The 57,671-nt window shown below is 60.4% G+C and carries 45 protein-coding genes (2 of these 45 cut by a window edge); 25 read left to right on the top strand and 20 right to left on the bottom strand.

All coding sequences use genetic code 11. The features are described 5' to 3' along the window. The 5 genes from M5B44_RS23810 to M5B44_RS23790 form a co-directional block, all read right to left on the bottom strand. A protein-coding gene (locus M5B44_RS23810) for a vWA domain-containing protein (protein ID WP_248740691.1) crosses the window boundary here: on the bottom strand, window positions 1–480 show its 5' portion. 600 nt of this gene lie to the left of the window's left edge; the window shows 480 of its 1,080 coding nt (coding positions 1–480); it begins with the start codon at window positions 478–480; its stop codon lies beyond the left edge, outside the window. Further along, window positions 473–970 carry a DUF4381 domain-containing protein gene (locus tag M5B44_RS23805; protein WP_085734027.1) on the bottom strand — a complete coding sequence of 166 codons (498 nt, stop codon included), beginning with the start codon at window positions 968–970 and terminating at the stop codon, window positions 473–475. Before M5B44_RS23805 ends, M5B44_RS23810 begins: the two co-directional genes overlap by 8 nt. After that, window positions 967–1,911: a DUF58 domain-containing protein gene (locus M5B44_RS23800; RefSeq protein WP_248740690.1), complete on the bottom strand. Its 945-nt coding sequence runs from the start codon at window positions 1,909–1,911 to the stop codon at window positions 967–969. The genes M5B44_RS23805 and M5B44_RS23800 overlap by 4 nt, the downstream gene beginning before the upstream one ends. A 5-nt stretch (window positions 1,912–1,916) precedes the next feature. Beyond that, window positions 1,917–2,876, bottom strand: coding sequence for an AAA family ATPase (locus M5B44_RS23795; RefSeq protein ID WP_007913915.1), 960 nt, complete (start codon window positions 2,874–2,876; stop codon window positions 1,917–1,919). A 280-nt stretch (window positions 2,877–3,156) separates the two neighbouring features. Next, window positions 3,157–3,510 carry a hypothetical protein gene (locus M5B44_RS23790; protein WP_248740689.1) on the bottom strand — a complete coding sequence of 118 codons (354 nt, stop codon included), beginning with the start codon at window positions 3,508–3,510 and terminating at the stop codon, window positions 3,157–3,159. Window positions 3,511–4,014: 504 nt separating this feature from the next. Here M5B44_RS23790 and M5B44_RS23785 point away from each other — a divergent pair. After that, window positions 4,015–8,901, top strand: a complete 4,887-nt coding sequence (locus tag M5B44_RS23785; RefSeq protein WP_248740688.1) for an NAD-glutamate dehydrogenase — start codon at window positions 4,015–4,017, stop codon at window positions 8,899–8,901. Between the two features lie 70 nt (window positions 8,902–8,971). Here the strand turns inward: M5B44_RS23785 and M5B44_RS23780 are convergent, their stop codons facing one another. The 4 genes from M5B44_RS23780 to M5B44_RS23765 form a co-directional block, all read right to left on the bottom strand. Continuing rightward, the gene (locus tag M5B44_RS23780; protein WP_248740687.1) at window positions 8,972–9,685 is read right to left on the bottom strand and encodes an ATPase; all 714 of its coding nucleotides are present in this window, start codon (window positions 9,683–9,685) and stop codon (window positions 8,972–8,974) included. 241 nt (window positions 9,686–9,926) lie between these two features. Continuing rightward, on the bottom strand, window positions 9,927–10,328 hold the full coding sequence (locus tag M5B44_RS23775; RefSeq protein ID WP_119428052.1) for a cupin domain-containing protein: 402 nt from the start codon (window positions 10,326–10,328) through the stop codon (window positions 9,927–9,929). 185 nt (window positions 10,329–10,513) lie between these two features. After that, window positions 10,514–10,807: a putative quinol monooxygenase gene (locus tag M5B44_RS23770; protein WP_085711307.1), complete on the bottom strand. Its 294-nt coding sequence runs from the start codon at window positions 10,805–10,807 to the stop codon at window positions 10,514–10,516. Between the two features lie 120 nt (window positions 10,808–10,927). After that, window positions 10,928–12,364 carry a PLP-dependent aminotransferase family protein gene (locus tag M5B44_RS23765; protein WP_248740686.1) on the bottom strand — a complete coding sequence of 479 codons (1,437 nt, stop codon included), beginning with the start codon at window positions 12,362–12,364 and terminating at the stop codon, window positions 10,928–10,930. Between the two features lie 205 nt (window positions 12,365–12,569). Here M5B44_RS23765 and M5B44_RS23760 point away from each other — a divergent pair, with 205 nt between their 5' ends. Further along, complete coding sequence (locus M5B44_RS23760) at window positions 12,570–13,010, top strand: carboxymuconolactone decarboxylase family protein (RefSeq protein ID WP_065260552.1); 441 nt, start codon at window positions 12,570–12,572, stop codon at window positions 13,008–13,010. A gap of 9 nt (window positions 13,011–13,019) precedes the next feature. Here the strand turns inward: M5B44_RS23760 and M5B44_RS23755 are convergent, their stop codons facing one another. Next, window positions 13,020–13,334, bottom strand: a complete 315-nt coding sequence (locus M5B44_RS23755) for a hypothetical protein (protein ID WP_025109823.1) — start codon at window positions 13,332–13,334, stop codon at window positions 13,020–13,022. 195 nt (window positions 13,335–13,529) lie between these two features. On the opposite strand from M5B44_RS23755, the gene M5B44_RS23750 reads away from it, so the two are divergent. Genes M5B44_RS23750 through M5B44_RS23740 form a run of 3 tightly spaced genes read left to right on the top strand, consistent with a single transcriptional unit; the run spans window position 13,530 to window position 15,736 of the window. Continuing rightward, the gene (locus tag M5B44_RS23750; RefSeq protein ID WP_248740737.1) at window positions 13,530–14,204 is read left to right on the top strand and encodes an STN domain-containing protein; all 675 of its coding nucleotides are present in this window, start codon (window positions 13,530–13,532) and stop codon (window positions 14,202–14,204) included. Beyond that, window positions 14,201–14,752 (top strand): RNA polymerase sigma factor, encoded by a 552-nt coding sequence (locus M5B44_RS23745; protein WP_011334580.1) that lies wholly within the window; start codon window positions 14,201–14,203, stop codon window positions 14,750–14,752. Before M5B44_RS23750 ends, M5B44_RS23745 begins: the two co-directional genes overlap by 4 nt. A gap of 45 nt (window positions 14,753–14,797) precedes the next feature. Further along, entirely contained in the window at window positions 14,798–15,736 is a 939-nt protein-coding gene (locus tag M5B44_RS23740) for a FecR family protein (protein WP_248740736.1), read from the top strand. Here M5B44_RS23740 and M5B44_RS23735 read toward each other — a convergent pair whose 3' ends face one another. Then, window positions 15,737–16,345 carry a prepilin-type N-terminal cleavage/methylation domain-containing protein gene (locus tag M5B44_RS23735; RefSeq protein WP_248740685.1) on the bottom strand — a complete coding sequence of 203 codons (609 nt, stop codon included), beginning with the start codon at window positions 16,343–16,345 and terminating at the stop codon, window positions 15,737–15,739. Then, on the bottom strand, window positions 16,342–16,794 hold the full coding sequence (gene gspH, locus M5B44_RS23730; protein WP_011334577.1) for a type II secretion system minor pseudopilin GspH: 453 nt from the start codon (window positions 16,792–16,794) through the stop codon (window positions 16,342–16,344). The genes M5B44_RS23735 and gspH overlap by 4 nt, the downstream gene beginning before the upstream one ends. Before the next feature lie 133 nt (window positions 16,795–16,927). Here gspH and M5B44_RS23725 point away from each other — a divergent pair, with 133 nt between their 5' ends. The 3 genes from M5B44_RS23725 (at window position 16,928) to M5B44_RS23715 (ending at window position 21,523) form a co-directional block, all read left to right on the top strand. Next, window positions 16,928–17,359, top strand: a complete 432-nt coding sequence (locus M5B44_RS23725) for a type II secretion system protein N (protein ID WP_248740684.1) — start codon at window positions 16,928–16,930, stop codon at window positions 17,357–17,359. A gap of 620 nt (window positions 17,360–17,979) precedes the next feature. Continuing rightward, window positions 17,980–18,945: a hypothetical protein gene (locus M5B44_RS23720; protein ID WP_248740683.1), complete on the top strand. Its 966-nt coding sequence runs from the start codon at window positions 17,980–17,982 to the stop codon at window positions 18,943–18,945. Beyond that, a complete protein-coding gene (locus tag M5B44_RS23715; protein ID WP_248740682.1) occupies window positions 18,935–21,523 on the top strand; it encodes a hypothetical protein in 2,589 nt (862 codons plus the stop codon). The genes M5B44_RS23720 and M5B44_RS23715 overlap by 11 nt, the downstream gene beginning before the upstream one ends. A gap of 268 nt (window positions 21,524–21,791) precedes the next feature. On the opposite strand, the gene M5B44_RS23710 is transcribed toward M5B44_RS23715, so the two are convergent. After that, a complete protein-coding gene (locus tag M5B44_RS23710) occupies window positions 21,792–22,703 on the bottom strand; it encodes a hypothetical protein (RefSeq protein ID WP_248740681.1) in 912 nt (303 codons plus the stop codon). A gap of 85 nt (window positions 22,704–22,788) precedes the next feature. Next, window positions 22,789–23,529 carry a hypothetical protein gene (locus M5B44_RS23705; protein WP_248740680.1) on the bottom strand — a complete coding sequence of 247 codons (741 nt, stop codon included), beginning with the start codon at window positions 23,527–23,529 and terminating at the stop codon, window positions 22,789–22,791. Window positions 23,530–24,045: 516 nt separating this feature from the next. Between M5B44_RS23705 and M5B44_RS23700 the strand changes: the two genes are divergently transcribed. Then, window positions 24,046–24,432 (top strand): DUF6124 family protein, encoded by a 387-nt coding sequence (locus M5B44_RS23700; protein ID WP_248740679.1) that lies wholly within the window; start codon window positions 24,046–24,048, stop codon window positions 24,430–24,432. Window positions 24,433–25,106: 674 nt separating this feature from the next. Here M5B44_RS23700 and M5B44_RS23695 read toward each other — a convergent pair. The 3 genes from M5B44_RS23695 to gspI all read right to left on the bottom strand — a co-directional run bounded on the left by M5B44_RS23695 (window position 25,107) and on the right by gspI (window position 27,252). Beyond that, a complete protein-coding gene (locus tag M5B44_RS23695) occupies window positions 25,107–25,469 on the bottom strand; it encodes a DUF6124 family protein (RefSeq protein ID WP_085701843.1) in 363 nt (120 codons plus the stop codon). 413 nt (window positions 25,470–25,882) lie between these two features. Further along, window positions 25,883–26,356, bottom strand: a complete 474-nt coding sequence (locus M5B44_RS23690) for a hypothetical protein (protein WP_248740678.1) — start codon at window positions 26,354–26,356, stop codon at window positions 25,883–25,885. A 515-nt stretch (window positions 26,357–26,871) separates the two neighbouring features. Beyond that, a complete protein-coding gene (gene gspI / locus M5B44_RS23685) occupies window positions 26,872–27,252 on the bottom strand; it encodes a type II secretion system minor pseudopilin GspI (RefSeq protein ID WP_248740677.1) in 381 nt (126 codons plus the stop codon). A gap of 146 nt (window positions 27,253–27,398) precedes the next feature. Here gspI and gspG point away from each other — a divergent pair, with 146 nt between their 5' ends. From gspG to M5B44_RS23640, 9 genes are all read left to right on the top strand, one after another. Next, window positions 27,399–27,857, top strand: coding sequence for a type II secretion system major pseudopilin GspG (gene gspG / locus M5B44_RS23680; protein ID WP_011334561.1), 459 nt, complete (start codon window positions 27,399–27,401; stop codon window positions 27,855–27,857). An 8-nt stretch (window positions 27,858–27,865) separates the two neighbouring features. Next, window positions 27,866–28,819: a type II secretion system minor pseudopilin GspK gene (gspK, locus tag M5B44_RS23675; RefSeq protein ID WP_197868009.1), complete on the top strand. Its 954-nt coding sequence runs from the start codon at window positions 27,866–27,868 to the stop codon at window positions 28,817–28,819. Further along, entirely contained in the window at window positions 28,816–29,961 is a 1,146-nt protein-coding gene (gene gspL, locus M5B44_RS23670; protein ID WP_248740676.1) for a type II secretion system protein GspL, read from the top strand. Before gspK ends, gspL begins: the two co-directional genes overlap by 4 nt. After that, entirely contained in the window at window positions 29,954–30,499 is a 546-nt protein-coding gene (gspM, locus tag M5B44_RS23665; RefSeq protein ID WP_207273870.1) for a type II secretion system protein GspM, read from the top strand. Before gspL ends, gspM begins: the two co-directional genes overlap by 8 nt. After that, window positions 30,496–32,868, top strand: a complete 2,373-nt coding sequence (gene gspD, locus M5B44_RS23660; protein WP_248740675.1) for a type II secretion system secretin GspD — start codon at window positions 30,496–30,498, stop codon at window positions 32,866–32,868. Before gspM ends, gspD begins: the two co-directional genes overlap by 4 nt. Beyond that, complete coding sequence (gene gspE, locus M5B44_RS23655) at window positions 32,865–34,271, top strand: type II secretion system ATPase GspE (RefSeq protein ID WP_248740674.1); 1,407 nt, start codon at window positions 32,865–32,867, stop codon at window positions 34,269–34,271. Before gspD ends, gspE begins: the two co-directional genes overlap by 4 nt. Continuing rightward, window positions 34,271–35,482, top strand: a complete 1,212-nt coding sequence (gspF, locus tag M5B44_RS23650) for a type II secretion system inner membrane protein GspF (RefSeq protein WP_248740673.1) — start codon at window positions 34,271–34,273, stop codon at window positions 35,480–35,482. The genes gspE and gspF overlap by 1 nt, the downstream gene beginning before the upstream one ends. Window positions 35,483–35,831: 349 nt before the next feature. Next, window positions 35,832–36,941, top strand: coding sequence for a substrate-binding domain-containing protein (locus tag M5B44_RS23645; protein WP_248740672.1), 1,110 nt, complete (start codon window positions 35,832–35,834; stop codon window positions 36,939–36,941). 198 nt (window positions 36,942–37,139) lie between these two features. Beyond that, window positions 37,140–49,640, top strand: coding sequence for a filamentous hemagglutinin family protein (locus tag M5B44_RS23640; RefSeq protein ID WP_248740671.1), 12,501 nt, complete (start codon window positions 37,140–37,142; stop codon window positions 49,638–49,640). Window positions 49,641–49,689: 49 nt separating this feature from the next. On the opposite strand, the gene M5B44_RS23635 is transcribed toward M5B44_RS23640, so the two are convergent. From M5B44_RS23635 to M5B44_RS23625, 3 genes are all read right to left on the bottom strand, one after another. Next, window positions 49,690–49,926, bottom strand: coding sequence for a type II toxin-antitoxin system RelE/ParE family toxin (locus tag M5B44_RS23635; RefSeq protein ID WP_240789134.1), 237 nt, complete (start codon window positions 49,924–49,926; stop codon window positions 49,690–49,692). Window positions 49,927–49,963: 37 nt separating this feature from the next. Continuing rightward, window positions 49,964–50,158, bottom strand: coding sequence for a stability determinant (locus M5B44_RS23630; protein ID WP_248740670.1), 195 nt, complete (start codon window positions 50,156–50,158; stop codon window positions 49,964–49,966). Window positions 50,159–50,413: 255 nt separating this feature from the next. Beyond that, window positions 50,414–51,361 (bottom strand): transporter, encoded by a 948-nt coding sequence (locus tag M5B44_RS23625; protein WP_248740669.1) that lies wholly within the window; start codon window positions 51,359–51,361, stop codon window positions 50,414–50,416. Between the two features lie 211 nt (window positions 51,362–51,572). Here M5B44_RS23625 and M5B44_RS23620 point away from each other — a divergent pair, with 211 nt between their 5' ends. The 7 genes from M5B44_RS23620 to M5B44_RS23590 all read left to right on the top strand — a co-directional run. Then, on the top strand, window positions 51,573–52,607 hold the full coding sequence (locus tag M5B44_RS23620) for an AraC family transcriptional regulator (protein ID WP_085710145.1): 1,035 nt from the start codon (window positions 51,573–51,575) through the stop codon (window positions 52,605–52,607). Window positions 52,608–52,663: 56 nt separating this feature from the next. Next, a complete protein-coding gene (locus M5B44_RS23615) occupies window positions 52,664–53,551 on the top strand; it encodes a Dyp-type peroxidase (protein WP_115078166.1) in 888 nt (295 codons plus the stop codon). A gap of 9 nt (window positions 53,552–53,560) precedes the next feature. Continuing rightward, entirely contained in the window at window positions 53,561–54,529 is a 969-nt protein-coding gene (locus tag M5B44_RS23610; RefSeq protein ID WP_248740668.1) for a Gfo/Idh/MocA family protein, read from the top strand. A 95-nt stretch (window positions 54,530–54,624) separates the two neighbouring features. Continuing rightward, on the top strand, window positions 54,625–55,377 hold the full coding sequence (locus tag M5B44_RS23605; RefSeq protein WP_248740667.1) for a GntR family transcriptional regulator: 753 nt from the start codon (window positions 54,625–54,627) through the stop codon (window positions 55,375–55,377). Continuing rightward, entirely contained in the window at window positions 55,374–57,104 is a 1,731-nt protein-coding gene (locus tag M5B44_RS23600; protein WP_248740666.1) for a fumarate reductase/succinate dehydrogenase flavoprotein subunit, read from the top strand. The genes M5B44_RS23605 and M5B44_RS23600 overlap by 4 nt, the downstream gene beginning before the upstream one ends. A gap of 25 nt (window positions 57,105–57,129) precedes the next feature. Then, the gene (locus tag M5B44_RS23595) at window positions 57,130–57,375 is read left to right on the top strand and encodes a ferredoxin family protein (protein WP_007959413.1); all 246 of its coding nucleotides are present in this window, start codon (window positions 57,130–57,132) and stop codon (window positions 57,373–57,375) included. Between the two features lie 110 nt (window positions 57,376–57,485). After that, window positions 57,486–57,671: the 5' end (the start) of an ABC transporter substrate-binding protein gene (locus M5B44_RS23590; protein WP_248740665.1), read on the top strand. The gene runs 1,218 nt beyond the window's last position; the window shows 186 of its 1,404 coding nt (coding positions 1–186); it begins with the start codon at window positions 57,486–57,488; its stop codon lies beyond the right edge, outside the window.

Genomic DNA, 57,671 nt, shown 5'->3' with positions numbered 1-57,671 from the left:
TACGCGCACGGTGCGCCGGTCAAACGTCAGCGGCGCTTGCAGATAAGCCTGGCTGCCGAACAGGATCAAACCGACCCGGTCGCCGTCGCGGCTTTCCAGGAAGTCACCGAGCAAATGCTGGACCAGCGACAGGCGACTGACGTCTTCGTCGTTCCATTGCATGTCGGGGAAGTCCATCGAACCGGACACGTCCACCGCCACCAGCAGATCGCGACCGCTGGCGGCAATCGGCAGCGGCTCACCCAGCCATTGGGGACGGGCGGCAGCGATCAACAGCAAGAGCCACAGCAGCATGAACGGCGCCTGTTGCCGCCATGCCGGCAGGTTGGCTCGGGCGCGGCGGCGGGCGAGGCCTTCCAGATCACCGAGAAAGCTCACTTTCAACGCCGGCTCGCCACTGTCGGCCACTGGCAGCGCAAGGCGCATCAGCCACGGCAGTGGCAACAGCACAAAGATCCACGGCCAGGCGAACTCAAACATGCTTGCGGATCCACGTATCGACGGCTTGCGTCAGGCCGGCGATGGCCTTGTCGTCGAGTTTGCATTCGGGTTTGTAAGCGCCCTCGACGAGCACCATCCAGCGGGTCAGGCCGGCGGCAGGGCAACGGTTGTCGAGGAACGCCAGCCACTTGCGCCCGTTGAGCGTATGGCTCTGGCTGTAGGGGTAATGGTTGCGGCACAGGCGTTTGAGCAGGCCGTTGAGCTGCTGCAGCCAGGCGCCAGCCGGCGCGCCGTCGTAGGGTTTGACCATTTGCGCCAGCTCGGCGAGTGCGGCAATGCGCACTGGATCAAGCGGGATTTCGGCGCGCACGACGGGTTTCTTCTTGATCGGAATGAAACGGCGCAGACGCCACAACGCGTAGCCGATCAGCGGCAGCAGCAAAAGCAGCAACCACCAGCCCGGCGCCGGAGGCCAGAAGGCAATCGGTGGCGGGGAAATCAGCGGTTGCAGTTGTTCGAGGCCGTTCATCGACCGTTCCCCGGGCGCTGCGGGTTGAGGAACTCGCGCATCTGCTCGACCATTTCGCTCTGGGTGCTGAGAGGCATCAGCAACACCCGCAGTTTCTGCGCGAGCAATTCCCAGCGGGCGATGCGCGCTTCGGCCTGGGCGCGATAGGTCTGGCGCAGATCGAAATTCAGTGTGTCGAGTTCCAGTTGTGCGCCACGCTCGGCGAATCGCAGCAGCCCGGCGGCGGGCAGGGCGTGGTCCAGCGGATCGGACAGTGGCAGCATCAGCAGATCGCAATGGCGCGACAGCAGGCTCAGTTGCTGCTCGGCGCTGTCGCTCAAGGCGCGCTCGTCGCAGATCACGATCACCAGACTGCCCGGGCGCAACACTTCACGGGCCCGGCGCAACGCGACACCAAACGCATCGCGATCCGGCTCCCGCTCGCTGTGCAGTGATTGATTGACCTTCACCAAGCGGTTGAGCAGTTGCAGCAGGCTTTGCTTGCTGCGGCGCGGTTTGATTTCGTAATGCTCGTTGTCACCGAACACCAGTCCGCCGACCCGGTCGTTGTGGCCAAGCGCAGCCCAGCCGATCAGCGCCGCCGCTTGCGCCGCGAGCACCGATTTGAACATCAGCCCGGAACCGAAGAACAGCCGCGTGCTTTGCTCGACCATGATGAAAATCGGTCGCTCGCGTTCTTCATGGAAGAGCTTGGTGTGCGGCTCCTGAGTTCGTGCGGTGACGCGCCAGTCGATGGTGCGCACGTCGTCGCCGGCCTGATAGACCCGCACCTGATCGAAGTCGACGCCACGGCCCCGGAATTTCGAGTGATGCAGGCCGATCAGCGGGCTGCGCTGGCTCGGCGTGGAAAACAGCTGCACTTCGCGCACGCGGTGGCGCATCTCGATCAATTCGGCGAGGGAGATGCGGATACCGGGTTCGGACGGCAGTGAGGCGTTCATGGGGGTCAAGCGACGGCTACGACGTCGAGAATCCGTTGCACCACCCGATCCTGATCGATGCCGGCGGCCTCGGCCTCGAACGACAGAATGATGCGGTGACGCAACACATCGAACAGCACAGCCTGGATGTCTTCCGGGCTGACGAAGTCGCGACCGGCCAGCCAGGCGTGGGCGCGGGCACAGCGGTCGAGGGCGATGGAACCGCGCGGGCTGGCGCCGTAGGCAATCCATTCGGCCATTTCCGGATCGAACTTCGCCGGGTTGCGCGTGGCCATCACCAGCTGCACGAGGTATTCCTCCACGGCGTCCGCCATGTACAGACCGAGGATTTCCTTGCGGGCGGCGAAGATCGCCTGCTGGCTGACCCGGCGCTCGGGTTTGGTTTCGCCGTTCAGGGCTTCGCCCCGTGCCTGTTGCAGGATCCGCCGTTCGACGGCGGCGTCCGGGAAACCGATCTTCACGTGCATCAGGAAGCGGTCGAGCTGCGCTTCAGGCAGCGGATAGGTGCCTTCCTGCTCGATCGGGTTCTGCGTGGCCATCACCAGAAACAACGGCGACAGCTCGTAAGTGCTGCGTCCGACACTGACCTGACGCTCGGCCATGGCTTCGAGCAGCGCCGATTGCACTTTGGCGGGGGCGCGGTTGATTTCGTCCGCCAGCACCAGGTTGTGGAAGATCGGGCCTTGCTGGAACACGAAACTGCCGGTTTCCGGGCGATAGATCTCGGTGCCGGTGATGTCGGCGGGCAGCAGGTCCGGGGTGAACTGAATGCGATGGAACTGGGCTTCGATGCCCTCGGCGAGTTCTTTGATCGCTTTGGTCTTGGCCAGACCCGGGGCGCCCTCGACCAGCATGTGGCCGTCGGCGAGGAGGGCGATGAGCAAGCGCTCGATGAGTTTTTCCTGGCCGAGAATCTGCGTTGAAAGAAAGGTTCGCAGCGCCAGCAGCGCTTCACGATGTTCCATCGATGACTGTTCCTGGAAAGGGTGGCCACAGGCGTTCGGATAACGCCGGGGCTGGGGGCGTTACTTTAATCCATCGCAGGGGGTGGCGACTAACGGCATTTTGCGCAAAGTGCGGGAAATGACCGGGGCAATTGTTGGAAATTTGTAGGGCGGGGGAGGTGCGGTGTTCTTTCGGGCCCTTTCGCGAGCAAGCCCGCTCCCACAATGGACCATATTTTCCTGACAGAACGCGGTCACTGTGGGAGCGGGCTTGCTCGCGAAGGGGCCGGCCCAGACACCCTCAAATCTGGCTGATAAAGGTGCCAGTACCATCAAGAATGTTCTTAAGGGTCTCCTCGACCTCGGCCAGATCTACCATGTCCGGGTTGTAGGTGATTTCCAGCACATCGTCGCCATTCAGCGCATCGGCATCCGCCGCCGCGATTTCGATCTTCAGCAGGGTCTTGCTCAGCGTGACTTTCACGCCGTCGAGGGTGGACGGTTCGCCATCCAGGGTGATCTCCAGCTCGTCCTCGTCCGGATAGCGGCTCATCAGAAACATTTCGCCCTTGTCGCTGTGGCAGCAGAGCATGGCCATGTTGTCTTCTTCGTCGTCGCACGGGTTGACGATCAAAAGGGCGGTGGTCATTTGCATGGGGAATTCCTGCCTCGGCGGGCTTGTTGGTCGCAATTGGGCGCGATTCTGCCAGCCCCCGGGAATTTCTGCATGTGAGAGTGTCAGAGGATGTGTCGTGAACGCGACGCAGGTCAATGGTCATTCCTGGCACGCCTGTACCGTAAAACCGGGGATTCAGACCGGCGTTCTGCCCCATGAATGCTAGTGTTTACCGATGTGCCTGCCCGGGTTTACGTGCCAATGACCGAATATGTCGCAGCACCGCAAGCAGACACATTGTCGCACCCATTAAGCTGCGCAACGGATGAGCACCCGTAAAGGCATTGTCGGCATGCCGGACAGTCGTTTTTGCAGATGCCCATTCATGGAAGGTGAATGTGACCTGAGTGTCTCGTCCAGCTTCACCCACCTGTCACCCTGTTTCCTCTGCCCGAGATTCAGGAACAGGGCGACGGAACGCCCCGAAAGGGGTTTTGTACGCGACGCTTTCCATCAATAACAAGCCCAAGCGGAGTACCACAGATGGCGTTCTTCACCGCAGCCAGCAAAGCCGACTTCCAGCACCAACTGCAAGCGGCACTGGCGCAGCACATCAGTGAACAGGCACTGCCACAAGTGGCGCTGTTCGCTGAACAATTCTTCGGCATCATTTCCCTGGACGAGCTGACCCAACGTCGCCTCTCCGACCTCGCTGGCTGTACTCTTTCTGCGTGGCGCCTGCTTGAGCGCTTCGATCACGCGCAACCGCAAGTGCGTGTCTACAACCCCGATTACGAACGTCACGGCTGGCAGTCGACCCACACCGCGGTCGAAGTGCTGCACCACGACCTGCCATTTCTGGTGGACTCGGTGCGCACCGAGCTGAACCGCCGTGGTTACAGCATCCACACCCTGCAGACCACCGTGCTCAGCGTACGTCGTGGCAGCAAGGGCGAACTGCTGGAAATCCTGCCAAAGGGCACCAGCGGCGAAGGCATCCTGCACGAGTCGTTGATGTACCTGGAAATCGACCGCTGCGCCAACGCGGCCGAACTGAATGTGCTGAGCAAGGAACTGGAACAGGTTCTGGGTGAAGTCCGCGTTGCGGTCGCCGATTTCGAGCCGATGAAGGCCAAGGTGCAGGAAATCCTCACCAAGCTCGACAACAGCGCATTCGCCGTCGATGCCGGCGAGAAGAACGAAATCAAGAGCTTCCTGGAATGGCTGGTGGGCAACCACTTCACCTTCCTCGGCTACGAAGAATTCACCGTGGTCGATCAGGCCGATGGCGGCCACATCGAATACGACCAGAATTCGTTCCTCGGCCTGACCAAGATGCTGCGCACCGGTCTGACCAACGAAGACCGCCACATCGAAGACTACGCCGTGAACTACCTGCGCGAACCGACCCTGCTGTCGTTCGCCAAGGCTGCGCACCCGAGCCGGGTCCACCGTCCGGCCTACCCGGACTACGTGTCGATCCGTGAAATCGACGCCGACGGCAAGGTCATCAAGGAACACCGCTTCATGGGCCTGTACACCTCGTCGGTGTATGGCGAAAGCGTACGTGTCATCCCGTTCATCCGCCGCAAGGTCGAGGAAATCGAGCGTCGCTCCGGCTTCCAGGCCAAGGCTCACCTGGGCAAGGAACTGGCACAGGTTCTGGAAGTGCTGCCGCGTGACGACCTGTTCCAGACCCCGGTCGACGAACTGTTCAGCACCGTGATGTCGATCGTGCAGATCCAGGAGCGCAACAAGATCCGCGTGTTCCTGCGCAAAGACCCGTACGGTCGTTTCTGCTACTGCCTGGCCTACGTGCCGCGCGACATCTACTCCACCGAAGTTCGCCAGAAAATCCAGCAAGTGCTGATGGAGCGCCTGAAGGCGACCGACTGCGAGTTCTGGACCTTCTTCTCCGAGTCCGTGCTGGCCCGCGTGCAGCTGATCCTGCGCGTCGACCCGAAAAACCGCATCGACATCGACCCGCTGCAACTGGAAAACGAAGTGATCCAGGCCTGTCGCAGCTGGCAGGACGATTACGCCGCACTGACCGTCGAAACCTTCGGCGAAGCCAACGGCACCAACGTGCTGGCGGACTTCCCTAAAGGCTTCCCGGCCGGCTACCGCGAGCGTTTCGCCGCGCATTCGGCCGTGGTCGACATGCAGCACCTGCTCAACCTGAGCGAGAAGAAGCCGCTGGCCATGAGCTTCTACCAGCCGCTGGCCTCCGGCCCGCGCGAGCTGCACTGCAAGCTGTATCACGCCGATACCCCGCTGGCGCTGTCCGACGTGCTGCCGATCCTGGAAAACCTCGGCCTGCGCGTGCTGGGCGAGTTCCCGTATCGCCTGCGTCACAACAACGGCCGCGAGTTCTGGATCCACGACTTTGCGTTCACTGCCGCCGAAGGCATGGACCTGGACATCCAGCAGCTCAATGACACCCTGCAGGACGCGTTCGTCCACATCGTGCGCGGCGACGCCGAAAACGATGCGTTCAACCGTCTGGTGCTGACCGCCGGCCTGCCATGGCGCGACGTCGCGCTGCTGCGTGCCTATGCTCGCTACCTGAAGCAGATCCGTCTGGGCTTCGACCTCGGTTACATCGCCAGCACCCTGAACAACCACACCGACATCGCTCGTGAACTGACCCGGTTGTTCAAGACCCGCTTCTACCTGGCACGCAAGCTGGGCAGCGATGATCTGGACGACAAGCAACTGCGTCTGGAACAAGCGATCCTGACCGCGCTGGACGACGTTCAAGTCCTCAACGAAGACCGCATCCTGCGTCGTTACCTGGACCTGATCAAAGCGACCCTGCGTACCAACTTCTACCAGACCGACGCCAACGGCCAGAACAAGTCGTACTTCAGCTTCAAGTTCAACCCGCACTTGATCCCTGAGCTGCCGAAGCCGGTTCCGAAATTCGAAATCTTCGTTTACTCGCCTCGCGTCGAAGGCGTGCACCTGCGCTTCGGCAACGTCGCGCGTGGTGGTCTGCGCTGGTCTGACCGTGAAGAAGACTTCCGTACCGAAGTCCTGGGCCTGGTAAAAGCCCAGCAAGTGAAGAACTCGGTCATCGTGCCGGTGGGTGCGAAGGGCGGCTTCCTGCCGCGTCGCCTGCCACTGGGCGGCAGCCGTGACGAGATCGCGGCCGAGGGCATCGCCTGCTACCGCATCTTCATCTCGGGCCTGTTGGACATCACCGACAACCTGAAGGACGGCAAACTGGTTCCGCCGGTCAACGTCGTGCGTCATGACGACGATGACCCGTACCTGGTGGTCGCGGCGGACAAGGGCACTGCAACCTTCTCCGACATCGCCAACGGCATCGCCATCGACTACGGCTTCTGGCTGGGTGACGCGTTCGCGTCCGGTGGTTCGGCCGGTTACGACCACAAGAAAATGGGCATCACCGCCAAGGGCGCGTGGGTTGGCGTACAGCGCCACTTCCGCGAGCGCGGCATCAATGTCCAAGAAGACAGCGTGACCGTGGTCGGCATCGGCGACATGGCCGGCGACGTATTCGGTAACGGCCTGTTGATGTCCGACAAGCTGCAACTGGTTGCTGCGTTCAACCATATGCACATCTTCATCGACCCGAACCCGAACCCGGCCACCAGCTTCGTCGAGCGTCAGCGCATGTTCGACCTGCCGCGTTCGGCTTGGTCCGACTACGACACCAGCATCATGTCCGAAGGCGGCGGTATCTTCTCGCGCAGCGCGAAGAGCATTGCCATCTCGCCACAGATGAAAGAGCGCTTCGACATCCAGGCCGACAAGCTGACCCCGACCGAACTGCTGAACGCCTTGCTCAAGGCGCCGGTGGATCTGCTGTGGAACGGCGGTATCGGTACTTACGTCAAAGCCAGCAGCGAAAGCCACGCCGATGTCGGCGACAAGGCCAACGATGCACTGCGCGTGAACGGCAACGAGCTGCGCTGCAAAGTGGTGGGCGAGGGCGGTAACCTCGGCATGACCCAACTGGGTCGTGTGGAATTCGGTCTCAATGGCGGCGGTTCCAACACCGACTTCATCGACAACGCCGGTGGCGTGGACTGCTCCGACCACGAAGTGAACATCAAGATCCTGCTGAACGAAGTGGTTCAGGCCGGCGACATGACTGGCAAGCAACGCGATCAGTTGCTGGCGAGCATGACCGACGAAGTCGGTGGTCTGGTGCTGGGCAACAACTACAAGCAGACCCAGGCCCTGTCCCTGGCTGCCCGCCGTGCCTACGAGCGTGCCGCCGAGTACAAACGCCTGATGAGCGATCTGGAAGGTCGTGGCAAGCTGGACCGCGCCATCGAGTACCTGCCGACCGAGGAGCAGCTCACCGAGCGCGCCGCGACCGGCAAGGGCCTGACGCGTCCGGAACTGTCGGTGCTGATCTCGTACAGCAAGATCGACCTCAAGCAGCAGCTGCTGGACTCGCTGGTGCCGGACGACGACTACCTGACCCGCGACATGGAAACGGCGTTCCCGCCGAGCCTGGTCAGCAAGTTCGCCGATGCCATGCGTCGTCACCGCCTGAAGCGCGAGATCGTCAGCACCCAGATCGCCAACGATCTGGTCAACCACATGGGCATCACCTTCGTTCAGCGACTCAAAGAGTCCACCGGCATGACCCCGGCGAACGTGGCAGGCGCTTACGTGATTGTGCGTGACATCTTCCACCTCCCGCACTGGTTCCGTCAGATCGAAGCGCTGGACTACCAGGTCTCCGCTGACGTGCAACTGGAGCTGATGGACGAGCTGATGCGTCTGGGCCGTCGCGCTACGCGCTGGTTCCTGCGTGCCCGCCGCAACGAGCAGAACGCTGCCCGTGACGTCGCGCATTTCGGTCCGCACCTGAAAGAGCTGGGCCTGAAGCTGGACGAACTGCTGAGCGGCGAAATCCGTGAAAACTGGCAGGAGCGTTATCAGGCTTACGTGGCGGCCGGTGTACCGGAACTGCTGGCGCGTATGGTGGCGGGTACGACCCACCTCTACACGCTGCTGCCGATCATCGAAGCGGCCGACGTGACTGGCCAGGATCCGGCCGAAGTGGCCAAGGCGTACTTCGCCGTGGGCAGCGCGCTGGACATCACCTGGTACATCTCGCAGATCAGCGCCTTGCCGGTTGAAAACAACTGGCAGGCCCTGGCCCGTGAAGCGTTCCGTGACGACGTCGACTGGCAGCAACGCGCGATCACCATCGCCGTTCTGCAAGCGGGCGGCGGCAACCTGGACGTGGAAGAGCGTCTGGGGCTGTGGATGGCGCAACACGACGCGATGATCCAGCGCTGGCGCGCCATGCTGGTGGAAATCCGTGCCGCCAGCGGCACCGACTACGCCATGTACGCGGTGGCCAACCGTGAGCTGAACGACGTGGCGCTGAGCGGTCAGGCGGTCGTGCCTGCTGCGGCGACTGCGGAGCTTGAGCTTGCTTGAGTAGCCGTTGAATGAAAAAGCCCCTGCATTGTGAGATGCGGGGGCTTTTTTTTGCCTGATGGTTTTCTCGTTACTGCAAGTTATGTCCTTGTTTGTTATCAAGCATCGACACTTTATCTGCCGGCCTGGTCAACAAATTACTGAGCGACTGGTCAAACTTCTGCAACGCCCGAACCTGAACTTCCTGCTGCTGATTAATATCCGCAACAATCTCCTCCGAACGCTTGAAGTCCGCCCACACCGGCGTCAGCTCTTTCGCCTCGGACCCTTTGGCCGTCCCGATATAGTTGAACTTGCCGTCATAGAAGTCCGCACTCACATCCGCCTTGATGTCCGAACTGCGCGAAGTAATCAACTGGCTGTGAGTATCGACGATCGCTACCACATCCGGATTGGCCGCACGCAGGCTCTGCATGTCCGGGTATACCGTCACCGAGCCGAACTGGCGTTGCAGCGAGGCTTTCACCCAGTCCACGGCCATGTCCGGTTTTGAAGTGGCGACGTAGGCGTCGTGGATCGGCTGCACCAGTAAACTCTGACCGAAACCGGTGCCGGCGTTGGCCTGATACTCGCGCAGGTATTCGCGGTTGGTCTGGGTGCTCGGGCTGTAGACCACGCCCAGCGAGACACCGGGGCCGCTTTTCACCTGGGCGGCGCTGCTGCGGCCGACAGGTTGGGTAAGCAGTGTGTCGAGGGAAGAAACCGCTTTGGGGGCGGTAGGAACTGAACAGGCGGACAACGCTAAAACCGATATCGCCAACGTACTGGCAAAGGCAAGTTTCATGGTGAGTCTCCCGTGAAGCAACTTCAGTCGGAAAGTCAGGAATGTCGGGGTTCATTAAATAGAATCGGCGACAGTTGCCTCAGACTACTCCCGCCAAACTGAAAACAACCTGACAATTTGCTGAATGACTGTCATGCAATAGTTTTATTGGCTGTAAGCGTTTTTGACTAATTGCCCCGAGAAATAAAAAAGGCGCAAATCAACAATTTGCGCCTTTTATTTATGGCTGGTTAAACAACCATCAGTTTTTCAATGGGATCAACACTTGCTCGTCCGGCGACAGCACCATGAACACCAGCAACTTGGCAGGTTTGGTTTGGCTTGCGTTTTTCGACACCAGATGTTCGGAACCGGCGGGTTCGTACCAGAACTGGCCCTTCTTGTAGGTGATCGCTTGTTCGCCCTTGACCTGGGACGTCACTTCGCCTTCGAGCACATAGGCCATGGCCGTGCCGTCGTGTTTGTGGGCGATGGAGGACTGGCCGGGTTTGTAGTCGACTTCGATCATCATGGCTTTTTTGCCGGGGACGTTTTTCAGCATCTGGTCCTGAAGGACCGAGACCTTCTCGGAGGCATCGTGGGCCATGGCGGCGGCAGAAACAGACAGGGCGAGAGCGGCGGCGAAAATGGGCAGGAGTTTCATGGCGGGTCACCTGTGAAGTGGGGGAGTCGGTCTTCACAGTAGTCCGCGAAGTGATGCATTCAAACGGCCAATATTCGGGAAGATCGGGTGACCAATCCGGATTCCCCACAAGCCAGAAAAACCACAGCCTTCGACAGCCTCACAGGTTTCCCCGAGGCTGCCGAAGGCTGCATTTTTCTTGAGTTTTAAACGATAGGAAATGAGTTGAAGTCGACGCTGTTAGCCAACCGACTATCGATCAAGTCAATAAACCCCTGTGCCTCAGGCCGGTTGAAGTGCGCCTGCATCGCCGCCTCCGACTGCCAGCGAGCACTGACCGTCCAGCGGTGGCTGTCGTCGGGGCAACGGTCGACCAGATAGGAATCACAGCCCGGCGTTTCGCGAAGGGTTTCGACGATCTTCTGCAACTGCCTGCCCAGCTCCTCGGAGCGGCCGGCCGCAGCCTGCACCTGTACGGTGTTGATCACTTCGTTGGACATTGCTCACACTCCTGAATCAGGCCGGACGAATCCTGCTCATTGAGGGATAACGCCTGTGCAGAATAGGCCTGCACCCCCGGATCACCAATAACCAATCGGCGGGTAATCCGTTAGACCAATCTACCCGGCGACCTGTTGCAGAATGTCGCGCAGGCGATCCAGCGCGACATCGATATCCAGCGTCTCGATGGCGCCGAAGCCGAAGTACATCCCGCTTCTGGCTGGCTGCTGGTAATAGAAGCCGTCGATGGCGTACAGCCCGACTTCGACCTTTTTCGCCAGTTCGATCACCAGCGGCAAATCGATCGGCACCCGGCAGAACACCGCCATATGGAAGCCTGCGCTGGCCGGCACGGCCTCCAGCCACGGCGACAGGTCGGTGGCCATGCGCGCCAGGATCCGCTCGCGGCGCTGGGCGTAAACGGTGTGGCAACGGCGAATGTGTTTGAGCAGGCAACCCTCGGCGATGAACTTGGCCAGCGCCCATTGCGGCAGGGTAGAGGCGTGCAGGTCGGTGAGCTGCTTGGCGCGGATCACCGCTTCGAGAATCGCCGGCGGCAGGATCGCGTAGCCGAGCCGCAGCTCTGGCAGCAGGGTCTTGGAGAAGGTGCCGACGTAAGCGACGATGCCGCGCTGATCGAGGTTGTGCAGCGAATCCGTCGGCCGGCCCTCGTAGCGAAATTCGCTGTCATAGTCGTCCTCGATGATGATCGCGCCCAGCTCATGGGCGCGGACCAGCAACGCCTCGCGCCGCGCCTGACTCATCGGCATCCCCAGCGGGAACTGGTGCGACGGCGTCACGTAGATCAACCGCGTGCCATCGGGAATTTTATCGACCTGAATCCCTTCCGCATCCACCGGCACCCCGACCACCGTGGCGCCGTGAGTGCCGAACAGCAGCCGCGCCGGCGGATAACCCGGATCTTCCATCGCCACCAGACTGCCGGGCCTCAACAGCACCCGGGCGATCAGGTCCAGCGCCTGTTGCGCGCCGTTGCACACCACGATGTCTTCGTCCTGGCAGTTCACGCCACGGGAAAACGCGATGTGCCGGGCAATCGCATTGCGCAGCGCCGGCAAGCCTTCCGCCACGCTGTAAAAACCCTTGGACCCCGCCATTTGCCGCATGGCGTGAGACACACAGCGGCGCCAGTCATCGTGGGGGAACTGGCCCTTGCTGGTGGCGCCGCCAATGAAGTCGTACCGCAGCGAGCCTTCCAGCGTCGGATGACGCAGGAACACCGGCAGGTTGCACCAGCTCTCGATCACCTCGGAACTGGCCAGCTCGGAATGGCTTTGCTTGCGCTGAACCGGTGTAGAGCGGGCGTTGACGTAAGTGCCTTTGCCGATCACGCCGGTGAGGAAGTTTTCGTAAGTCAGCTGCGCGTATGTGTCGGAAATGGTCTTGCGCGAAATCCCCAGTTGCTCGGCGAGCAAGCGGCTGGGCGGCAGTTGCGTGCCGGCGGCCAGACGCCCGGATTCAATGGCGCCGCGCAGTTGCTGATACAACTGACCGGCCAGATCCTTGCGGCCGTTGATCACGACATGAAGTTCCATACCGACGGGGCTCCTGGGGCGAATGAGGCGGATTGTGCGCCCGCCAGATTACTCCCGAATGCACGCGGGGCAGAAGTTGCGCGGAGAAAAAACCGGAAATTGGTCAAGGCTCAGTGGTCTGCCGGTTTTCCGTGCAATTGGGGCTGTAACCCTGGCGCACCAGCGCTTACCGTGAAATCACTCTTCTGCTGCCCGAGACCCGCCCATGTCCCCGCGTCTGGATTACTACAGCGCTTCACCCAAAGCCATGAAAGCAATGATTGCCCTGGAAGCGCTGACCAGCAGCCTGAGCATCGAGGCACCGTTGCTGCACCTGATCAAGATCCGCGCCTCGCAACTCAACGGCTGCGCGTTCTGCACCGACATGCATTCGGTGGAAGCGCGGCGGGCAGGGGAGACGGACCGGCGGCTGTACGCCATCGCGGTCTGGCGTGACAGCGGATTCTTCAACCTGCGCGAGCGGGCGGCGCTGGCGTGGACCGACGCAGTGACGCTGCTGGCGGAAAGTCATGTGCCGGATGACGTCTATGAGCAGGCGCGGACACAGTTCAACGAAGGCGAACTGGTGGACCTGACCATGGCCGTCAGCACCATCAGCAGCTGGAATCGCCTGGCGGTGAGCTTCCGGCAAGTCCCCAGTGACTGATCTACGAAACTAGTTCGGCGGCCGCTGCGGTTTCACCGACGTGCCAAACGTATTGCCCATCCGCGTACTGGTAGCCGCCGGCGTCGCCAGCCCCACCTGATTCGGCGGACGCTTGTTGACCGGCACATTCATCGCTTCCTGATTCTTCTGCGCAGCCGCCGCGCCATCCGGGTTGTTGCCCATCTGCTGGCTCAGGCAGTCGTAATTCGGCGCCTTGTAACCGCCCACGGTTACCTCGACGCAACCCACCGCCTGCTCGGCATGCACGCCGCCCGACAGGGTCAACAACAGCCCGCTCAGCGCCAATGTCCACAGTGATTTCATGTGTGCCTCCTGGCCGGCCCGAAGGGGCCGCTCTAACTCAAGAGTCTAGTGCAACGGGCGCGCCGATCCCGTGATGGTTTTTTTGCAGTGGCCGTCACACCAGATTCATAAACAGCCCTCAGGATGACGGTTTTCAGGGATACATCAGCCGTGCAGCGAGGCCGTGCCAGGGAGGATGTTGTGCGCTCAGCGCTCATGCGCCAGCTCTGTCTGGGGCTGCTGCTTGGCTTGTTTCTGAGCCGCGCCAGCGCCGACCCGGTGCCGGCGTCTATGCGCTTGACCTTGCACATCCCGGCCCAGGAACTGGCCCGCGCCCTCGATCAGTTCAGCCGCGCCACCGGCATGGCGGTGCTGGTCGACAGCCAGTTGAGTCGCGGTCGACGCTCCCTGGCGGTGGAAGGCGAATTCACCGCCGCCGAAGCGTTGCGCCGGATGCTCGGCGGTAGCGGGTTGATGGCCAAGTACAGCCGCGACGACGCGTTCACCTTGCAGGTGGCGCAAGTCGAGGACGTGCCGTTGCCGGCGGAGAAACCGACCCCCGCCAGCGTCGCGGTCAACCGCAGTTACGCCACGGCGGTGCAGGCGGCCATCGAACGCAACCTGTGCCGCTCGCCGTTGACCCGGCCCGGCAGTTTTCGCGCGGTGTTGCAGCTGTGGATCGGCCGCGACGGCGTGGTGCAGCACAACCGGTTGGTCACCTCGACCGGTGATGTTCGGCGCGATGCAGCGCTGGTAGACAGTTTTCACACGCTCAAAATCGACCGGCCCACACCCGGCGCATTGCGCCAGCCAGTCACGTTGCTGTTGTTACCCGAATCGTCAGGAAAGCGCATGGAATGCACACAATGGGAAGGAGTTTCCGGGGGATGAAAGACGCCGGACAAAGTTCGATGGTCCAGCTGTTCCTGACGTCCTACGAGGACTTTCGGGTGCGCCTGCGACGCCGTCTCGGCTCGGAGGACCTGGCCAACGACGTGCTGCACGAAACCTACCTGCGGGTCGACCGCATGGAAGCACCGCCGAACCTGCTGCGGCCCAACGCCTACCTCTATCGCATGGCCCTGAACATCGCCGCCGACCGCCGCCAGGCCGATGCGCGGCTGCTCACCGGCAGCGAAGTCGAAGAACTGCTGCAAGTCAGCGACGAAGCGCTCGACCCGATGCGTGTGGTCGGCGGCCAGAAGGAAATCCAGTCGCTGCTCAGCGCCCTCTACGAACTGCCGGCCCGGCGCCGCCGGATCTTCATCGCCGCACGGCTGGAAGAAGCGCCGCACCTGGAAATCTCCCAGCGTTTCGGCATCTCCACGCGCATGGTCGAGAAGGAAATCAAGGCTGCCCTCGGACACTGCGCGGCCAAACTGGAAAGAAAAGTGTTTCAGCGGTTCGGTCGCGGGGCCGGAAAACCGTCTAGTGAATGAAGCTCCGATTGAGTGTCCCGATCAACCCGTCGAGTACCTGCGCGTTTGAACATCTTCCGTCTGACACCTGCCGAGCCCACGCCTGCCGAGCGTCTGCAAAGCGAAGCCCGCGACTGGCTGATCCTGCTGACCTCCGGCCGCGCCACGGTCGCCGACGCCCGAGCGCTGCGCCAGTGGTGCGCCCAAAGCCCCGAACATGCCCGCGCTTTCGAAGAGTGCAAGGCGTTGTGGCACCTGCTGCAACCGGCGGCCGAAGCGACGCAGGCGCCACGTCGGTTTGGACGCCGGGCCTTTCTCGGCGGCGCAATTGCCGCATCGGCAGCGTTCCTGCTGGTACGCGGCACGATACCTGGCGGCTTCTCCGGGCTTGGCGCCGATTACATCACCGAAGTCGGCCAGCAACGTCGGGTCGAACCGGCGGATGGCTTGAGCCTGGAACTGAACACCCAGACCCGCATCAACCAGCGTTCGGTGGATGAGGGCGTGCAAGGCTTTGAACTGGTCAGCGGCGAAGTCGAAGTGCAGACCGCACGGCTACCCATGGCGATGCAGGCCGGTGGCGGATGGCTGCGGGCGAGCAGGGCGCGGTTCAACCTGCGCAACCTTGATCAGCAGGTGTGCGTGACGTGCCTCGATGGCGCGGTGGATGTGGAAGTTGAAGGCCGTAGCCTGCGCCTGGAACCGGGCCAGCAACTGACCTACGACGCGCAACAGGTTGGCACCGTGCAAAGCGTCGATACGGCGGCGGTAACCAACTGGCGCCAGCAAATGCTGGTGTTCAACGGCACGACCCTCAGCCAGATGATCGACGAGATCAACCGCTATCGCCCAGGCATGCTGTTGCTGCTGAACCGCGAACTCGGCCAGCGCCGGGTACAAGCACGTTTCTCCCTCGATCAACTGGCGGGCGTCGGCGCGCTGATCCGCGATGCCTACGGCGTCAAATGTACCGAACTGCCGGGCGGCGTAGTCGTCCTCAGCTAATCACTGCAAGGGGCCCATGACCTGCCGGTACTTCTCCGGCCCTTGCGGTGTTTGCCGGGTCAACCGCACCTCCAACCCCAACGGATCCTCCCGCCGATTCCCGCTCAACTGCCGCCACCCCTTGTCCATCTCCCAAACCCGCACCTGCAAATCACTCACCTCACCCAACACCGCAACCCCAGCCGTCGGTGCAGGCAACGGATACCGACTCCGCGCCGGCGCCACCGCGCGATACAGCGTGTCTCCCTTGAGCCACCATCGCACCCGCTGCAAAGCCCCCGGCTGATCCGCCGCGCTACGAATGATGTCCAGCCGAAACCCCTTGCTGTCACTGCTGCGCACCGTAACGGCAGGCGGGGCCGTCGCCGGTTCATCCTCCGTGCCGACCTTCTTCGGCTCCGTCAGCTCGATCCCCGCGCGCATCTCCACATCCCGCTGCATCTGATTCAACGCCCGCAACAGGCTGTCGCTCTGCTCGCCACTGGCCTGCAAATGGCTGTCGGCGCGGGTGACACTGTCCAGCCCCTTCCAGGCAATCAGACTGACCACCGCCATCAACAGAATCGCGACCATCACCTCGATCAGCGTAAAACCTTGTTGTCTGTTCATTGCACGCTAATCCGGCCCGAAGCATCGCGCAGCACACTCAACCGATTGAGCCCGTCAGACAGCGTCAACTGCAGCGGCGGATTGATCCACTCAGCGTTCAGCACCACCTTCTGCTTCGGCTCCACCCGCACCTCCAGCTTCGGACTCTGCCAGGGACGCGGCCGCAACTGCGGGTCCCGATCGAAATGATCAAAACCCTTGCCACTGTCACTGCGCCGACTGAACCGAAACCCTTTGCCATCGCTCAACCACGCAATCGGCCGGCCATCGGCGCGGGCCTCGGCCTGGGCAATCTGCAGCAACTGCGCCACGCGCTCGGCGTCCTTGCGCAGCAACTGCAACGGATCGGGCTTGATACTCAGACTGATCGCCGCACTGGCGATGCCGATGATCACCAGCACCACCATCAACTCGATCAGCGTAAAACCCTGCTGCCTGCACCGGTTCATCGAATGCGCACTCCCTTGCGTCCAGCCCCGTCCCAAAAAACCATCCTGCACGGCCAACATGTAAGGCGTGTGAAATAAAACCGTGAGAATTGCCGCGTAGTCTGGTCACCGGGACTAAAAGGAGATTCAGCCCATGAGATTCACCGCACGCTTTTCACCCCCCCAACTCATCCAGGCCGCCGCACTGCTGGCCGCCCTGGTCGGCATCGCCACCTGGTCATCCCTGCTCCTGACCACCGCCGAATCCCACACCCCGGCGGCTACGCCACAACTGCTCGCTGCACGCAGCGACAACCCGGCGTTGCAGTGGTTTTCCAACCGCACGGCGCCGGTGGAGATCAAGGTCAGCGGCGTGATGGCGGGGAGTCGCGGGGCGGTGGCGATACTTAGCCTGAACGATGGGCCGCCGAGGAGCTTTTTGCAGGGGGAGCGGGTGAGTCCTGGGGTGAAGTTGGTGGCGGTGGAGGGGGATGGGGTGGTGATTGAGCAGGGTGGGGAGAGGGTGCGGTTGGAGGTGGAGCGGTTGGGGGAGGGGGTGGAGATGCCGAAGCTGACTCGGCCCTGAGCTGCGGGCTGATTTCAGTCTCGTCTTCGGCTCAATTGGGATGTTACCTCCACGCTTTGCGATTAATGTGTTCAGGCAAAAAAATAGACTGTGTGGTCGAGGTTTTTAAGTCATTGATATAAAAGAATATATCCTTCAAGTACGATAAAGAGAGGGCGATTTTGTTCTAAAGAATAAATGAGCCCCCGTTTTATTCGCCTCGGCAACCACATTGCATACCTATTCATTTTCGGTGGCTTTCTCTGGACTATGCTCGTATCTAGTCACGACCTGGGGGGGTAGTAAGTGTGCCTTCGGTGCCGTCGGACACACGGCTATATTGTTGCGCTATGCTATTGAAGTGGAAGGTTGGTCAGCTTCTTCTTGGTAAAATGGGGTGTTTGTAGAAAGTAAGTCTGCGAGCGTCAAGTATGGGCGAATGATTTTAGCCCTAAGGCTTAAGGTGTAAATGCTGCAACTATTCTGGAGTGTTGAGTGGTTTTTTATACGTAATTAAATCACGACGCATTACGGTATATGTAGCAAGTGGGTTTGATCATGTTGATCATGCTGAGCCTGTTTAGTTTGTATAGGCCTAAAAAATTGGGAAAAGCAACCACGCTGATATCTGAGGTCGTTTTATGGTTGAGCCTGGGAAAAACCTAAGTAACCCCTATTCTACTGGCAATGGCGGAGGGCGATTTGAAGCACATGTACAAGCTTCATTTTTAGCGCTTATGCTAACGGGAGGATATTCTCCATGCCTACCTTGTAGGCCGATAAACAAAATAAAGCTTCAGGGAAAGTTCGACGGATATCAGACTGATGATTTGATTGTATTTACCAATAATATTGGCGGTGGCGTCGGTGGGAAATTACTCGGGCAAATCAAACATTCCATTACCATAACAGAAGGTGATTCTGTATTTGGAGAGGTTGTGCTCTCCGCATGGCAGGACTTTAATAATCCAGATGTATTTATAAAGGGATCAGATGTTATAGCACTCATTACTGGTCCGCTAAGCGCAACGGATACTGGGGACGTAAGAACTATTCTCGATTGGGCGCGCCACGCAGAGTCAGCAAAGGAGTTTTTTGAAAAGGTAAATTTGGCGCAATTTAGTAGTGCAAACAAAAGAAACAAGCTGCGCGCAATTAGGCATCACATTGATGCAGCGAATGGTCATAACGCTGTAGATGAAGAAGCGGTGTTCCAGTTTTTACGGCATTTTCATTTTTTAGGTTACGATCTTGATTTAAAGGCAGGTGTTACATTAGCTCTTCTGCACTCTTTAATAGGGTTTTATTCCGCCGATAATGTTCACTCGATCTGGACGAGGCTAGTGGATGAAGTTCAGTCAGCAAATCAAAATGCTGGAACTATTGTCGTAGGGAATCTTCCGGAAGATCTAGTCAACGTTTTTAGGCAGCGGAAGATTGAAGAGATTCCTAGTGAGTTGGTGGTGCCAGTCTCACCTAAGGCTTTTGTCTTTGGGCAGGATCATGCTCAATTATCCTCTCTTGCCATTGCAGCGTTGATTGGTGGATGGAATGAGGCGAATGAATCAGATGTTGAACTATTGAAGGAGTTTGTCAATGGATTTTAATACTTGGCTCACTAGTCTGCGAAGCATCCTTCAGGAAGAAGGAAATCCCTTATCGTTGCGGAACGGTCGCTGGGAAGTTACGGAGCGTAAAGAACTCTGGAAGATTGTTGGAAGTCGCATTTTTGACAGCCATCTTGAACAGTTTAAGAACATTTGTCTCGGGGTGCTTTCGGAAGTTGATCCCCAATTTGAACTTGACTCTGAAAATCGATATGCAGCGAGTGTGTATGGAAAAATACTTAAGTATTCGCCGGAGGTAAGGAAAGGGCTTTCAGAAACTCTGGCGCTCATAAACTCACAGGCTCAGCCCTTGGTAAATTGTTCGCAACATAAACCAGAAAGCGTTGCAATTGAAGTTGTTAATGGTTTACTGGGTGGTGCTGACTGGAAACTCTGGGGGAGCTTAGCCGATCTTCTCCCTACTATTGCAGAGGCTGCTCCTGGAGAGTTTCTAAACTGTGTTGAAAGCGCACTGGCAGATAAGGACTCTCCATTTGCTAGGCTTTTTAGCGAGGGGAAAGGTGGTTTCTCTTCTAAGAATTATATGGTTGGGCTACTGTGGGCCTTGGAAGCGCTCGGATGGTTGGAAGAGTATTTCATGCGAGTTGTGGTGATCTTAGCTGAACTTGCAACTATTGATCCTGGAACGAATTCCGGAAACAGCCCTGTTAACTCGATAAAGACAATTTTGCTACCTTGGTTTCCGCAGACCAACGCTGATGTAGATAAGAGAATCGCTTCGTTAAGGGCAGTGAGGAGCGAGTTTCCAAAAATAGCGTGGGACGTGGTGAAAAGTTTATTGCCAAATCAACACCAAACCTCCATGGGTACTTATAAGCCACGCTGGCTTCTGAATGTTCCGGAACACAACGAAGTGCATGTTTCAGATGCTGACTACAGAGGTCAAGTTGTTGCTTATGCAGCGTTGGCAGTCGAGATGGCTATCGAAGACCTATTACGGCTGAGAGAGTTGGTTGGTAATCTTGATAACTTGCCTCGACCTTCGTTTGATAAGCTCCTTGCACACCTTTCATCCAGCGCGATCACCGAGCTAAATGAGTCAGATCGATTGCCAATTTGGAGTTCTCTTACCGACTTCGTTGCTAAACATCGGCGCTTTGCTGATGCGGACTGGGCCTTAGATGCTGAGGTCGTTTCTGCTATCGAAGGTGTTGCTAGCCGGATTGCTCCAGTAAGCCCTGACGTGCTTTATCGTAGGTTATTCAATTCTAGGGATTTTGATCTCTATGAAGAAAATGGAGATTGGGAGCGGCAGCGGAAAGTTCTGGAAGAAAAACGTAAACATGCGATTTTAAAAATGCTGAGTGAGAGCGGTCTGCAAGGGGTTTTGGACTTTCTAGATAAGGTAGAGTCATCAGATTTAGTAGGAGGGATTCTTGGTGCTGTAGGAAATGGTGATGTTGATAATGAGCTGATGCCAAGGTTTTTAGATAAAGTCGATCTACATTTCCAAAAGTTTATTGGGTCGTTTATATGGAGTCGTAATTTCGTCGGGGGGGAAGGATGGCTTGCCGGCCTAGATCGCCGCACATGGACGAATGAACAGATCTGTCGCTTTTTGACTTACTTGCCTTTTAATATTTCAACATGGAAGCTCGTCGATAACTGGTTAGGTAGTGAGAGTAAACAATACTGGAACAGTGTTAAGGTTAATCCTTATCATGGTGATGGGGATGATGGTTTTTTTGCTGTGGATCGGTTGTTAGATGTATCGAGATCGAGCGAAGCACTGGATTGTTTAAGTGCACGTCTAACTAAAGAACTTCCATTTGATAGTAATCGCGCGGCAATAGCCCTTTTGGAGGCGGTGAATGGTGAGTCCTCAAGTAGCATGGATTCATATAGTGTTGTGGAACTAATAAAAACATTGCAAGCTGACGCTTCGACGGATCTTGATCAGCTTTTTAAGGTCGAATGGGCTTATTTGCCGATGCTCGGTGCTCATAGCGAAGTTAAGCCAAAATTATTGCAAGAAAAACTCGCTAATGATCCGGATTTTTTTGCTTATATCGTACGATTGATTTACCGATCAAAAAATGATGTGACGGAAGGAGTTGCTGAGCCCAATGAACATCAGAAGGCTATCGCTAGAAATGCTTGGCAGTTACTGAATGACTGGAAGCGTCCTCCAGGTTTTATCGATGATAAAAACTTTAGCTCTGAAAAGCTTGAATCTTGGCTTGGTCGTGTTAGACAGCTTTGCCAAGAGAGTGGGCATGAGGATGTTGCAATGCTAAAAGTTGGAGAGGTTCTCTATTACTGCCCATCCGATATCAATGGACTTTGGATAGTGGACGATGTCGCAAGAATTTTAAACTCAAGAGATGGTGAGTTGATTCGAAACGGATTTTGCACTGAGATTTTTAATTCTAGGGGCGCCCATTGGGTAGATCCAACCGGGGCGCCAGAGAAGGAACTGGCAGAACTATGGAGGATGAAAGGGGAAGCAGTAGAGAAAGCTGGATACCCTCGTTTTGCGGCTTCTCTTAGAGAGTTAGCGGGCTCATATGACCGGCAAGCAGAGCGAGTTATTGAACAGCACGCAGGAAGGCAATGATACAGAAGGTAGTGGGGATACATTGGGGACCGAATGCTCTCGCTCGAAACGGTTCCTTTGGCCGATTTCCCACTGACTCAAGGGCCGAGATCGGCCCGAAGCATGCGCTTTGGAAAAAGTGGGGACTGATCTACTGTCTAAGTGAGCAGAGGACTGATTTATTTTAAGGAAATAAATCAGTCCCCTTTGTTTGTCAGAGTATAAAACAATCCTATCTGTTTCTGATAATGGATTAGTTCTCACTATTTTATGGCATTAATATAAATATTCACAAGCTTGATAAGGAAAGGAAACCCAAGAAGATCCAGTACAGCAGTATTAACACCAAAGAGGCGATGAATCCTAGATGTTCGTAGAAGCTTTTCTTGTCATCTAGTATTCGACCGAAATATGTAGAAGTTATGAAGTGTAGTCTGTTAGCCGTTATCTTCAAAACTAGCATCAGTGAAAGTGTGCTAAGTAGTATTATTAACGAAGGTATGGCGCCCAAAGCAATGTATCCCATATTAATGCCCTGGATTGCTACATTTGAGTCAAAAGGGTGCAGCAGTTGGTGAAAAAACCAGCTTTGTACAATGGGTAGTAGGATATTTGTTAATGTCTCTTTGCTGAAAGGGTTGTCTAATAAAGGTATTGCGGTCATTGCACCCCCTACAACAAGCGAAATCGTTGTTGCTAACCAACCAATGGAGGTTACTAATGAAAATGAAACAATTATTCCCACGGTAGAGTGTGGAGGGCGCCTAAGTAGATACCTTGTTAGCAAATAAGCAAGGCAGTCTAATGCTGTATTGATAAAAATAAATGCGGCAGTGATCTTGATCCATAAAGCTAAATTGTTAGCGTTAGATGCGACGGGTGTTCCTGAAAATATTGTTGGTAACATAGCAAGCAGGCAGTTAAGTACAATTGAAAAAAAACTAAATTTTAAAATGCTTTCAGCACTTAATGGTTGCTTGCCGAATATATTGCTTAGCATTTTATCGGCGAGTAGCGCTGCTCGTTGATAAAGTCGGCTCCACGATTGTCGAGCGAAGGCAAGCCAATATTTCTCTAATTCATATTTTTTCTTTTCTTCAGTGATATTCTTTTCACCAAGCCAGAAATCCCATACCTTTCCTGCTCTTTGAAGTGTAAAGCTAAATGCAATTCCGCTTAGAATGCTGAAGACGCTAACCATTTGGATTAATGCTCTTATGTTCTCTTATGTAAAAAGAAGACTGCTTTTAGCTGGATGACCTTACATCGTTGGTTGTCTCGCGATTTCACTGAATGGGTGCCGATGTCTGCCAGATCAGATTATGTGCTTGGATCTTAAGCTGAGACGTTTCGAGATCTGCTCGAATAAGACTGGTTGGAGCACGTGCAGCAAGCGCGTTGAAGGACTGTCCGATGCTCCACGATTCTCGCTCGTCAATTATGATCAGCCGGTCATGGAGCGACCGGTTCGGCGCGAGTCTCCCTTCCATTGGTCGTTCTAAGCCGTACTGCTGTATCCAGCTTTTCAACGCTGGGGCGAAAGCTGCTTTTCTGCTGCCTGCATCAGCTAACACTCGCGTGGATACACCGTTGGGTACTAAGACGGCGAAGTCGGTCAGGAGATTGGCGTCGGCATATGGATCCACGAACATCACACTGGTTGTGGCTTCGCTCAGAATCTTGGACATAGCGGCAAATGCAGAAAATATCTCACCTACAGGTATGAAAGAGCCACGGCTAGTAGGGGATGCTTGGAGCTCTGCGCGGCCGAGCGCTCGATAAAGGATCGTGGTTAAACGCGGGACTGCGGCGATGTGGGTTGGAAAACGTGGATTGGGGTTTAAGCTGTTTACGGCAGCGTTGAACGCAGCCGCGTCCACTAAGTCACCGCTCTGCTCAACCCACGCCGAGGCACGTCCGAGCCACCTATGGGCGTCAGTGGTCTGCCATTGGGACGTCATTAGGTCTGGCATTTCAGCAATGAGGTAACCGAGTTCGTGATACAGGCGATCAGGTTCGATGGGCATATATGTTAAGACTTCGGGAGTGGAAGCATAAGGCTAGCATCAGATGTGTTCGCGAACCATGCCATGCTGGAAGTTAGCACTGTAGAGCTGTTCATCTGGCCTAGGTTGTCGATAACGGGACGGATCAGTTGAAGGAAAAGTGACGGAATCAGGCCTCGATAAACACTTATGTTTAAAAAGACATCTCCAGACACTCTCTCAGGCTACATATCCTTGCGCCGTTGCCTACAGCTACGCCAGAATCCGCCGGCTTGTGCGCTTTGTACCTGGTCTTTATCGTCTACGTGTCGCTGGCAACCCAGCGACCGGGTTTAGCGACCTGACCAGGTATAAGTTCAACGACGCTCCAGTTTGTCGCAGACATTTGCGATGACGATATGGTGGCTGTGCGTGGGAGACCTTCGGGTCTGCCGGGTCTTATACCTCTCGGTTCGCTAACCCGCGTACAGCTGCCACCCTTACTTGTTTAGCGACAGGTGCTGGTGGTTTCACCAGGTATAAAAATGGAGCTTCACCATGATCAAACCAACACCCAACCCGCCCGAAACCGACTCGGTTTCCCCCTACGAATCCATCGACTCCAGAAAACTCCACGAAGCCGCCGACCGCGCGCTCGACCATTACCTCTGTCCGCCCGGCTCCACGCCGCCTCCACGCAGAACCCGCGGGATGTATGCCGTGACTGCGGACAACAAAAACGAAGAATTGCTGATTGATGCCAGTGAAACACTCGCTTCGGCCCAAACCATTGCCCAGAACGTCGCCAGTCTGTTGCCGGCTTCGCAGCGTCGGGCGTTGGTGGGCATTGCACAGTTGATCATGCTCGGGGAGTTGGCGGTGAATCGGGCGTTGGATAATTTGCAATTGCCGGTGAAGCAGACCTCGGGATCAACTGCTGATTAAGCTGGTGTCAATTCTGGCGCCTTCGCGAGCGAGTCGAATCGTGAAAAAGGGGACTGATTCATTTCAATCGGTCCCCTTTTTGTTGCTTAACCCGCGTCGCCGCTATCTGGCTATGAAGGCGCATCCGGCAACTCGATAACAGCTTTGCGTCAGTGCCAGTCTCTAAAACAATGCATGCATTGGCGCGCACGCCAAGTCCTCAACTGCCCTCCGCAGTGAGGGCAGTGGGCAAGCTTTTGCTCGCACAGAGGTGACATTCGATGGCGGAAGTATTCCCAAACGATATCCGGATCAATATTTTCTCGACGGACTATCTCATTTACTACTGCTTGGTCACCCTTCTTGTGGAAGACCCCAATGATCGCTAGCGTTTCAACCGATGGACAGTAAGCCGCAATGAGCTCGCCGCATCGATTACAAACACGTTGACCATGGCCATTAATCATAAATTCGCTTCAGTATCGGGAATTGGATAAGTCCTTTTACTAGACGCTCGGTGCAGAGGCAACGGACGCTAATGGCCAAAAGTGGCCGATCGTGAATGGCAGAAATGGGTGATGTCTCAAAATGTCGTTGAAACGTGCCGGAAAAAAGAAAAATGGCCGAGGTCGTCAGCTACACCTGACAAACTCGGCCATTTTCTTTTCATCTGTTGAGCTACAGCGATCAGCCGCTTACGTCTTCACCTCAACATGATCCAACGCCTGATTCACTGCCAACCCCGCAACCATAACCACCTGCGCAATTCCCAGCGCCGTCTTGCGGTGCGCAGGCTCCAGGATCGCGGCGAAGTTGCTGAGCATTTCGCTGGCGGAATCGAGGGATTCGCTGGCGTTGGCCAGGAGCGATTCGCTGTTGTAGGCGGGGTTGGCCAGGAACATGGGGTCGTGTTTGGTGTGGCTGCCCATAATGCGTTGTTGCGGGGTGAGGTAGTGGTCGAGGGCGCGTTCGGCGGCTTCGTTCAGGGTTCGGGAGTCGGGGAATTGGTAGGGTGAGACCGGATCGGTTTCTGGTGGGTTGGGTGTTGGTTTGATCATAGATGTAACTCCTCATGCTTCAAAAAGGGAGGCCATCCAATTTCGCTACCAAACGAAGGTGGCGGCCATGCTCAGGTTGGTAGACCGGCACATGAGGAACCCGGCGCACCCGAAGGTGCCCTGTGCATGACCACCATAAAGCCGAGACGAAACGACGCCGCGAATGGTGATGCTGTGCAACTCTCATGTGCGGGCTACCAAACCCGATCACTGTTTTTCAGTGACCCGGAAACGATAAAACCCGCACCCTGGACGCACAAGCCGGCGGATTCTGGCGTAGTCGTAGGTAATGACGCAAGGCGTTGTAGCCTTGAGGAAGTAACGGAGGGTGTCTTTAAACGCGTATCCGGGAGTTGGTTAAACAGTTGGAAAAAGCAGGCCAATTTTCCTGTCCGGAATAACACTGCGCTCCTTCATTCCGTCGTTCTCGTGATTTTTCTTGCGACGTAATAAATGACGCCTATCAAAAAGTGCTTGAGCTCCCACGCCCAAGCGCCCGCGAGCATGCAGATAACCAGAAAATGAAAATATTGAGCAAATTCTGTAAAGGGCACTTTTTGTGCGCTTTTTCCAACCAGTCCAAGAGTCATCAGGCTGATGCAAAAAGAACTCAAACACCGTAAGGCGAGATAGCAAATGTCTATGATGTTGGTCGTGTACACCCAGCTTTTTGCGGATTCAGAAAACAACGCAGACCACACCAGATGAAACGCGCTTGCGTAGATGAAGCTCAGGCTTAGGCGCTGCGCCACGTCAACACCGGAGCTGAGGTAAAACTCCGAATAGAATTGGTCGATAGAAACGCCTACCGGACGCATATGGTCGAGGTACGGAAACAGGGCAACTCCGCCTGCGAGATAGATAGCTACAAAAGCGATGATTTTCATCCCGCACTCCATTGCTCCGTAAACGGCATCGGTTGACGGCTTTTCGGCTAGGGCAAGCCGATAGCATAGTCATCCTTGTCACATCCGTTCATTTGGCCTGGGAGCAATGTTTCATGCCTGACCATTGGCCGCGTCAGGTTCATACCTGGATGTCTTTTTCGAACGCCTGTAGTTGCCTTATCGGGTCCCAACCGATCGGCGACGCTTGAGCTTCGCTCCACCAAAGCATCCCGCTGGAGATCCATGATCTACGCAATTCAGCATGAGCCGCGGTCGTGTCGTCGTAGCCAAACTGCGTACCGCAGCACGGGCAGATGCCAAACGAGGAGCAGCCCAGTTCGTCGTACGGAGCCTCTTCAAGCCCGGTGTATCCACAAACCGGACAAAGATATGAAACATTGCCTGCAATCATCCGACCGCCTAATTCCTGGCCAATAGCACTTGTTGTCGGCGAGCCCGCAGATCTCTGGAGCTTATTCGGTCGGTTCTCTTTTCCGGGAGCGGTCTGAAGCTTGTCAGGGATTTTCCGGCCGGCTGAGTAAGGTCTCCAATCGCGCCAGTGGAGGCCGCTCTTGGCTCCGATCAAACACCTGCACCCCCACCTTCAACAACCGCCCATTCTCCGCCCCCCCAATCACCTGCTCACACCGCAACAACAACCTCCCTTGATCACACTCCATCGCTTTAACCCCCATCGGCAATCTCCCTTCCAACCGAAGTTCAGCCATCCGACTCTGCGCCGCAATCATCGCAATCGAACGATCCCGCAAAACCCCGCTGCTCTGCGTCATCAACCCCGCCACACGAACGGCGGCGGACATGGCGACGGCGATGATCGCCAGCGCGACGAGCACTTCAATCAGGGTGAATCCGGCTTGCGGGGAGGGGGTGCGCATCGGGGGCTCGGGCAGTCGGGCAGCCCTTGACGCTAACGCCCGTGTTTGACGGCTTGACGACGAAAACACCCGAGGATTTTCAACATCCCTGACATATCTTCTTGCAACACTGCGCGTCGAATCGAATCAAGCCAGGGAATGACGAGATGGATATCGCGCAATTCAAACAGCCCAGTCGACCGAGCCGGATGCCCCGTGGGCAGCAGGGTTTCACGCTGATCGAGATCATGGTGGTGGTGGTGATTCTCGGGATTCTGGCGGCGATGGTGGTGCCCAAGGTGCTCGACCGGCCGGATCAGGCGCGGGCCACGGCGGCGAAGCAGGACATTGGCGGGTTGATGCAGGCGCTGAAGCTGTATCGCCTCGATCACGGCACTTACCCGAGCCAAAGCCAGGGCCTGAAGGTGCTGGTGGAGCGGCCGGCTGATGCGAAGAACAGCAACTGGCGCTCGTACCTGGAGCGCCTGCCGAATGACCCGTGGGGTCGTCCTTATCAGTACCTCAATCCCGGTGCCAACGGCGAGATCGACATCTTTTCCCTCGGCGCCGACGGCCAGCCTGACGGCGACGGCGTGAATGCCGACATCGGTTCCTGGCAGTTGTAAGGCCGGTCATGAACAGCCAATCGAACCAGCAGGGGATGGCGATCATCAGTGCGCTGCTGATTGCGGCGGTGGTCGCGGTGATCGCCGCCGGCATGCTGACCCGCCAGAGCGTTTCGACCCGGGCGCTGGAAGCCGAACAACTGCGCGTGCAGGGCCGTTGGGTGTTGCACGGTGGGTTGGAGATCAGCCGGCAATTGTTGTGGGACGCGCGGCAGCGTGATCCGCTGACCCGACTCGATCAACCCTGGGCGCAGCGCTTGAACACCCAGGGTTTCGAGGGGCGACTGGAGGACGAGCAGGGCAAGTTCAACCTGCGCAATCTGGTGGCCAACGAGCGGATCGATGACGCACAGGTGCAGGCGTTCGAGCGCTTGTGCGAGTTGATCGGTGTCAGCAGCGGCTTGAGCCGGCGCATCAGTCAGCGGGTGATCGGCTCGTATCCGCACCTGTTGAATGCCCAAGTGGTGGACAAGCCTGTGGCGAAAAACACGTTCGACAGCGGGCGCGCCACGTCGCCGTCCGCTTCGCGTAAACCGCAATCCCCGACCTTGCCGATGCTGCGCACGCTTGATGATTTGCGCAGTGTCGACGGGGTCAACGATGCGCTGTTGGCGAAACTGGCGCCGTACTTGACGGTGATTCCGGCGACCACCTGGCTCAACGGTAACACGGCCACGGCGCCGGTGCTGGCGGCTTATGTGCCGGGGCTGTCGCTGGAGCGGGCGCAGGCGTTGATCAATGAGCGTGACGCCGGGCGCTGGTTTATCAATCGCGGGGATTTCGTCAATCGCCTGCGACTGCCGCAACTGGAGATCACCAGCGTCAAGGTCGGCATCACCAGCGACTGGTTCCGGCTGCGCGGGCAGGCGCGGCGGGATCAGCGGCGGGTCAGCCTCGATGCGTTGCTGCATCGCAGTCAGGATCGTTTGCCGCAAGTGATCTGGTCGCGGGTGGGCGTATGAGCCAGTTGCGCGTGAATTTGCCGCCGCTGGCGGAGCTGGGTCTCGAGAGTGAAGTGGAGTGTGCGTGGCTGGATCGTCAGGGGCAGGTCACGCGGCAGGAGCGCGTGCGGCTTGGCGCGCTGCCGAAGCAACCGCTGGTGTGTTTTCTGCACCCGTCGGACAGCCTGCTGGCGAGCATTGATCTGCCGCCGCTGCCCGCGAGCAAAACCGCTGCGGCGGTGCAATGTGCGGCGCAGGCCTTGATGCTCGGTGACAGCGCCGAGATGCACATTGCCCACAGCACCCGCAATGAAAGCGGCCAAGTGCAGATTGCCTGGGTAGCACGCAAGGATTTGCAGCACCTCGGGCAGTTCGGCTTGAACCTCAAAGGCCTGTACCCGGCGGCCTACAGCTTGCCGGTGATGGCGGGCGGCGTCGGCTGCCTGCACGACGAGCATCTGTTACTGCGCCACGGCCCGAATGCGGCGCAGGTGCAGCCGATGATCGATGAAGCGTGGCTGCTGGAAACCGGTCTGCCGGCGCACTGGATCGGTGACGGCGCGCCGGAAGCGGTGCAATCGACATTGGCCGACACGCAACGCTGCTCCGGCCCGTTACCGAGCTGGGGCCTGCACGGCGGCCTTCAGCAACCGGGCACCGAACATCGCGGTTGGGGCAGGGCGCTGGGTTGTTGTGCGCTGGCGCTGGCGGTGTGGGTGATCGGTTTGAACCTGTACGCCGCCCGCGAGGCCGGCCAGGGCCAGCAGCTCAAGGCGCAGATGGCGCAGCGGGTGAAGCAGGCGTTCCCGGAGTTGCCGGTGATCCTCAATCCGTTGCAACAGGCCCGTCAGCAAATCGCAGCTCGACAGCAAGGCGCGGTGGATGCGCCGGGGCAGGACTTCACGCGGCTGGTGTTGCAGGCCGGCAGCGGCATGCCGTCCATGGCGGGCACGGTGCAGCGGCTGGAGTTTGTCGACGGTGCGTTGCAATTGAGTCTGCTGCCCGAGGCCCGGCGTTCGGGCAACGACAAGGACTGGCAAGGCACGCTGGCCCAGGCCGGTATCAGCATCAGCCCGAACGACGACGGCTGGGTCCTGCGCCCGGCCGGCGAGGCGACCGCCGCCACCGACAACGACGACAGCAGCGGAGCCGAAGATGAATAGCCCATCGCTTGCGAAATACCGCGCCGGCTGGCAGCGCTTCAATGCTCAGTTGCAGGCCCGTTGGCAGCCGTTGGCCGTGCGGGAAAAACGCATGGTCGGCGGCATGGCGGCGTTGTTGCTTGGGCTCTTCGTGTGGGTGGCGTTGGTTCAGCCGCCGCTGAAAAAGATCGCCGCCTCGCAAGTCGAAACCCCGAAGTTGCGCGCCCAGGCCGAAGCGCTGGAAGTGCTGTTGCGCGACGTCAGCGTGCGCCCGGACGGGCAGAACCTGGAGCAGTCGCTGCAGCAGACCTTGCAGGCCAGCGGACTGGGCGGCCATTACCAATTGGCGGCCGCGTCCGCTGGCTGGCAGTTGACCTTCGACGCCGCACCGGCCGACGCCGTGCTCGACTGGCTGCTGAGCCAACCCCGGAATTTTTCACTGCAAGTGGTCGAGGCCCGTCTGCAACGCGCAGACGACGCCGCGACCGATGACACGGCCGGCACTTTGTCGGGCACCGTACGCATGGATCAGGCGCTGGGCGCTAAGGAAGCTTCATGAAGGGGTCAGGGTCCAAACGCATGGCGTTGCCGATGCTGTTGATGGCATTGAGCGCGTGCAGCAACACCACACCACCGAATCAACCGCCGCTGCTGGTGGACAGCGAACTCGGCCGGCCGCTGGCCAACACCCAGCGCAGTGGCGACGCGGTGCTCGACCGCGAACGGGCGCAGGCTCAGGCAAGACCCGCGCCAAAGCAATTGCACAACATCACCGAACGCGCTCGCAGTGGCGGTTCGGCCCGGGGCACGACGTTGCCGGCCAATCCGTTGGGCGATCAACCGGTGACGCTGAATTTTGTCGACGCGGATATTCAAGCGGTGGTGCGGGCGTTGTCGCGCTCCACCGGCCAGCAGTTTCTGGTCGATCCACGGGTCAAGGGCAACCTGACGCTGGTCTCCGAAGGCCAGGTGCCGGCGCATCAGGCGTACGACATGCTGCTGGCGGCGTTGCGCATGCAGGGCTTCAGCGTGGTGGATGTCGGCGGCGTGGCGCAGGTGGTGCCAGAGGCCGACGCCAAGTTGCTCGGCGGGCCGATCTACAGCGCCGACAAACCGGCCGGCAACGGCATGCTCACCCGCACGTTCCGCCTGCAATACGAGAACGCGGTGAACCTGATCCCGGTGCTGCGCCCGATCGTGTCGCCGAACAACCCGATCAACGCCTATCCGGGCAACAACACCATTGTCGTCACCGACTACGCCGAAAACCTCACGCGGGTCGCGCAGTTGATCCAGGGCATCGACACCCCGAGCGCCATCGACACCGACGTGGTGCAGATCCAGAACGGCATCGCCGCCGACATCGCGCCGATGGTCGCCGACCTGCTCGATGCGCCTGGCAATGATCCAACCCAGAAAATCGCCGTGATCGGCGACCCGCGTTCCAACACCATCATCATCCGCGCCGGCAGCCCCGAGCGCACGGAGCTGGCGCGCAACCTGATCTACAAACTCGACAATGCCCAGAGCAACCCGAGCAACCTGCATGTGGTGTATCTGCGCAATGCCCAGGCCGGCAAACTGGCCCAGGCACTGCGCGGTTTGCTGACCGGCGAGAGCGACAGCGGCACCAGCGACAGTGCGCGTTCGGTGCTCAGCGCCATGGGCAGTTCCACCAACTCGGGCGGCGGGCAGAACGGCCAGAGCGGCACGCAAACCAATGGCAGCACTTCGACCACCAACAACGGCAACACAGGCGGCAGTTACGCCCAGGGCAGCAGCGCCACCAGTGGCAGCGGCAACGCGCAAAGCAGCGAACAGAACGTTGCATTCAGCGCCGGTGGCGTGACCATTCAGGCGGATGCGACTACCAACACCTTGCTGATTTCCGCGCCGGAACCGCTGTACCGCAACCTTCGTGAAGTCATCGATTTGCTCGACCAACGCCGCGCACAAGTGGTGATTGAAAGCCTGATCGTCGAAGTCGGCGAAGACGACGCCAGCGAATTCGGCGTGCAATGGCAGACCGGCAATCTGGCCGGCAACGGCGTGATCGGCGGCGCCAACCTTGGTGGTTCGGGGATCAACGTCAACGGCAAGACCAGTGTCGATGTGTTGCCCAAAGGTTTGAATCTCGGTTACGTCAACGGCACCGTCGACATCCCCGGCATCGGCAAGATCCTCGACCTGAAAGTGCTGGCCCGGGCCCTGAAGAGCAAGGGCGGCACCAACGTGCTGTCGACGCCGAACCTGCTGACCCTGGACAACGAAGCGGCGAGCATTTTCGTCGGCCAGACCATCCCGTTTGTCAGCGGCAGTTACGTCACCGGCGGCGGGGGCACCAGCAACAACCCGTTCCAGACCGTGACCCGTGAAGAGGTCGGCTTGAAGCTCAACGTGCGGCCGCAAATTTCCGAGGGCGGTACGGTGAAGCTCGACATCTATCAGGAAGTCAGCAGCATCGACGAGCGCGCTTCGGCGGCGTCCACCTCGGCGGGGATCGTCACCAGCAAACGCGCGATCGACACCAGCATCCTGCTCGACGACGGGCAGATCATGGTGCTCGGCGGTCTGCTGCAGGACGGCTACAGCCAGAGCAACGACGCAGTGCCATGGCTGTCGAGCATTCCGGGGTTGGGCGCGCTGTTTCGCAACGAACGCCGCTCGATCACCAAGACCAACCTGATGGTGTTCCTGCGCCCGTACATCATTCGTGACAGCGCGGCTGGGCGCAGCATCACGCTTAATCGCTACGACTTCATGCGCCGCGCTCAGGGCGGTCTGCAACCGGAGCGCAGTTGGGCGATGCCGGACATGCAGGCGCCGCAATTGCCGACCGCTGCGCAGGGCGTGCCGGCAGCCGTTCCGACTTCCGGCCCTCGCGCGGTCATCAAGGCTGTGCCGATTGAAGCAGGCTCGCGTTTATGAGCAGCTTGCCTTACGCCTGGGCCAAGGCGCAGCGGATTCTGCTGCGCGACGGCGTGCTGACGGTGTGCCCGTCGACGCCGGGCTGGTCGATCAGCGAGGTACGGCGGCAGTTCGGCGCAGCCAGGCTTGAGCAGGTGCGCGATGACGAACTCGACGGTTTGCTCGCCACGGCCTACGCCGACACCGGCAGCGCGGCGGCGGTGGTCGGCGCGGCGGAAAACGAAGTCGACCTCGACCGCCTGATGCAGGACATGCCGGAAATCACCGACCTGCTCGACACCCAGGACGGCGCGCCGGTGATCCGCATGATCAACGCCTTGCTCACGCAAGCGGCGCGGGATGAGGCCAGCGACATTCACATCGAACCGTTCGAAACCCATTCGGTGGTGCGCTATCGGGTCGACGGCACCCTGCGCGACGTGGTCTCACCGCGCAAGGCGTTGCACGGTGCGCTGGTGTCGCGGATCAAGATCATGGCCCAACTCGATATCGCGGAAAAGCGCCTGCCGCAGGACGGCCGCATTGCGTTGCGCGTAGCGGGGCGCCCCATCGACATTCGTGTTTCCACCGTGCCTACCGGCCATGGCGAGCGGGTCGTGATGCGTTTGCTCGACAAGCAGGCCGGGCGTCTGCATCTCGAAACGTTGGGCATGGACGCGCAGGTGCTGGCCAAACTCGATCACCTGATCCGCCAGCCCCACGGCATCGTGCTGGTCACCGGCCCCACCGGTAGCGGCAAGACCACCAGTCTCTACGCGGCACTGGCGCGACTCGATGCGAGCACCAGCAACATCCTCACCGTGGAAGACCCGGTGGAATACGACTTGCCGGGCATCAGCCAGATTCAGGTCAACGCCAAGATCGACATGACGTTTGCCTTGGCGCTGCGGGCGATTCTGCGTCAGGACCCGGACATCATCATGATCGGCGAGATCCGCGACCTCGAAACCGCGCAGATCGCGGTGCAGGCTTCGCTGACCGGTCACCTGGTGTTGGCGACGTTGCACACCAACGACGCGGTGTCGGCGGTTAACCGTTTGGTCGACATGGGCGTCGAGCCGTTTCTGCTGGCCTCGTCGATGCTCGGCGTTCTGGCCCAGCGCTTGGTTCGACGGCTGTGCAGTCAGTGCAAACAGGAAGACCCGGCCACGCCCGGCACCTGGCGCCCGGTGGGTTGTGCGGCGTGCAATCACACCGGTTACAGCGGGCGTACCGGCATTCATGAATTGTTCTGCATCGATGACGACATTCGCACGCTGATTCACCAAGGGGCAGGGGAGCAGGCGTTGCGCGCAGCGGCGAGCAAGGCCGGGATGTTCAGCCTGCGCGAGGACGGCGAGCGCTGGATTCGCAGCGGTGCCACGGCGCCGGAAGAAATCCTTCGTGTGACACGGGACGCCTGATGAATCGCTATCGTTTTGAAGCCGCCGATGCCAACGGCAAGATCGAGTCCGGGCATCTGGAGGCGGACAGTCAGGGCGCGGCGTTTGGCGTGCTGCGCGGGCGTGGTTTGACGGCGTTGTCGGTAGAGAAGGAAAGCAACGTCTCCCAGCACGGCGGCGGTGGCATGTTCAGCGCCAAGCTGTCGGACAACGATCTGGCCTGGGCCACACGGCAGCTGTCGAGCCTACTCGGCGCCAGTCTGCCGCTGGAAGCTGCACTGAGCGCCACGGTCGAACAGGCCGAGAAAAAACACATCGCCCACACCCTCAGCGCCGTGCGCGCCGACGTGCGCAGCGGCATGCGCCTGGCCGAAGCGCTGGCGGCGCGGCCACGGGATTTTCCGGAGATTTACCGGGCGCTGATTGCGGCGGGCGAGGAGTCCGGGGATCTGGCGCAGGTGATGGAGCGGCTGGCGGATTACATAGAGGAACGCAACAACCTGCGCGGCAAGATTCTCACCGCGTTCATCTATCCGGGCGTGGTCGGGCTGGTGTCGATCGGCATCGTGATTTTCCTGCTGAGTTATGTGGTGCCGCAGGTGGTCAGCGCGTTTTCCCAGGCGCGGCAGGATCTGCCGGGGCTGACGCTGGCGATGCTCAATGCCAGTGATTTCATCCGAGCCTGGGGCTGGTTGTGCGCAGGCGTCATGGCTGGTGCGTTCTGGAGCTGGCGCCTGTATCTGCGCAATCCGGCGGCGCGCTTGAGTTGGCATCATCGGGTGCTCAAGTTGCCGCTGATCGGGCGCTTTGTGCTGGGGCTGAACACCGCACGGTTCGCCTCGACGCTGGCGATTCTCGGCGGCGCTGGCGTGCCGTTGTTGCGGGCACTGGAGGCGGCACGGCAGACCTTGTCGAATGATCGCTTGAGCCTGAGCGTCAATGAGGCCACCGCCAAGGTGCGCGAGGGCGTCAACCTGGCGGCAGCGCTGAAAGTGGAGAACGTGTTCCCGCCGGTGCTGATTCACCTGATCGCCAGCGGTGAGAAAACCGGTGCGTTGCCGCCGATGCTCGAGCGTGCGGCACAAACCCTGTCCCGCGATATCGAACGCCGGGCGATGGGCATGACCGCGTTGCTGGAGCCGCTGATGATTGTGGTGATGGGCGGGGTGGTGCTGGTGATCGTGATGGCGGTGCTGTTGCCGATCATCGAGATCAACCAACTGGTGCAGTAAACTTTTCCAATCTTTTTTCCTCTCGTCCAACTATCACCCGAGCGCGGAAGCAACCGTCCTCGGGTTCTCCTTTCTGTCATCTGCAACGGCCCTTCAAGGGCTGTGGCCCATTCCCTCGAAAAGCCCGCCGCAGACACTCCGCATAACCACCAGAACACCCGAGAAAATCCCTCGAAAATCACCTCGTACCTCCCGAGGTTTTTTCCTTTATCTGTCACCGGAAACTGCGAATTTCTCAGTGCGACTTAACCACGGACCCCGCTTGCGAAGGTCAGCGGTGAGTCCTCCCAGTGTCATTCAAGCAATCCGAAAACCTGTGTTCCCAACCTAGTTGAAAAGGAGATTCTTCATGTTCAAGCGCACTCTGATCGCAGCTTCCCTGACCGTCGCTGCCCTGGCTTCCGCCCAGGCCATGGCTGCCAACGTAACCGGTGGTGGCGCGACTCTGCCTGCCGCTCTGTACAAAGGCTCTAGCAACAGCATCCTGCCAGCCAACTTCACCTACGCCGGCACCGGTAGCGGCACTGGCAAGACCGCTTTCCTGACCAACAACTCGGCTCTGTTCAGCGCCACCGGTTCGGTACACTTCGCCGGTAGCGACTCGATCCTCAGCGCCTCGGAAATCAGCACCTACAACACCAACTTCGGTGCTTCGTACGGCCCGCTGATCCAACTGCCATCGGTCGCCACTTCGGTCGCCATCCCTTACAAAAAGGCCGGCCAGACCGCTCTGAACCTGACCAGCCAACAGCTGTGCGACGTGTTCTCGGGTACTGCAACCACTTGGGGTCAACTGCTGGGCAACTCCGATGCCACCCCGGTTCGTGTGGTTTACCGCACCACTTCCAGCGGCACTTCGGAAATCCTCACCCGTCACCTGAACAACGTCTGCAACACCAAGTTCTCGGTCAACTCGACCTTCGCCAACTCGCTGCTGCCAGCCGGTACCGCGTTGCCATCGAGCTTCGTCGGCGTTGCCAACACTGCTGACGTCGCTGTTGCGGTGAACGCGGTTGACGGTTCCATCGGTTATGTCGGTCCGGACGGCGTGAACGCCAGCAGCAACGCTGTGGTATCGCGCGTCAACGGCGTGCAGCCGACCCCGGGTAACGTGACCACCGCGCTGTCTTCGGTTGCCTTGCCAACCACACCGTCCAACCCTGCCCAGTGGGCACCGGTTGTCGCCAACCCATCCAGCGGTTACCCGATCGCTGCCTACACCAACCTGATCTTCGGCCAGTGCTACAAGGATGCAACCGTGGCCGCTGACATCAAATCCTTCCTGACCACTCACTACAGCGTGCCGGGCAACGCTGCAGCGACCATCAGCCACGGCTTCAGCGTTGTTCCGACCAACTGGAAAAACGCCGTTACCGCCAACTTCATCACCAACACCAGCGGCAACAACCTGGACATCAACAACGCCAGCGTGTGCAACGCTATCGGTCGTCCTTTGTAAGCTTCGCGTTAACCCGCAACACGAATGGCAGCCCTTCGGGGCTGCCATTTTTTTTGCTCGTCACGGATGGCCGGGGCGGGCAATTACACCTCAATCATGAAGTTTGTGTGACATCGGTTCGGTCGCGTCCCTCGCCAACCGCCTATGTCGTAACAGCAGGTTGTCGCCGACCTGCGGCAATCAAAAGGACTCGTAGTGATGCTCGCTCGCCCATCCCGTCGCCGTACCCGCGTTCAGTCGTTAAAACGTGATGCCATAGACCCGGCGCTGTGGCTGCTCAAGCCATTGGCCCAGGCCGTGGCGTTGTGTCTGGTGGCGGGCGGTGCGCAGGCGCAGACGGCGTTCAGTTCGAACTGGTTCGCGGCCAAGGGCGCTGCGCAGCAAGCGGCGGCAGCCCGCCCGAGCAGCGGCGGGTTGCCGGGCATGACCCCGCCGCTGGCGCAGCAACAGCGGGCCAACCAGCAGTTGCAGCGTTCGATACAGACCTTGAACAACACGGTCGCGGCGATTGCCGCGCAACAAGCGGCGCAGGCGGCAGGTCGCGCAGCGGCGCTGGGTTCGGTGCAGGTGGTGCCGGACGGTCTGGGCGCCGGCGGTCTGCAAGTCGATAACAGCCTCGCGCAAGGCTGGCAGAACGCCAAAGGCCCGCAGCAGACCCAGGCCGACGGCAAGACCAACGTGCGCATCGAGCAGACCGCCGACAAGGCGATTCTCAACTGGGAAACCTTCAACGTCGGGCGCAACACCACTGTGGAATTCGCCCAGCAGGCCAATTGGGCGGTGCTCAACCGGGTCAATGATCCGGCTGCGCGTCCGAGCCAGATCCAGGGCCAGATCAAGGGCGCCGGCACGGTGATGCTGATCAACCGCAACGGCATCGTGTTCAGCGGCAGCAGCCAGGTCAACGTGCGCAACCTGGTGGCCGCCGCGGCGAACATCACCGACATTCAGTTCCGTGACCGGGGCCTGTATTTCGACAGCAGCGGCAGCCAGCCGACCTTCACCGACGCTGCCGGCAAGGTGCTGGTCGAGCGCGGCGCATCGATCCAGACCGCCGGCCCCGCGACGTCCACCGATGCCGGTGGCTACGCACTGTTGCTCGGCAGCGAAGTGCAGAACGACGGCAGCATCAGCACCGCCAAGGGCCAGACCGTGCTCGGTGCCGGTGACCGCTTCTACATCCGCAAAGGCTCGGGCACCGAGGGCAACGGCTTCTCCACGACCTTCGGCAGCGAAGTGATTCCCGGCTTCAACAGTGGCAGCAGTGCCGGCAAGGTCAGCAACAACGGCTTGATCCAGGCCGCCACCGGCGACATCACCCTGACCGGACACGATGTCGTGCAGAACGGCGTGCTGCTGGCCAGTACTTCGGTGGCCACGCGCGGCACCATTCACCTGCTCAACCCGGCGACCGATACCAGCGGCAGTGTCACGCTGGGGCAGGGCAGTGCCACGGCGATCATGCTCGACAGCAGTGATATGACCGCACTCGACAGCCAACAAAAAGCCGCGCTGACCGGTGTCGGCCCCAACAACAAGGTGCGCAGCGATCAGTCGCGCATCGAGATTCAGAGCGGTGGCAGTGTCGAGTTCCAGACCGGCTCGATCACCCTCGCCACCGGCGGCCAGGTGGCCGTGGCGGCAGGGCGACGCAGTCTGGTGCGCGACGGGGCGCTGATCGATGTGTCCGGGGCCATCGGCGTGAAAGTCGCGATGGAATCCAACAACATCAAAATCAACGTCCAGGGCAATGAGCAGCGCGACGCGTCGGTCAACCGCGAAAAAGGTGCGCTCAACAGCAATGACGTCTGGGTCGATGTGCGTGAGCTGGTGTATGTACCGGCGGGCACCAACGGCTATGCGACGGATCGCTGGTACACCGCCGGTGGCTTGCTTGAGGTCGGCGGCTATCTCGGCACTCAGGGCCACAGTATCGGCGAGTGGATGGCCCAGGGGGGCGCGGTGAGTTTTGCCGGCAACGATGTGGTCACCGAGAAGGGCTCGTTGATCAATCTGTCTGGCGGCACGCTCGATGTGCAGAGCGGCGAGATCCGCCAGAGCTGGTTGCGTGGCGCCGACGGGCGCTTGTACGAAGTCTCGCGGGCACCGGGGGACATGCTCTACACCGGCCTGTACAAAGGCTATGAAGACAACAGCGAACGCTGGGGGCAGACCAGTTATTACTACAGCCCGTTGATTGCCCCGCGATCGCGCCGTGAGTCCGGCTATACCGTGGGTCGCGATGCCGGGCAACTGGTGATCGGCACGACCAATGCGGTGCTCGACGGGCAGCTGCTCGGCGAGGTGTATCAGGGCGAGCGCCAGACCCAGGCGCCGCGTGCGCCTCTGGATGGCTATGCACAGAGCCAGACTGCGCTGGCGCGTCGCGCACAGCTGATCGTCGGCAGCTATGACCCGGCGTATGTGGCGGCGGCCGGCGGCCTGTTGTACGGGCTGAACCCGTTGCTCGATCAGGTGCAGATCGGTGGCGAACCGATGCTCGCCGGCGTTGACCGGGATCTGCTGACAGCGGTCTCCGACGCACGCAAGGGCAAGCTGTTCCTCGACGCCGGACAACTCAACGGCTTCAGGCTCGGGACCTTGAAGGTCGCGGCCAAGGATCGCATTACCCTGGACGCCGCGTTGCAGGTCGATGCCGGTGGCGAGATCACCCTGTACGGGCCGGATGTCCAGGTCAATGCCGACCTGAGTGCCCGTGGCGGCAGTATCCGCCTGGGCAACGTGCTCAATCAGTTGCAGACCAGCAGCGTTACCGACACCCGAATCACCCCGGCCGCTGGCCATCCGGAACGGGTCACCGTGGCCCATGGCGTGCAACTCGATACCCGCGGGCTGTGGAGCAATCAACGCACCAACCCCGACGACGCGGCCAGTCTGGCCTGGCTGGATGGCGGGTTGATTTCGATCCGCAGCAGCGGCGACATCGATATCCAGAGCGGCAGCCTGCTCGATGTGTCGTCCGGCGGGGCGATCCTGGCCAACGGCAAGACCCGTGGCGCCAAGGGCGGCAGTGTCACGCTGGAGTCGGCAGCCAACAGTGCCGCCGGCACTTCGCAACTCAATCTTGATGGCGAGTTGCGCGGCTACGGCGTGACGGGTGGCGGTACGTTGTTGGTGCAGGCCAGCAAAGTGATGATCGGCGCGGCTGACGAAGCGCCGGCGAAGTCGACACTGCAACTGGCGCCGAGCCTGTTCGGTAAAGGCTTTTCGGCCTACAGCGTGATTGGCCTGAACGGCCTCGAAGTGGCCCGCGACACGCAGATCGATGTGACCACACCGGTCTATCGTTTTACTGACGATGCTGCGAACCGGGTCAGTGGCGGCGATCCGCGCACGGCGCTGGAACTATGGACACCGACGCTGTATCAGGAGAACCCGACCAAAGCGCTGTTGACCCAACGTGCCGGCGCCAGCCTGTCGTTGCAGGCCGGTCCCACCCTCGTGGGGCTGATCGATCCGGGCAACGCCACACTGACCCTCGGCACGGGTTCACGCCTGAGCGTCGATCCTGGGCAACGCATCAATTTGCGCGGGGCGGGGCAGATCACCGTTGACGGTACGCTGCAGGCCTGGGGCGGCACGATCGATATTCGCCAGCAGCAGTTCGGCAACATTGACCCGGCCCAGAGCCAGCAGGAAGCGCCGATACAGGCGCACAACCGCTCAATCTGGATCGGTGAGCACGCGGTGCTCGATGTAGCGGCGCGCGCCGCCACGGCTGTCGATGCCTTGGGAAGGGTGTACGGCCAGGTCGGCAAGGGCGGCAGCATCGTCATTGGCGGTGAAATCGATTCGAAGAAGGCCACCGCGACATCGGCCGACGCGTATGTGATCGTGCGCCAGGGCGCGCGTCTTGACGCCTCGGGCACCCAGGCGGTGCTGGACATTGCCGGGCAGGGGCCGACCACGGTTGCCACCGACGGCGGGCGGATTTCCCTGAGTTCCTACAACGGCCTGTTCATCGACGGCGACCTGCGCGCCGCAGCCGGTGGTGCCGGCGCCGGTGGCGGACGGCTGGACATCGCCCTGGAAACGCCGCTGTATCGCATCAATACCGCCAGCAACGAGGTCCGGCGGCCACGGGAAATCATCATCGGCCAGGGCGCCGGCAAGACCACCCTGGCGGCCGATCTTGCACCCGGTGACGCCGCGCCCATGCTGACTTACGGCAGTGCCCGGCTGAGTGCCGATGCCTTGATGGCCGGCGGCTTCGATCATCTGGGCCTGCTGAGCAATGGCCTGATTTCGTTCGATGGCGACGTCAATCTGCATCTGAATCAGAGTCTGAGCCTGTACGCCGGCGCGATTTCCCTGGCCGAGGGTTCGAGCGGCAATGCGCGGATCAATCTGTCTGCGCCTCATCTGCGGTTGCTGGGGCCGGGCGCGTATTACGACTCCAGTGCCTTTATCCGCCCTCGGGTCATGCATGCGCCGACGCCCGACGTCTCGGCGGCGCAGTTCACCGCCAGCGCCGACCTGCTGGATATTGGTAACAGCCTGTCGTTCGGCACCAAGGGCAATATCCTGCAACTCGGTGCGCCGGCCCTTGAAGTCGGTCGCCGCAGCTTTGCCGACGTCACGCTGGCCAGTCAGGGCGACCTGCGGTTCATCGGCTCTTCCACGCAAACCTATGCCGACCTGTGGACGGCGGGTGACTTGAACCTCGGCGCCGCACAGATTTATCCCGTAAGCGGGATTCACGCCCGAGTGCGCGCCGGCTTCCACCAGCAGACCGATCCGAGCGATGGCACCTTGCGCATTTTCGCTCAGGGTGGCGTCCCGGCGGCACTGCCTTACTCGGTGTTCGGCGAGTTGATCCTCGCCGCCAGCCACATCGAACAAGGCGGGGTGGTGCGGGCACCGCTTGGCCTGATTACCCTGGGTGAGAGCAGCAAGTCGGTGCAGACCCGTGAGGTTACGTTGTTGCCCGGCAGTCTCACGTCGGTCAGCGCCGCCGGACTGGTCATGCCTTATGGCGGCACGACCGACGGCATCGATTACCGCTATAACGGCAGCCCGGTGGTGTTGAAGGGCATCGTCGGCACCACGGCCGGGGTGACCGTGCAGTCGCAGTACCTGGATGTCGCGCAAGGCGCGGTGATTGACCTGTCGGGCGGGGGGGATCTGCGCGGCGCCGGTTTCGTCTCCGGGCGTGGCGGTTCCACCGATGCCCGCTATAACCCGCTGGTGCGCAATGCCGCTGACGGCACGTTCAGCCTGCCGGGCCTGGGGAGCAACCCGGTCTACGCAATCCTGCCGGGCAATCAGAGTGTCTATGCCCCGGTGGTCGCCGAGGCTGGCGCAGTCGATCCGCGCATCGGTCAACAGGTCACGATCGGTGCGGGTGTGCCGGGTTTGCCGGCCGGCACCTATACCTTGCTGCCTTCGACATTCGCCTTGCTGCCCGGGGCGTTCCGGGTCGAGGTCAACGGCCAGGCGACGCCGGCGGCCATGGGGGGCGCGCTGCAGATGCGCAATGGTTCATGGACCAGCAGCGGCCGGATGTCGATTGCCAATACCGGCGTGCGTGACAGTCTGCCGAGCACGCTGACGCTGACGTCGGCCGATGTGCTGCGCCGCTACTCGCAATACAACGAAACCAGCTACAGCCAGTTCATCACCAGTGATGCGGCGCGGCGTGGAATACCACGGGCACTGGCACCGATGGATGGCAAAACCCTGAGTCTGAATCTGGAGCATGGTGAAAAGCCTGCCATTGCCCTGGATTTCAACGGCCAGGTGTTGTTTCAGCCCGCCGAGGGCGGCGTTACGGGCACGGCCGTGGTACGCGAACAGTCCATCGGCGTGCTCGAAGTGCTGGGCGCAGGCCATGAGCCGACGCCGGGTTTTCAAGGTGTCTCGCTGTATGCCGACAGCCTCAACCGTCTGAATGCCGGACGTCTGGCCATCGGCTCGGCTCCGAGCGTGGACTACGGCGCTGGCGGCAATATCGTGACCTTCGTCAACGGCGGCTCAAGCACCGACATTTTCTTGCGTGAAGGCGCGATCCTCTCGGCGCCGGAAGTCATGTTGCGCACTCAGAACACCCGCGGCGGCATTACCGTCGAGGCCGGGGCGGGGATCAATACCCTGGGGCGCGGCGATGTCTCGTTCGACTCCACCGACGGCTTTGTCTACCAGCCGGGGAAAGCCAGCCTGCTGCTGGTTTCCAATGGCTGGAACAGCGTGTTGGCGCCGGAGAAAGCCGTCGACTTGACCGGTGCCGGCAGTATCCATATCGGCACCTGCACGCTGGCGCCGTGCAGTAATCCGGCCATCCTGTATTCCAACGGCAGTATCAGCGCTGCCACCGACAACCACTTCGAACTTGATGAGGCGGTGCGTTTCGGCACCCGCCACCTGACCCTGGCGGTCGGCGCGGTCAATATCGGCAATACACAAGCCCTGGTCGATGCGGCGGGACGCGTGCCGGTCGGTCTGACCCTCAGCCAGAACGTGCTCAATCGCTTGCTGCAGGGCGACACCCAGTTCGGGGCACCGGCCCTGGAGTCGCTGAACCTGACCGCTCGCGACTCGTTCAACTTCTTTGGCACCACCACGCTCGATACGCTGGACCCGCAAACCGGCCAGAGCAAACTGCAGAATCTGATCCTGACGACCCCGGCGATCTACGGCCAGGGCGGCAGCCAGGATGTAGCCACCTTGCGCACCGCCAATCTGACCTGGAACGGTGCCACTCAGGCGCCGGGAGCCGTGGTCAGTGGTGGCGCCGGCACCGGACAGGGAACCCTGCAGGTTGAAGCGCAGCGGATCGAATTCGGCTACGGGCCGAATCCGCAGCCCAGCGGCCTGGATCAGAACGATCGTCTGGCGCTGGGGTTTGCCAACGTCAATCTCAGCGCCAGCGAGCGCATCACCGCCAATCACAAGGGCAGTCTTGCGGTGTATCAGGAGCAGGGCGCATACGACCCGGTCAAGGGCTATGCCTACAGCGGCGGCAACCTCACGTTGCGTACGCCGTTGCTGACCGGTGAAGCGGCTTCGATCAACGCGCTCAAGGCGGGCAATAACCTGACCCTGACCGGCAGCGCCACCGGCGCGGCAGCCGATGCGCTGGGCGCGGAATTGACCCTCGATGCACGCAATGTTGTCCTCGACAGCCGGATTGCGCTGGCCAGCGGCAAACTGGTGGTCAAGGCCGAGAATGACCTGACCCTGACCGGCAATGCACAGCTGGATCTGGCCGGGCGTACCTTGCCATTCAACGACGTCAACAAATACAGCTGGGGCGGTGACGTATCGCTCTTCAGCAACAGCGGCAATATCCGTCAGGCAGCCGGTTCGCGCATCGACCTGTCGGCGCAGAACAATCAGGCCGGCAACCTCAGCGCGGTGGCGCTGGGGGCGGGCGCCGGGGTGGTCGATCTGCAAGGCCAGATCCTCGGCGCCAGCAGCGGTCATTACGATGCCGGTGGCACCTGGGTGCCGTACAAGGCCGGGGGCGTGGAGATTCGTGCGCAGCAGCTGGGCGGTGATCTGAATCAGCAATTTGCCGCGCTCAACCAGCGCTTGAACGACGGCCAGGTGTTCGGCAGCCGCAGCTTCCAGTTCAAACAGGGCGATCTGTTGATCGGCGATGGCCTGCGCGCCGGCGAGGTCAATGTCTCCCTGGACAATGGCCATCTGAGCGTGGCCGGTACTATCGATGCCAGTGGTGAGCGGGTCGGCAGCATTCGTCTGTCCGGCAAAAACGGTTTGACCCTGGGCGGCAGTTCGGTCCTCGATGCTCACGGTCGAGTGCTGCGGGTCGACAGCTACGGCAAGATCATCGATGCGCCGAACCGGGCGATGGTAGAGCTCGATTCCGGTGCGGGCGTGCTGACGCTGGCCTCCGGCGCGCGGATCGATTTGCGCCACGGCACCGATGCCGCGTTGGGCAATCTGCCCGGACAAAACGATGGTCGTGCACGGGGCACCCTGGAGCTGAACGCGCCGCGTCTGGGTGTCGGTGATATCGCGATTGATGCCAATGGCGCACTGAGCATCCAAGGCGCTCGCTCCATTGGCCTCAACGCCGTGCGCCGCTACACGGATGCCCGCGACGGCGTTGATCCGGCAGCGAGCGGCCGCCCGTATCAGGTGATTGATCAGGCGTTGTTCGATCGGATTCATGGCGACAGCGACGCCTTCATCAACGCGGCACTGGGCAACAATGACCTGCTGCAACGCAAACTGGCAGGGTTGAACAACGCGACCTACCGCGATGCCTTCCATCTGCGCCCGGGCGTGGAAATCGTCAGCAAGACCGCCGACGGCGATCTGCTGGTCGAAGGCGATATCGACCTGTCGCGCTATCGCTACGCCAGCCTCAACCCGCACACGCAAAGAACTGCGCTGTATGGCTCCGGTGAGTCGGCAAGTCTGGTGATGCGGGCCGGTGGCAACCTCGATATCTACGGCAGTATCAACGACGGTTTCGCGCCGCCGCCGGAAACCGTGGATGACGCAGGCTGGAAACTGCTGCCGGGCGTGCAGCCGTTCGGCGGCGATCTGATCGTGCCGGGCAGCGGCGTGACGCTGGCCGAGGGTACGCTGTTCCCGAGCGGCACGACCTTGAACTACGACTTGCCGATTCAGGCGGCCACCTTCGCCAGCGGCACACTGTTGCCGACCCAGGCGATTCTGGCCGGTGCGTACACCTTGAATGCCGGCAGCGTATTGTCCGCCGCCATCCACGACTCGGCGGGCAATTTGCTGTACGCGGCCGGCACTCTGCTCACACAGGACGTGACCTTGCCGATCGGCAGTCGCCTGGGCGCCGGCACCCGCTTGAACACGGCCACTGCACTGCAAGCCCTGCGCTGGCCCAAAGGCGTGCCGCTGCCGGGCACGCTCGGTGCGGATAACGTGCTTGGCGGGGTCAAATTGAGCGGTGCGCTGGCGCTGCTGCGTGGCTCGCTGATTCCGTCGATGACCGATGTGGTGCTGGCTGACGGTACGGCTTTCATTGAACTGCGCGGTTACACCAACACCACTCAGCAGGGTCGTAACTGGGCCGTGGCGAGCATGTTGCCGGCGGGCAGCACGTCGTGGTCGATGCGTCTGGTAGCCGGCTCCGACCTGGATGCCGTCGACAGCCGCGCACTGAAACCGCTGACCAGTGACGGCAACCTGCGTCTGGCCGATACCCACTACGGCTTGAAAGTGACCGAGAAAAAACTCGATACGACCTGGGTCGACGGCAACCCGATGGGTTATCCGGAAGGCACGGTGGTCAGCGATGATGAACTGTATTTGTGTGACGTGTTCCCCGGCGCCTGCCTGTTGCCGGCCAAGTTCCTCTGGGCGCCGGACAACATTGCCGGGATGCCGGCGGGCACCCCGGTGGCCGAAGCCGACCTGTGGTGGTGTGATGCGGATCCGTTTTCCTGCGCACCGAACAAGGGCGGCATCAGCACCACGACTCACTCGCAGATGTTCAGCGTGTTGCGCACCGGCACCGGCGATCTCGACCTGTTGGCAGCCGGCAACCTGAGCATGGACTCGCCGTTCGGGGTTTACACCGCCGGCACTCAATCGAGCGACGTCGATCCGCGCTACAACCTGCGCCGTGGCACCTTGACCGACAACGGTTCGGTGCTGGGGAGCCAGGGCGCCGATTATGAAAAATGGGTCAACGGCGGTAGCGACAGCCTGTATCAGGCGTGGTATCCGCAGGGGGGCGGCAACCTGACGATCAATGCCGGCGGCTCGGTGTCCGGTGACGCCGTGGGCCGTCGCAGCCTCAACCCCCTGGCCAAGCTTCGCGAGCAGGTTGCCAGTGTCTCGGTGGGCAACTGGCTCTGGCGCCAGGGCACCGGCAACAGCGATGTGCCGACTGCCTGGTGGATCAACTTTGGCAGTTATGCGACCCAACCCCTACCGGATCAGGGTACCGATAGCGGCCCTTATCTGGTCGGCTTCACGGGTTTTGGTGCGCTGGGTGGCGGCAACGTCAGCCTGCGCGCCGGCGGCGACGGCGGCATGCTCCGGCCGTTGGGCGATACCGGGTTGAACCCGCGCAGCCAAGGCTTGATCGTTGCGGTCGGCAGCACCGGACGGGTCGGCAGCGACGGCAGCCTGCAATTGACCGGTGGCGGCGACATGGATATCCGCATCGGCGGCACGCTCAACCCGTCGCGGCAAGCAAGCACAGGGCAGAACGGCAATGGCTCACCGAACCATGATTTGCAGGGTGCCTTGATCAACCTGCGCGGCGCGGCGCAGTTGTCAGGCGGGGCGCTCGGCGCGATCAACCTGCAATACGGTGCGGCACCGGCGTTGCAGGATGCGCGCGAAACCCGGGCCTTCGACCCGTTCACCTCGACCTTGGGCGTTGCTACCGGTGGTCTGGTATTGATCCCGGGTGACTCGGGCATGCGCCTGAGCACCCGTGGCGATCTGGTGCTCGGTGGCGCGGCGGACCCGGGGCGTGTGCGTCTGCAAAACAGCACGCCGTTCACCGATGCCGCCGGCGTCGTGCATGGCGGAGGCGGGCTGGCGGGCTTCTCGCTGTGGACCGATCACACCGCCATCGATCTGTTTTCAGTCGGGGGCAATCTGACTCCAAGCACCCAGTTGGCCGAGACCAGCACCCAGGGGCCGTTGACGAATCGCAACAGCTCGCCGAGCGATCTGCGCTTTGTCTACCCGTCGATCTTGCGCGCCGTGGCCGGTCAGGGTTCGATCTATGCCGGCACGTCTGCGGTGTCTGTCTCCAGCGCGTATCCAGCTGCATCGGCTTATTCGCTGGTGCTGGCACCTTCAACCGCTGGCCAACTGGAGATGCTGGCCGGCGACTCGATCTACGCCGGCGGCTATGCCATTGATCAGTCCGGCGCCAGCCGGGCGGCCATCGCCACGCCGTTCGCGCCGGCGTTCAGCGGCTATGCGCAATACGGCAGCAGTAAGCCGCTCCTGAGCAATTACAGCGTTGATGGCGTGGCACCGAGTCAGAACCTGAGTTATCCGTTGTTTGCATTTGGTGCCGACACGTATTCGGGCACCAGCGGTGTGCAGGCACCGGCACGTTTTTACGCATTGGCTGGTGATCTGGTCGGTGTGCGCAGCGGTGAAACCTTGCGCTTCAGCAATTCACTGCGCACCTGGTATGTCGCGGCTGCGCCCGTGTGGATGCTGGCCGGGCGCGATATCGTCGCGGCCGGCACCGACCTGGGCAAACCGACTGCTGCGCCGTCGGATCTGGGCTGGAACGGCGAAACCATTGCCTCTTCGGGCAACCTGTTCGTCCACAACGGTGCGCGTGATGTTTCGCGGGTCTCGGCGGGGCGCGACATTCTCTACAGCAGCTTCGACATCACCGGCCCCGGCCTGCTCGACATCAATGCCGGGCGCAATATCCTCATGGAAGATCGCGCGAGCATCACCAGCCTCGGGCCGATTGTGCAGGGCGACAGTCGACCCGGCGCCAGCGTCGTGTTGCAGGCCGGCATCGGTGCACAAGGTGCGGATTACGGACGTTTCATCGCCCGTTACCTGAGCCGGGACAATCTCGCTGACGCGAACCTGTCCCTTGCCGCGCAACCTGGCAAAGTGGTGAAAAACTACCTCGGTGAACTGCAAAGCTGGCTGACCCTCGGCTACGGCTTCAGCGGCAGTGAAGAACAGGCCAGAACCTTCTTCGCTGCGCTGCCAAGTGCCGAACAAGCGATCTTCGCCCGCCAGGTGTACTTCGCCGAACTGCGTGCCGGTGGCCTGGAGTACAACCAGGTTGGCGGCCCACGCAAAGGCAGTTACCTGCGCGGTCGCAACGCCATTGCTTCGCTGTTCCCGACCACCGATGTGGCCGGCAATGCGATCCGCTATGACGGCGATATCACGATGTACGGCGGAGCGGGGGTGAAAACCCTGTTCGGCGGCGACATCCAGATGCTCACGCCGGGCGGCGGTCAGGTGTTCGGCATCGAGGGCGCGGCGCCGCCGTCCACGGCCGGCATCATCACCCAGGGCTCGGGCAACATTCAGCTCTACTCCGAGGGCAGCATTCTGCTGGGGCAGAGCCGGATCATGACGACGTTTGGTGGCTCGATTCTCGGCTGGTCCGCCAAGGGCGACATCAACGCCGGTCGCGGCTCGAAAACCACCGTGGTCTACACGCCGCCGAAACGCGTGTACGACACCTGGGGCAACGTGACCCTGTCACCATCGGTGCCGAGCACCGGCGCCGGTATCGCCACGCTCAACCCGATTGCCGAAGTGGCACCGGGGGACATCGACCTGATCGCACCGCTGGGCACCATCGATGCGGGCGAGGCGGGGATTCGTGTCTCGGGCAACGTCAACATCGCCGCGCTGACGGTGGTCAACGCCGCCAACATCTCGGTGCAGGGCAAGGCGACCGGTGTGCCGGTGGTCTCGGCGGTCAATACCGGGGCGATCACCTCGGCCAGTTCCGCCGCGTCATCGGCGACCCAGGCAGCAGAAGACGTCGCCCGTCAGCAGCAAGCCGCGTCGCGCCAGAACCAGGCCTCGGTGTTCACCGTGCAGGTGCTGAGCTTCGGCAACGAGCAACTGGCCCCGACCCGCGACGGCGCGAGCCGTGCACCGACGCCGGGCTACAACCCCAACAGCCCGGTGCAGGTGCTGGGCGCCGGGGTGCTGGATGAACAGGCGAAACAGCAGCTGACCGAGGAGGAGCGGGGGCAGCTGACGTTGTAAAAGGACTCTCGTGTAGTACGCTTCGGGCGGCCATTTGGCCGCCCTTTTTTTAGGTTGATGAGGTTCGTGGGTATTGTCGTCGGGTGTGGACTAACGTCAGTATTTTGATGCGCCCGTTCACTCGATAGACCAGCAGATAGTTTGGATTGACCACCATTTCCCGAGTGCCTGGCACTCGACCGGACCGGTAACCATAAGGGATTGATGAAAGCCTTTGCGTTGCTGCACCAACCTTGTGCTGCAGAGCCGTTGAAGCGTTTGAGTTGTATTGTTCAACGTAATCGATAATGTCAGCCAGATCGTCCAGAGCTTGTTCGCTCCATTCAAGCGGCAGCGCGTCGATTCTTGCGTCTCTCTTCTAATAGTTGGTCGAGCCGCATCATGGCTTCTTCATGGGGAATGCCCGGATTAGGATCATCCAGTGCCTCCTGCACCTTGGCACGAAACCAGCGATCGTAGCTCTCTGCCTCTTCTTCGGAGTCGAAGTCAGCGTAAAACGGGGAATGCAATATGCTCATAGTGATCTCCGTGATCAATTTCAGCAGTCTAAGGGGGGAAGGGCCCATTGTCGTCACTGGCAGACGATGCACCCCATGAGCCCTTGAGGAACCATGAGGTAGCGGGACCCAGTATCTGCAAGTCCCCCCTTTCAAATCTGCAGGACGTTTCCCTCCGTTGTCCGGCAATCTCGACCGCCGTTGTAGGCCTATTCCACCCCAGTGTTTTTCAGGTTTTCCGGCTACACATTCAGGCGCGTTTTCCTACAAATGCGCTCAAAACGCATAGGGAATACTCACCTTCGCCCACAACATATCGCCCTCCGGCCGGTTCTCCACGTCGAACTCCCTGGCCCAGCGGATTTCCGCACTGGCGTACTTGAGAAAGGTGAAGTGCAGCGCCGGGCCGATGGCGAACACCTTGCCGCGTACGCCGTCGTCAACGTCCTGGCCGGCGAACTGCACGGTGTGGCCGAACTGTTTGTCGTCGGTGGTCTGCTTGAGGTAATAGCCATTGACGCCGAGCATCAGGTCGTCGGTGATCTTGTAGCTGGCGGAGTAATCGAAGTGGAAGATCTGCCCGGACTTGTAGTCGGTGTCCTTGTTTTTCTCGTTGAAGCTGTAGGTGGTCTTCATCGAGACTTCGGTCTTGTCCGTCGGCAGCCAGGTGAAGGAGAACAGCGGCTTGTAGGTGTAAAAGTTGTTGCTGGTGTTGGCCAGCCGGTCGACGCTGTATTCGCCGGTGGGCACGGTGATTTCCACGGCGGCGCCGAGCGTCAGGTTCTTGCCCATGTCCCACAGGATGATCGGGGCGATGGTGGTATCGCCCATGCCTTCGCGGGTGTCGCTCTGGCCGAACACCGAGACTTCCTGCTTCAGCCACGGCTGGGCGATGTAGCCGGCCAGGCGTCCGCCGAACACCCGCACCGGGCTCAAGTAGTCGATGCGCGGGATGACCGCCGTGGATTCGATCTCGACATTCGGAACCTTGCCGCCGAACGAGCTGATGTTCAGCTTGGTCGCCTTGTAATGGTTGTAGTAGAGGTTGAAGGCGACCATGTTCTCGGGAAGGCTGTCGACCTCCAGCGGCAGCATGAAGAAGCCGTCGGTGCCGGGGCCGATGTTGTCGACGCCGGCTTCGGTGGCCAGCACCGGCAGGGTGGTGGCGCAGCCGAGCAGGCTCAGCGCCAGTCGCACAGGGAATGTCGCGCGGTTCGGGGTCATGTCCGTCCTCATTATTATTGTGTTTGGGCGCACCGCCGGCGCGCAGGACGCCCGGCCACTATAGAAATAAGCCCTTGGCGCACGCCGGGGCAGGGTATTGGCGGACACGGAAGGGGGCTTCTGCGGACACTTCATCAACCCTGTGCTAACTTCCTTCGACATAACCGGTAACAAAAATAACAATTCAGCGTGATCCGGAATGTCAGCCCCCATGAACGCAAAACTCCAAGACCCCACCTTCGATCTGGCGCTGGTGTCGCCATTTCTGCTGCAGACCCTGGCCGAAGTCGCCGCGAACAAGGGCATCGAGCCGCAGAGCCTGTGCCGTGGCTTGGGTTTTGACGTCGAGGATCTGCAGGATCCGTCGCAGCGGATTTCCTATCGCCAGGCCGTGGCCATGATCCAGCGGGCGCTCAAGGCCTTGCCCAATCAGGGGCTGGGGCTGTGGGTCGGTGCGCAGAACGTACTCGGTACGCTGGGTTTGCTCGGGCATGTGCTGTCGCTGTGCAAGAACCTGCGCGATGCGTTCGAGCTGGGCATTCGCCATCAACACACGTCCGGCGGCATCGTGGTGATCAGCGTGGATGTGGTGGGCGAGCAGGTGTACGTCGATGTGGAATGTCGCCTGCCGTTCGCTGAGGTGCAGATATTCGCCGTCGAAGAGTTTTACGCCAGCCTGCTGGTCTACGGCCGGGCGCTGGTGGGCGAGACGTTCAAGCCGATTGCCGTGGAATTCGTCCACGCGGCACCGGATTACGTCGATGAATACCGGCGGCTGCTGGGGCCGGACGTGCGCTTCGGCTGCCTGCACAACCGCATGCTGATCGATGTGCAATGGCTGGATGTGAACCTGCCCAACCACCATTCGCTGGCGTTGCGTCAGGCAGTCAAACTGCTGGAGCTGGAAGCCGCGCAGGTGCATCAGAAGCTCGATCTGATCCAGGCCGTGGAGCGCGCCATTGCCCGGGACCTGAGCCGGGGCAGCCACATCGAAAAGATCGCCGGTGATCTGAACATGAGCAGCCGCACCTTGCGCCGGCGGCTGACCGAGCACTCACTGACTTTCGAGGCACTGCTGGAGCAGGTGCGGCAGGCGCGCACCATGAGTTTGCTGGCCAATCCCGACATGCCCATCGAACGCATTACCGAGGAAGTTGGCTATAGCGACGTGCGCAGTTTTCGTCGGGCGTTCAAGCGCTGGACCGGCAAAAGCCCGAGCGCGTGGCGCAACGAGTGTGTCATCTGATCCCCCACAAACTCTCCGGCTACAGTTAAACTCCGCGCTCTTTCCAAGGAGTCGACATGAGTTACTACCAGCCGGGCATCCTCGCCACCCCAGTTCCGCCACAAGCACGTCACCTGTTTTTCGCCCTCGAGTCGGTTGAAGCGCTGCCGCAGGCGATCGACAACCTGCTGAACCTGGTGGACGGCAAGTCGGCGGTGGTCGGTTTCGGTGAATCCCTGGCCAAGGCCCTGAATGTGAACATCGACGGCCTGCGCAGCTTCCCTGCGCTGACCGGCGTCGGCGTGGAAAACCCGTCGACCCAGCACGCCCTGTGGGTCTGGCTGCACGGTGTTGACCGTGGCGATCTGCTCAACCGCAGCACCGCGCTTGAGGCCGCACTGGCCCCGGCGCTGCGTCTGGTACAGATGCAGGAAGCCTTCCGCCACAAGGACGGCCATGACCTCACCGGTTATGAAGACGGCACCGAAAACCCGCATGACGAAGCCGCCATCGCCGCCGCACTGCAAAGTGAAGGCGCCGAAGGTCTGGTCGGTGGCAGCTTCGCCGCGATCCAGCAGTGGCAGCACGACCTCAAGGGTTTCCATGCGTTGTCCGCCGAAGACAAGGACAACATCATGGGCCGTCGCCTGAGCGACAACGAAGAGATCGACGACGCCCCGGTGTCCGCCCACGTCAAGCGCACCGCCCAGGAAAGCTTCGCCCCGGAAGCCTTCGTCGTGCGCCGTTCGATGCCGTGGATCGAAGGCGATCGCGCCGGTCTGATGTTCCTGGCGTTCGGTTTCTCCCTCGATGCCTTCGAAGCGCAACTGCGCCGCATGAGCGGTCTGGAAGATGGCATCACCGACGGACTGTACCGCATCAGCCGGCCGATCACCGGCGGCTACTACTGGTGCCCGCCGCTGCAAAACGGCCACCTCGACCTGCGCGCACTGCGCATCGGCTAAGGCGTGACGATGAACGTGGTGCGCTGGGGCATGATCGGTTGCGGCAGTGTCGCTGAACGCAAGAGCGGGCCGGCCTTCTACAAGGCGCCCGGCTCGGCGTTGGTGGCGGTGATGGGGCGACGCCTCGAAGCCGTGAGCGATTATGCGGCGCGCCACGGGATCGCCCGGACTTACACCGACGTTGATGCCCTGATCAACGACCCCGAGGTGGACGCGGTGTACATCGCCACGCCACCCGACAGTCACCACGCCTATAGCCTGAAAGTCGCCGCTGCCGGCAAGCATTGCTGCGTGGAAAAACCCATGTCGCTCAACGCCGGTCAAAGCCGCGAGATGCAGCAGGTGTTCGCCGATGCCGGTCTGCACTTGTTCGTCTCCTATTACCGCCGTTCGTTGCCGCGTTTCCAGCAGGTGCGGCAATGGCTGGAGCAGGGGCGCATCGGCGAGGTGCGGCATCTGAGCTGGACGCTGACCAAGGCGCCGTCGCCCAGGGATCTGGACGGCAGCGCCAACTGGCGCACCGATCCGGCCGTGGCCGGTGGTGGCTATTTCGCGGATCTGGCCAGCCATGGTTTCGATCTGTTCCAGTATCTGCTCGGTGACATTGTTGAAGTCGCCGGTTTCACCGCGCGTCAGGCCGGTTTGTACGCGGCGGAAGATGCGGTCAACGCCAGTTGGCGGTTTGCCTCGGGCGCGCTCGGCATGGGCTGCTGGAGTTTCGTTGCGGACCGGCGCGAGGATCGGGTCGAGATCATCGGCAGTAAAGGGCGGATCGGCTTTTCGGTGTTCGACGAGCATCCGGTCGAACTGCACACCGATGAGGACATCAGCCTGGAAATCCCCCATCACGAACACATCCAGTGGCATCACGTGCTGGGCATGAACGCGCAGATTCGTGGCGAATCACAGCATCCGGCGACCGGGGCAGAGGCCCTGAAGACCGATTGGGTCATGGACCGGATTCTCAAGCGCCACTGAAGGCGCATCTAACCTTATGCTCATTCGGTATTTCTCAAGCTTGTCATAACGTCTCTAAGATCACGTCATAACTCGTTATGACAAGTGATCCCGTGATGACCGATAACGTTCTCTCCCTCAGCAGTGTTCCTCTGCACACCCAACTGCGCGACGTGCTGCGCGCCCGGATTCTCGACGGCGAATACCCGCAAGACAGCCAGATGCCGTCCGAAAGCGAGCTCGGCACGCTGTTCAAGGTCAGCCGCATCACCGTGCGCCAGGCCCTGGGCGATCTGCAGAAAGAAGGGCTGATCTTCAAGATCCACGGCAAAGGCACCTTCGTCGCCAAACCCAAGACCTTTCAAAACGTCAGCACCCTGCAAGGCCTCGCCGAGTCCATGACCGGCCGTGGCTACGAGGTGATCAACCGCCTGCGCAGCTTCAAATTCATCGCCGCCGACAAACTGGTCGCCGAGCGTTTGCAGGTCGCCGAAGGCGAAATCGTCGCGCAGATCAAACGCGTACGGCTGATCAACCGCGAGCCGATCTCGCTGGAAATCACCTACCTGCCCAAAGCCGTCGGCGAACGGCTGGAGAAGGCTGATCTGGTGACCCGCGACATCTTCCTGATCCTCGAAAACGACTGCGGCATCGCCCTCGGCCACGCCGATCTGGCCATCGACGCGGTGCTGGCCGACAGCGACCTGACCCAGGCGCTGAACGTCGAGGCCGGCTCGCCGATCATGCGCATCGAGCGTCTGACCCACGACGCCAATGGCCAGCCGCTGGATTTCGAACACCTTTACTACCGTGGCGATGCGTTCCAGTACCGCCTGCGGATCGACCGGCAAAAAGGGGAGCAGGCATGAGTCGAACGACACTCGAACAGGAATACGACATCGTCGTGATCGGCGGCGGCACCGCCGGCCCGATGGCGGCGATCAAGGCTAAGGAACGGAACAAGGATCTGCGCGTGCTGCTGGTCGACAAGGCCAACGTCAAGCGCAGTGGCGCGATCAGCATGGGTATGGATGGCCTGAACAACGCGATCATTCCCGGCCATTCGACACCGGAGCAGTACACCAAGGAAATCACCATCGCCAACGACGGCATCGTCAATCAGGCGGCGGTGTACGCCTATGCGACGCACAGTTTCGAAACCATCGAGCAGCTCGACCGCTGGGGCGTGAAGTTCGAGAAGGACGAAACCGGCGATTACGCGGTGAAGAAAGTCCACCACATGGGCGCCTATGTGCTGCCGATGCCGGAAGGGCACGACATCAAGAAAGTCCTGTATCGCCAGTTGAAACGCGCACGGGTCAGCATCACCAATCGCCTGGTCTGCACCCGTTTGCTGACCGACGAGGAGGGTGCCGTCAACGGTGTGATGGGGTTTGACTGCCGCACCGCCGACTTCCACGTGATCAAGGCCAAAGCCGTAATCCTCGCCTGCGGCGCTGCCGGGCGCCTCGGTCTGCCGTCCTCGGGTTACCTGATGGGCACCTACGAAAACCCGACCAACGCCGGCGACGGCTATGCGATGGCATATCACGCCGGGGCGGAACTGGCGAACCTCGAGTGCTTCCAGATCAACCCGCTGATCAAGGATTACAACGGCCCGGCCTGCGCCTACGTCACCGGCCCTTTGGGTGGCTACACCGCCAACAACAAGGGTGAACGCTTCATCGAGTGCGACTACTGGAGCGGGCAGATGATGTGGGAATTCCACCAGGAACTGGAAAGCGGCAATGGCCCGGTGTTCCTCAAACTCGATCATCTGGCCGAGGAAACCATCCAGAACATCGAGGAAATCCTGCACAGCAACGAGCGCCCGAGCCGTGGCCAGTTCCACGCCAATCGCGGCACCGATTACCGCACGCAGATGGTCGAGATGCACATCTCGGAAATCGGCTTTTGCAGCGGCCATTCGGCGTCCGGGGTGTGGGTCAACGAGCGCGCCGAGACGTCGGTGAAAGGCTTGTACTCGGCCGGCGACATGGCCGCCGTGCCGCACAACTACATGCTCGGCGCGTTCACCTACGGCTGGTTCGCCGGGCATAACGCGGCGGAGTTTGTTGCCGGGCGCGAGTTCTCCGCGCTGGATGCCGAGCAGATCGCGAAGGAAAAGGCCCGGGTCTACGCACCGCTGGATCGCGAACACGGCCTGCCGCCGGCCCAGGTCGAGTACAAGCTGCGACGCTTCGTCAACGACTACCTGCAACCGCCGAAAGTGACCAAGAAAATGGAAATCGGCCTGCAACGCTTCAGCGACATCGAACGCGATCTCGACGAGATGAAGGCCAACAACGCCCACGAATTGATGCGTGCGATGGAAACCAGCGTGATCCGCGACTGCGCCGAAATGGCCGCACGGGCCTCGCTGTTCCGCGCCGAAAGCCGCTGGGGCCTGTACCACTACCGCGTCGATCACCCGCAACGGGACGACCGCGAATGGTTCTGCCACTGCCACCTGAAGAAGGGCGAAGACGGACGCATGACCAGTTTCAAGAAAGCCGTCGAGCCTTACATCATCCCGCTCGATGCCGAGGAAATGCAGGCTTACGACCGTCTTCGGGTCGGCGCTTTCGCCGCTTGAGGCATCACTAGAGAGAGTCCGAACCATGGCCTATCAAGCCCAGGAAATCTTCTTCCGCTCCAACGCTCCCGTCACCGTGGACGAGGACAAATGCATCGCCGAAAAGGGCTGCACCGTGTGCGTCGACGTCTGCCCGATGGACCTGCTGGCGATCAACCCGGCCACGCAAAAGGCCTACATGGCCTTCGATGAATGCTGGTACTGCATGCCTTGCGAAAAGGACTGCCCGACCGGCGCGGTGAAAGTCGAAATCCCGTACCTGCTCCGCTAAAACGCTATCCGGCAACACCGGACGCCCGATTCAAGACACCCCTCGTTTCCCACCGCGCCCTGATCGCGGCGGAGACGAACATCCTAAAAATGATTCGAGGGGATTTAACCATGTTGCGTGCAGCAATCGCCGGTCTGGTACTGGCTTCGTTCACCCTGTCGGCCTCGGCCGAAACCATCCGCATTGCCATCGGCACCCAGGACACCACCATCAACTGCGCCGCCGGCGGTTTGTTGATCCGCGAGCTGGGCCTGCTCGACAAATACTTGCCCCACGACGGCGCCTACAAGGACGCC

Source organism: Pseudomonas sp. MWU12-2029 (assembly GCF_023242425.1).
Taxonomy (GTDB): Bacteria; Pseudomonadota; Gammaproteobacteria; order Pseudomonadales; family Pseudomonadaceae; genus Aquipseudomonas; species Aquipseudomonas kribbensis.
The sequence above is the reverse complement of the archived record's forward strand: the minus strand, read 5'-3'. Positions and strand labels throughout refer to the sequence as shown.

Bases quoted from the DNA above. Each gene is read 5' to 3' on its own strand.
- M5B44_RS23805 (WP_085734027.1), bottom strand. From the start codon at position 970: ATGAACGGCCTCGAACAACTGCAACCGCTGATTTCCCCGCCACCGATT.
- M5B44_RS23800 (WP_248740690.1), bottom strand. From the start codon at position 1,911: ATGAACGCCTCACTGCCGTCCGAACCCGGTATCCGCATCTCCCTCGCC.
- M5B44_RS23795 (WP_007913915.1), bottom strand. From the start codon at position 2,876: ATGGAACATCGTGAAGCGCTGCTGGCGCTGCGAACCTTTCTTTCAACG.
- M5B44_RS23790 (WP_248740689.1), bottom strand. From the start codon at position 3,510: ATGCAAATGACCACCGCCCTTTTGATCGTCAACCCGTGCGACGACGAA.
- M5B44_RS23785 (WP_248740688.1), top strand. From the start codon at position 4,015: ATGGCGTTCTTCACCGCAGCCAGCAAAGCCGACTTCCAGCACCAACTG.
- M5B44_RS23780 (WP_248740687.1), bottom strand. From the start codon at position 9,685: ATGAAACTTGCCTTTGCCAGTACGTTGGCGATATCGGTTTTAGCGTTG.
- M5B44_RS23775 (WP_119428052.1), bottom strand. From the start codon at position 10,328: ATGAAACTCCTGCCCATTTTCGCCGCCGCTCTCGCCCTGTCTGTTTCT.
- M5B44_RS23770 (WP_085711307.1), bottom strand. From the start codon at position 10,807: ATGTCCAACGAAGTGATCAACACCGTACAGGTGCAGGCTGCGGCCGGC.
- M5B44_RS23765 (WP_248740686.1), bottom strand. From the start codon at position 12,364: ATGGAACTTCATGTCGTGATCAACGGCCGCAAGGATCTGGCCGGTCAG.
- M5B44_RS23760 (WP_065260552.1), top strand. From the start codon at position 12,570: ATGTCCCCGCGTCTGGATTACTACAGCGCTTCACCCAAAGCCATGAAA.
- M5B44_RS23755 (WP_025109823.1), bottom strand. From the start codon at position 13,334: ATGAAATCACTGTGGACATTGGCGCTGAGCGGGCTGTTGTTGACCCTG.
- M5B44_RS23750 (WP_248740737.1), top strand. From the start codon at position 13,530: ATGCGCCAGCTCTGTCTGGGGCTGCTGCTTGGCTTGTTTCTGAGCCGC.
- M5B44_RS23745 (WP_011334580.1), top strand. From the start codon at position 14,201: ATGAAAGACGCCGGACAAAGTTCGATGGTCCAGCTGTTCCTGACGTCC.
- M5B44_RS23735 (WP_248740685.1), bottom strand. From the start codon at position 16,345: ATGAACAGACAACAAGGTTTTACGCTGATCGAGGTGATGGTCGCGATT.
- gspH (WP_011334577.1), bottom strand. From the start codon at position 16,794: ATGAACCGGTGCAGGCAGCAGGGTTTTACGCTGATCGAGTTGATGGTG.
- M5B44_RS23725 (WP_248740684.1), top strand. From the start codon at position 16,928: ATGAGATTCACCGCACGCTTTTCACCCCCCCAACTCATCCAGGCCGCC.
- M5B44_RS23720 (WP_248740683.1), top strand. From the start codon at position 17,980: ATGGTTGAGCCTGGGAAAAACCTAAGTAACCCCTATTCTACTGGCAAT.
- M5B44_RS23715 (WP_248740682.1), top strand. From the start codon at position 18,935: ATGGATTTTAATACTTGGCTCACTAGTCTGCGAAGCATCCTTCAGGAA.
- M5B44_RS23710 (WP_248740681.1), bottom strand. From the start codon at position 22,703: ATGGTTAGCGTCTTCAGCATTCTAAGCGGAATTGCATTTAGCTTTACA.
- M5B44_RS23705 (WP_248740680.1), bottom strand. From the start codon at position 23,529: ATGCCCATCGAACCTGATCGCCTGTATCACGAACTCGGTTACCTCATT.
- M5B44_RS23700 (WP_248740679.1), top strand. From the start codon at position 24,046: ATGATCAAACCAACACCCAACCCGCCCGAAACCGACTCGGTTTCCCCC.
- M5B44_RS23695 (WP_085701843.1), bottom strand. From the start codon at position 25,469: ATGATCAAACCAACACCCAACCCACCAGAAACCGATCCGGTCTCACCC.
- M5B44_RS23690 (WP_248740678.1), bottom strand. From the start codon at position 26,356: ATGAAAATCATCGCTTTTGTAGCTATCTATCTCGCAGGCGGAGTTGCC.
- gspI (WP_248740677.1), bottom strand. From the start codon at position 27,252: ATGCGCACCCCCTCCCCGCAAGCCGGATTCACCCTGATTGAAGTGCTC.
- gspG (WP_011334561.1), top strand. From the start codon at position 27,399: ATGGATATCGCGCAATTCAAACAGCCCAGTCGACCGAGCCGGATGCCC.
- gspK (WP_197868009.1), top strand. From the start codon at position 27,866: ATGAACAGCCAATCGAACCAGCAGGGGATGGCGATCATCAGTGCGCTG.
- gspL (WP_248740676.1), top strand. From the start codon at position 28,816: ATGAGCCAGTTGCGCGTGAATTTGCCGCCGCTGGCGGAGCTGGGTCTC.
- gspM (WP_207273870.1), top strand. From the start codon at position 29,954: ATGAATAGCCCATCGCTTGCGAAATACCGCGCCGGCTGGCAGCGCTTC.
- gspD (WP_248740675.1), top strand. From the start codon at position 30,496: ATGAAGGGGTCAGGGTCCAAACGCATGGCGTTGCCGATGCTGTTGATG.
- gspE (WP_248740674.1), top strand. From the start codon at position 32,865: ATGAGCAGCTTGCCTTACGCCTGGGCCAAGGCGCAGCGGATTCTGCTG.
- gspF (WP_248740673.1), top strand. From the start codon at position 34,271: ATGAATCGCTATCGTTTTGAAGCCGCCGATGCCAACGGCAAGATCGAG.
- M5B44_RS23645 (WP_248740672.1), top strand. From the start codon at position 35,832: ATGTTCAAGCGCACTCTGATCGCAGCTTCCCTGACCGTCGCTGCCCTG.
- M5B44_RS23640 (WP_248740671.1), top strand. From the start codon at position 37,140: ATGCTCGCTCGCCCATCCCGTCGCCGTACCCGCGTTCAGTCGTTAAAA.
- M5B44_RS23630 (WP_248740670.1), bottom strand. From the start codon at position 50,158: ATGAGCATATTGCATTCCCCGTTTTACGCTGACTTCGACTCCGAAGAA.
- M5B44_RS23625 (WP_248740669.1), bottom strand. From the start codon at position 51,361: ATGACCCCGAACCGCGCGACATTCCCTGTGCGACTGGCGCTGAGCCTG.
- M5B44_RS23620 (WP_085710145.1), top strand. From the start codon at position 51,573: ATGAACGCAAAACTCCAAGACCCCACCTTCGATCTGGCGCTGGTGTCG.
- M5B44_RS23615 (WP_115078166.1), top strand. From the start codon at position 52,664: ATGAGTTACTACCAGCCGGGCATCCTCGCCACCCCAGTTCCGCCACAA.
- M5B44_RS23610 (WP_248740668.1), top strand. From the start codon at position 53,561: ATGAACGTGGTGCGCTGGGGCATGATCGGTTGCGGCAGTGTCGCTGAA.
- M5B44_RS23605 (WP_248740667.1), top strand. From the start codon at position 54,625: ATGACCGATAACGTTCTCTCCCTCAGCAGTGTTCCTCTGCACACCCAA.
- M5B44_RS23600 (WP_248740666.1), top strand. From the start codon at position 55,374: ATGAGTCGAACGACACTCGAACAGGAATACGACATCGTCGTGATCGGC.
- M5B44_RS23595 (WP_007959413.1), top strand. From the start codon at position 57,130: ATGGCCTATCAAGCCCAGGAAATCTTCTTCCGCTCCAACGCTCCCGTC.